Below are 56,556 nucleotides of genomic sequence, written 5' to 3' on the forward strand. Positions count from 1 at the left end.
CGACGGCAATATCTCAGCGACAGCTCGGGCACTGGGCATGCACCGCCGCACGCTGCAGCGCAAACTGCAAAAACGTCCGGTTCGCCGCTAAGCTTTTGAGCCTGCTCCCCCATGAGTCTTTTAGGAGAGCAGGCAATCGGCACTGTTTAGTGCGCCGTCCAACCAAGATCGATGTTCCAGCTAGCCCCCGTCACGGCCCCTGCCGCGTCCGAGGTCAGATAAGCCACCAGCTGAGCCACTTCGGATGGTTCGATGAGGCGTTTGACGGCGGCATTTTTGAGCATGATCTTCTCGATGACCTCTTGCTCATCCATATGATTGAGCTTCGCTTGATCCGCGATCTGATTATCGACCAGCGGCGTTTTCACGTATGCTGGGCAAATCGCATTTGCTGTAATGCCCTGCTCGCCACCCTCCAGCGCTGCGGTTTTGGTCAACCCGATCATGCCATGTTTGGCGCTGATATACGCCGCTTTGCCTGGTGACGCCACCTGCGCATGAATAGAAGCGATGTTCACCACACGGCCCCAACCCTTCTCACGCATGTAAGGCCAGGCGGCCTGGGTGAGCAGGAAAGGGGCTGTCAGCATCAGATCGATGATTTGGCGCCACTTCGCTTCAGGAAAAGTCTCGATCGAAGCAACATGCTGAATGCCTGCGTTATTGACGAGAATATCCACGCCACCAAAACGCTTGACCGCCTCGGCGATCGCGCCACGACACGCATCGGGATCGGTAAGATCCGCTTGATAGAACGCGGCACCTGCTGCCTCCGCAATCTCTTTACCAGCCGGATTGAAGTCGACGGCCAATACTTGATGCCCCTGCTCACAGAAATGTCGAACGACGGCTTCCCCGATGCCACTGCTGGTACCCGTTACCACGGCAACCCGTGGTGTTGTCGCTTTTTGCGATGCCATCCCAGTTTCCTTTTATGACGTACATGAAAATGAAGAGATAAACGTTGGTGAGTATAGGAGCCACCTACTGCTTCTGCCTACTCGGGCGACGCATAAGCAGCGCTGGGCTGCGTCATCAACTGCTGCATCATACGCTGGGCGAGGCGAGCCGTTTCTTGCAAAGACTCTAGATCGCTCAAGTCATCCAGTATCTTTCGCTTGTAGAGCTCGATACCCGTAGACAAACGCTCCAACACCAACGCATAACGGCCAGATGGCAGCGCCAGCACACACTGCGAATCCAGCGGAGCCTCTAACGTAGCCTGTTCCGGTAACGCCACCAACCACAGCTCACAGGGGGTAATCAGTGCACCCGCCATGACGCTAGCACCGCTAATCCGCGTGTCGAGATGTTGAAAACAGAGAGCATCCACCCCTAATCGAGGGTTGAAGTGCGGCTGCTGCTTCAGCGTTGCCAAATGATCATCGCGATAACACTTAGCCAGCTCGGCTAAATGTCCATACTCATGCGGTGCCAAGGTCTGCATGGATTCTCCTGATCTATGTCGCTGATTGGTGTGCTTTATAGCAAACGTAGCGTGGCGCTATTGGCTAAAAAGCGCTCCCTACGCCACAATGAGCATCGATTTTCATTTAACGCTCATATCGTAAAGGAGTCACTGCCATGTTTGTGGTCATTTTTGGGCGCATGTCGTGCCCTTTTTGCGTTCGCGCCAAACAACTTGCCGAGCATCTTGAAAACAGCGGCAAGATCGACGGTTACCGCTATGTGGACATGCCCTCAGAAGGGGTCACCAAGGACGATATCGCCAAAACGGCGGGTAAGCCCATCCATACCGTTCCTCAAATCTTCGTCGATCAGCAGCACGTCGGCGGCTATACCGAATTTGATCAGTTCGTGCGTGAAAAACAGCTGCTGGCTTCCTAATAGGCGTTAAATTGGCCGTTTAAGCCCGTTGAACCTGTCAATTCCTTGCTTGCCTATACTGACCTTTCAACTATCCGTTGACTTACGGACGTCTTTAGGCGGCGAGGATTCCCCATGCAGCGCGAGGAGTTTTTACAACAGCTGTGGCTGGACTACGTCCACACCCACCCCGATATCGGCAGCTTAAGGTTATGGCCGCTCAGCACCCAGGCAGAATACTTGACGCTGGTCACGCTGAATTACGGCCCCTTCGCCATGAACGCTCTAGGACTCCCTTTGGCACGCATGGGCTACCGCTCGGCGGGGTATTACGCCATGGCTGACAAAGGGCTGCTGATTCACTTGATGGCTCCCAGCGACGATACCAGTTGGCTGGTCCTTGCTGAGCTACAAATAGGCACGCTTTCGAAAGCGCCCAGAGAAGCGCTGACGACGCTGGTGCATCAAAGCCACCCGGCTGATTGCAAAGGGCATAATCTTTTGTGCCGAGGTAGGCCTTGGCCAATGCCCTCATGGACACTCTACCGACAGCTACACAGCGCGCACCCACTGGCCGCTTGGCTTGCCGTCATGGGGCCTCGGCTGCATCATGCCGGTTTCGACTGCCATCGAATGCAGGCACCCCTCGCCACCCTAAACGAACAGTTAGAGAAGGCCGGCATGCCGCCACTAAGTGGCCAACAAAACGGTGTCTTTTCCGTTTCCAATCTACTCGAGCACCGTTTTTACCCGGCGATGCCGCAAAAAATGGTCTTCAACGACGGCGACGAGCACCGCTTGTGCTTGGGTGGATTAGCCCTGATTCAAAAACAGGTCAGTGATGATCACGAACGTGTGGCAGAGATTTTGCTGCCTTTTCACACTCGCTGCGAAATGGCGTGAGCGCTCGCCCACGCCTTATGCTACTGAAAGAAAAACGCTTATTCGTCGAACGTCATTTCCGGGACGTGATCGGGAACGATCAGTTTACCAGCGGTTTTCTCGACGATCTCTTCGACGCTAATGCCTGGCGCTCGCTCCTTGAGAATGAAGGCGCCATCTTTGATCTCCAAATAGGCTAGGTCCGTCAACACACGATTGATGCAACCAGCACCTGTCAGAGGCAAGTTACACTTTTCTAGCAATTTGGATTCGCCGTGTTTCGACGCATGGGTCATGGTGCAAATGATGTTTTCTGCACCTGCCACGAGATCCATGGCGCCGCCCATGCCTTTGATGAGCTTTCCGGGTATCATCCAGGACGCAATGTTGCCCTCTTGGTCGACTTCAAACGCACCCAGAACGGTCAAATCCACATGACCGCCGCGAATCATGGCAAACGACTCAGCGGAGGAGAAAATCGCCGCCCCTGGTCGGGCAGTAACGGTCTGCTTACCCGCATTGATCATGTCTGGATCTACTTCTTCCTCGGTGGGAAACCGCCCCATTCCTAGCAGCCCATTTTCGGACTGGAGCATGACATCCATGCCATCCGGGATATAGTTGGCCACCAGCGTGGGAATACCGATACCTAGATTGACGTAGAAACCATCCTGCAATTCACGCGCTACACGCTGCGCCATTTGTTCACGAGTTAAAGCCATGGTGCCACCTCTTGTCTTAGTCCTGAGTTGATTGTTGGCGTTCTTCGCTTAACTGCGCACGGTGCGCTTCTCGATGCGTTTCTCGAACGTACCTTGAATAATGCGATCGACGTAGATTCCTGGTGTATGAATCTGGCTGGGTTCCAGTTCACCTGGCTCAACGATCTCCTCAACTTCAACGACGGTAATTTTGCCTGCGGTTGCCGCCATGGGATTGAAATTTTGTGCCGTATGGCGATACATGACGTTGCCATACCGGTCGGCTTTCCAGCCTTTAACAATTGCAAAATCGCCTTTGATCGCCTCTTCCAAAATGTAATGACGTCCATCAAAGACCCGTACTTCTTTGCCTTCACCAATCGGCGTGCCATAGCCGGTGGCGGTATAGAATGCAGGAATACCCGCCCCGCCTGCCCGCATCTTTTCGGCGAGCGTCCCTTGTGGCGTCAGTACGACATCGATTTCGTCGTTCAACATCTGCTGTTCGAACAGGGCGTTCTCGCCCACGTACGAGGCGATAATCTTACTGATTTGGCGGTCCTCGAGCAGTACGCCCAAACCAAAACCATCCACGCCACAGTTATTGGAAACCACGGTAAGGTCTTTGACGCCACGACGTTTGATCTCGGCAATCAGGTTTTCAGGGATACCACATAACCCAAAACCACCGGCAATTACGGTCATACCGCTCTCGATGCCTTCCATTGCTTCTTCGTAGGAAGCCACACGCTTATCGAATCCTGCCATTGTCATGCCTCACGTTGTTGTTGAATACGGTTCGGTGTCGAGAATGCTGATTGAAACAGTGTAAGCAGCGTTAGCTCGGCTGTCGCCCTATTGCCAGTGTTGTCTCGGATGATATATTTGTTAAGTTTGTTTTTCTTATCAATTTATTTTAACAACTTATAAAGAGACGCCATGACCGTTAAGCAGCTTCGCGCCTTCTTGGCTGTAGCGCAAACCCTCAGCTTCACTCAAGCATGCGAGCGTCTGCACCTTTCACAGCCCGCCTTGAGCCTTGCTATCAAAGGGTTAGAGGATTCTCTCGGCGGAAAACTACTCATCCGCAGTACGCGAAGCGTGAGACTTACCCCCGAGGGAGCGTCCCTACTCCCTCTCGCCAAGCATTTGCTAGCCCAATGGGACAATACCGAAGAGCGACTGCGTCAGCGCTTCACCCTCCAGCTCGGACGACTCAGCGTGGCCGCCATGCCCTCATTTGCCGGTAACTTGTTGCCAAGCGCGCTGATCAAGTTTCGTCAGCAGTATCCTAAGATCAACGTCACCGTTCATGACGTCATCAATGAAGAGGTGATGGACATGGTCCGCTCTAGGCAGGTAGAAATTGGCATTGCCTTCGCTCCGGAAGGCACTGGTAGCTTGAATTTCACGCCGCTTTTTGAGGATCGATTCGTTGCCGTCGTCTCCTCCTCCTCCCCGCTGGCGGGCTCCACCTCGCTCTCTTGGCAGCAGCTCCTGGCGCACGACTTCATGACACTTCAGCGCCCTTCGATGGTACGGCGTTTATTGGAACAGGAACTCGGGAAGCGCCAAATGGCGCTTCCCGTCGCCTTCGAGAGCCATCAGCTAGCCACGGTGGGCCGTATGGTGGCGGAGGGGCTGGGGGTTAGCGCTGTCCCATCGATGTGCATTCGGCAAATGCATGAACTAGGGGCTCACTGCGTACCCCTTGAAGCACCCAGTATCGCTTGTCGAGTGGGCATCCTCACGCAAGAAGAACTCTCGGTAGCCGCCCATGCGCTGCGCAGCGTTCTGTTGGAATGCATCAAAACACCCTCGCTGTTGGCGTCGTCCTAACATCTTGATGCGGTTATGCTGGGCAGCGTGACGTTGATCCATTAGCATTTATCCTAGAGCGCGTGTCGAGTAAGACAGGACACGCTGTCAGGTCGCTGTGAGGATTGTGGTATGCCAATCATAAAAGGGGGCGTTAGCATCTTGTTGCTGACGTTGTGCACGCTGTTTTGGGGCGTTCCCCTCATTTTGTTGACACTGCTGAAAGTCATCGCTCCTGGGCGGCGACAAAAGGAGTGGCTGCTGAAAGGGCTTTGTGCCGTGGCGCTAAATTGGATTGGCGTCAACTTATGGTGGATGCGACGCTGGCTCAAGCCCGATGTATCGATTGACGTGCCCGATACATTGAGTCCAGAACAGTGGTGGCTAGTCATTTCCAACCACCGTAGTTGGACCGATATTTTCATTCTTTTCATGGCGCTGCATCGCCGTATTCCCATGCCGCGCTTTTTCCTCAAGCATCAGCTCATTTGGATTCCCATCGTCGGCCTCGCTTTTTGGGCGCTCGAGTTTCCTTTCATGCGCCGCTTCAGCCGTGAACAAATTGCGCTAAATCCTAGACTGGCTACCGTGGATAGAGAATCCACCGAGCGGATGTGCCGCCGGGCACGACATACGCCCATTGCGATCTTTAATTTTGTCGAGGGGACCCGCTTCACCGTCGCCAAGCGAGACGCTCAACAAAGCCCTTTTCAGCACCTGTTGCGCCCTAAAGCAGGCGGTATTGCCCAAGTATTGAGCCTTTTAGGCGACCAGTTAGATGGCATTTTAGATGTCACCATCAGCTATACCAACCCATCGCCCACGTTCTTAGGCTTTTTATGTGGCAAAGAAGCCCCCATTACGCTTAAAGCTCGGCAGCTCGACATTCCGGAGTGGATGTCGACTGCTCATTACCATGACGAACCGCAGCACAAGGAACGCTTCCACGCATGGATCAATTCACTCTGGCAGGAAAAAGATACCTTGCTGGACCGCCTCAGCGACCACGATTAAGCCACTGGCTGACGATTTGCGTATTGGCGAGCATGCTCGTTGGCTGTGCTGGCTCGTCGCCCTCCTCTTCGGGACAGCGCGTGCCTGCCGCCAGCTCGACGAGCAGTATCAGTGGTGACTGGGTAGTCGTTAGACGAGGCGATACGCTTGGTCAGCTCGCGGCGCGAGCCAACGTACCGCTGGAGCGACTCGAGCGCTTCAATCCGGGCGTCGACCCACGCCGTTTAGCGGTGGGACAGCGTCTACTCATCCCCACTCAGCAGGAACGAGCGCCTTCTGGCGGCCCTTACCGCTATCAAATTCGCTCTGGGGATACCTTTTCAGGCATCGCACGACATTTTGGTACCACGTCCGGACGTATACAGAGCGCGAATCAGGGCACGTCGCCGACCGGGCTGCGCGTCGGACAAATTATCAGCGTTCCTCTCAGCAGTGCGGCCAGAACCACGCCGTCAAGCCAGCGTAACGGCTCACGAAGCATTAGCTCGTCGAGTGCTTCATCGGCGCCGACACCCGCACCCAGCGCGAGCCTGCCCGCGTCAGCGCGTCGTTGGCCATGGCCACTGGAGGATTACCGCGTGGTGCGCCGCTTTGGGGCGGATAGCCGTGGCACCCTGCAACCCATGTTACTCGCCACGCAGGAAGGTGCCCGAGCTAAGGCCGTCGCCCCCGGGGAGGTTCGTTTTGCAGACAGCATGCGGCAGCTTGGCGATGTCGTCATCGTTCACCATGCAGACAATTTGCAAACCGTCTATGCCCTTTGCGAACGAATATTGGTCCGCGTAGGCGATCAAGTCAGCGCGGGGGACGAGCTCTGCGAAGTGGGACAAAGCAACGCAACACAGCGCTATGATTTGTTGTTCGATTTACGCCAAGGAGGCAAACCCATCGATCCGCGCCAAGTACTGCGCTGACAACAAGTACTGCGCTGACAAAAAGCCCCTCCACGATGAGGGGCTCTTCCACTATCTGAACGACTATCCTCGATAGTAGCCGGGCGTTACGAAAGGCATGGAAGTGACGTTCATCGGGAGCTGCTTGCCGCGCACCAGTGCATAGACGGCGGTACCGGGAGCCTCCCATTCTCGAGTCACATACCCCATGGCGACGGGTTTACCGACGCTAGGTCCGAAGCCACCCGAGGTCACCACACCGATCTCGTTACCCGCTTCGTCAACTAGCAGGCTGCCTTCACGGACCGGCGCTCGTCCTTCTCCGACCAAGCCCACGCGCTTTCGGGGATGATCTTTGGCATCCACTTGATGCAGAATCACATCGGCACCCGGAAAACCCGCTGCGCGCTCGCCACCGCGCCGACGCGACTTACCAATGGCCCAAATCAAACTGGCTTCGACGGGCGTGGTGTTCTGATCCATATCGTGGCCATAGAGACATAAGCCTGCTTCAAGGCGCAGAGAATCCCGAGCCCCCAAGCCAATTGCTTCGACTTCCGGCTCAGCCAGTAGCGTCTCTGCTAACGCTTGGCTCTCGTCGGCAGCGACAGAGATCTCGAAACCATCTTCACCGGTGTAGCCGCTGCGGCTGACCCAAACGTCATGCCCCGCCAGGGTATAACGCCCATGCTGCATGAACGTCAATTCGCAAGCCTGGGGGCAAAGTCGCTGCATCACTTCCCGCGCTTGGGGTCCTTGTAGCGCCAGCAACCCGCGGTCGAGCACGTCAATGTGGTGGCTATTCCCCAAATTGGCACGCAAATGGGCAATATCTTGCTCTTTGCATGCCGCATTCACCACCAGATAGAAGTGATCCCCTGCATTGACGGCCATCAGATCATCGAGAATGCCACCGTCGGTACTGGTGAAAAGACCATAACGCTGCTGCCCTTTTTGCAATCCCACCAAATCAGCGGGAATCAAGCTTTCCAGCGCTTCAGCGACTTGCTCACCCGACACTAGAATCTGTCCCATATGCGACACATCAAACAAACCGCAGTGCTGACGGGTATGCTCGTGCTCTTTTTTCACCCCTAACGGGTACTGCACCGGCATCTCGTAACCAGCGAAAGGTACCATCTTGGCACCCAGTTGTGTGTGCAGCGTGTGAAGTGGCGTTCGGTTCAGATCAGTCATGGCATATCCTCTATCAAAAAAGAGAAACGGGAAGCCTGACTAGGCTTCCCGGCTCTATTACAACGTGCGCGGCCCTTAAGCGCAGGCCTTACTTGTCATGATCCAGGGCTTCGCCCGGCAGCACGTCCTTACCTGCAAAATAATCCCGAGTCAGCTTGAAGACAACGGGAGAGAGCAGCGCCAACGCAATCAGGTTGGGGATAGCCATCATGGCGTTGAAGGTGTCGGCCATCAGCCAAATAAAGCCCAGCTGAGCAATGGCACCCAACGGAATGGCCAGCACGAACAATACGCGGTAGAGCATGATGGAGCGAGTGCCAAACAGGAACTGGCAGCACTTCTCCCCATAAAAAGACCATCCCAAAATCGTGGTGAAGGCAAAGATCGCCAGCGCAATGGCCACGATTTGGTTACCAAAACCAGGCAGCGCTGCATCGAAAGAGAGCGCGGTCAGTGACGCTCCCGCCTCTCCTTCCATCCACACCGTCGAGGTCAAAATGACCAGCGCAGTGATGGTACATACGATGATGGTATCGATGAACGTCCCCAGCATGGCAATCAAACCCTGACGTACCGGATTTTTCGTTTGTGCCGCTGCGTGGGCGATAGGTGCGCTCCCCAAACCGGCTTCGTTGGAGAAGATACCGCGCGCCACACCAAAGCGGATGGCAGCCATCACCGCGGCACCAGCAAACCCACCGGCCGCTGCCATGGGGTTGAAGGCGTAGTAGAAGATCAGCCCAAAGGCATCGCCAATTTGGCCTGCATTGACGACCAGTACCAGCAAGCCCGCAATGACATAGGCAATGCCCATCACCGGCACCAGTTTACCAGCAACCTTGGCAATACGTTTGATGCCGCCGAGAATCACCGCGCCTGCCAGGACCATGATGATGACGCCGGTTAACCAGTGAGGAACACCAAAAGTGGCATCCATGGCGTCCGCTACCGAGTTGGACTGAACGGTGTTACCGATTCCAAACGCCGCCACTGCGCCAAAGAAAGAGAACAGGCCGCCCAACCAGAGCCACTTACGGCCTAGGCCATTTTTGATATAGAACATCGGCCCGCCCACATGATAACCGGTGCTATCGGTCTCCCGGTAGCGCACCGCCAGCACTGCCTCGGCAAACTTGGTCGCCATACCCACTAACGCGGTAATCCACATCCAAAAAACGGCGCCAGGGCCACCGAGCGCAATGGCGGTTGCCACACCGGCGATATTACCGGTACCAATCGTTGCCGATAGCGCGGTCATCAGCGCGTTAAAGGGAGAAATTTCCCCTTCATCGCTGGGCGTTGACGATGCCTTTGCAGACGGTTTGGCATCTCGTCCTTGCCACATTAGCTTGAAACCCATGCCGAGTTTGCGTATCGGCATCAGTTTCAAGCCAATTTGCAGATAGATACCGACCCCTAGCAACAGGATCAGCATCAACGGGCCCCACACAACCCCGTTAATAGCGCCTAATAGGCTGGTCAACGTTTCCACACGACTCTCCTTACCCAATTCGATTGATGCGTTTGTTATGAAGGTTAGGTTGCTCACCCACCACCCATCAGGCAGATGAAAACACCAAGCGTCTCTACCATAGCGCTTAATTCTCGCTGGAAAAACGCATGATGAGTATGTTTTACACCATTTTCTTAGTGGGCATCCACGCCCGTGTCGCTTGCTGGCAGAGAAAGCTTCTCTTTATGAAATCGACAAACGACCGAAGGCTAGGAAAAGGCGCTCCACAAGTGAGGTTTTAGTACCAATGAAGAAACTTGTTTCCGATAAGAAACACGGTACCATAGAGAGACTCATACGCTCCATCGAGCTGGCTACAGTCGCCAAGGCGAACGACAAGCGCTAGTATGCCGTTGTTCCGTCCACTGAATGCAAAGGGAAACATCATGAGCAATCTTCCTGCCAATCTTCGTTACGCTGCCAGCCACGAGTGGGTGCTGGACAACCAAGACGGCACCGTGACCGTTGGGATCACTGACCACGCACAAGAAGCATTAGGCGATGTGGTGTTTGTCGAGCTACCCGAGGTCGGTCAAGCCCTGAATAAAGGCAAGGAGTTTGGTGTCATCGAGTCCGTCAAAGCGGCTTCCGACCTTTACTCCCCCGTCGATGGCGAAGTGGTGGAAGTCAACGAAGCCCTCGAAGACGCCCCTGAAACGGTCAATGATGCCCCTTACGAAGGTGGCTGGATCATGAAAGTTCGTGTCACCGACCAAGCCCTTGAAGGCTTATTAGACGCCGATGCGTATCAAGCGACGCTAAGCAACGACGACTGATCAACGTCGCCTCAGCGCCTGCCCATCTGACAGGCGCTGATCGATCGCCTCTGCACGGTTTTCTCATCACGTCCGGAATCTCCCCATGCCTTTCGAATCACGCCGTTTGGCCGAATTGGCCGACCACGATGCTTTTATCAAACGCCATAACGGGCCCAGCCCCGACGATGTCGCCACCATGTTAAAAGCGCTCAACATGCAGCGCATGGAAGACCTGATCGAGCAAACCGTGCCAAGCGATATTCGTCTTGGTCGTGAACTTGCCCTTGACGACCCTCGCAGTGAAGCGGAAGCGTTGGAGTACTTGAGCCAGCTTGCCCGTCAAAACCGCGTCACCAAGAGCTATATTGGCCAGGGTTACTACAACACCCACATGCCAGCAGTGATTCAGCGAAACGTGCTGGAAAACCCAGGCTGGTATACCGCCTACACGCCTTACCAGCCGGAAATTTCTCAGGGCCGCCTGGAAGGTCTGCTCAATTTCCAGCAGGTCATCATGGACCTAACCGGCATGGAACTGGCCAATGCCTCCTTGCTGGATGAAGCCACGGCCGCCGCAGAGGCCATGGCGCTTTGCAAGCGTGGCAACAAAAAGAGCAAGTCGAACGCCTTTTTCGTCGCCGACGACCTCTTTCCGCAAACGCTAGACGTCGTGAAGACCCGCGCAGAGTTCTTCGGCTTCGAACTGATCATCGCTCCTGCCGAGCGCCTTGCCGAGCACGATGTATTTGGCGCACTGGTGCAGTACCCCTCTGCTAGCGGCCGCGTTATCGATCTCGCCCCAATGCTCGAGGCGGCGCAAGCGCGCGGTATCATGACATGTGTAGCGACCGATTTGCTCAGCCTGGTACTCCTCAAAGAGCCGGGCGCAATGGGCGCAGACATCGTCGTCGGTAACTCGCAGCGATTTGGTGTGCCTATGGGCTTTGGTGGGCCACATGCCGCTTTCTTCGCAACCTCCGACAAACTCAAGCGGTCGATTCCAGGGCGAATCATCGGCGTCTCCAAAGACAGCCGAGGCAAAACGGCGCTACGTATGGCCATGCAGACCCGCGAGCAGCACATTCGTCGTGAGAAAGCGACCTCGAACATTTGCACCGCGCAAGCGCTACTGGCCAATATCGCTGGTTTCTACGCTACCTATCATGGGGCTGAAGGTCTGCGAAAAATTGCTGGCCGCGTACACCGCCTCACCACGGTGCTGGCAACCGGCTTGAAGCGCGCAGGCGTTCAGCTAGCCAACGACACGTGGTTCGATACGCTGCGCCTCACGCAGGTGGATGCGGGTAAACTTCATGGCCGCGCCATGACCCACGACATCAACTTGCACTACTTCGCCAATGGTGACGTAGGCATCAGCCTGGACGAAACGACCACTGCTCACGATGTCGCTGCCCTTTTCGACGTTCTGCTGGGCGATGAGCATGGTTTGGCGGTTTCCGCACTAGATGAGCAGGTCGTTGCCGAGCAGCTAAGTGGGATTCCAACGGCATACCAGCGAAACAGCGATTTCCTGACGCACCCAACGTTCAAGCGCTATCGCAGCGAAACCGAAATGCTGCGTTACCTAAAGCGTCTCGAAAACAAGGATTTGTCGCTAGCCCACGCCATGATTCCGCTGGGGTCATGCACCATGAAGCTCAATGCGACGAGCGAGATGATTCCTGTCTCTTGGCCTGCGTTTGCCAACCTGCACCCGTTTGCGCCCCGCGACCAAGTGGCGGGGTATCATCAAATGATCGATGAATTGGCGGCGTTTCTGATCGAAGTCACCGGCTATGACCACATCTCGATGCAGCCCAACTCGGGTGCCCAGGGGGAGTACGCGGGCCTGCTGGCCATTCGCCGTTACCAAGCAGCACAAGGTGAAGCGCACCGTGACGTCTGCTTGATTCCTAGCTCGGCACACGGCACGAACCCTGCCTCTGCCGCCATGCTAAGCATGGAAGTGGTCGTCGTCGAATGTGATGCAAACGGCAACATCGATTTAGAGGATTTGACCCGCAAAGCCGAACAGCACAGCGAGCGTCTTTCAGCGGTCATGATCACCTATCCATCGACGCACGGCGTATTCGAATCTCACGTTCGCAAGGTTTGTGACGTGGTACACCAGAATGGCGGGCAAGTGTATGTCGATGGGGCAAACATGAATGCCCAAGTGGGCCTAACCCGCCCTGGTGACTTCGGTGGTGACGTTTCTCACCTCAACCTGCACAAAACGTTTTGCATCCCCCACGGCGGCGGTGGCCCCGGCATGGGCCCCATCGGTGTGAAAGCGCACCTTGCTCCGTTCGTCTCCAACCATGTGGTGACGCCCATTAACGGTGTCAATCCAGACAGCGGCGCGGTCTCGGCGGCGGCTTTCGGCAGTGCGTCCATCCTCCCGATTTCATGGGCGTACATTAAGATGATGGGAGCCCGTGGTCTGCGCGAGGCCACCGAGTTGGCCATTCTCAACGCTAATTACATTGCCAAGCGTCTAGAAGCCTCCTACCCGATTCTCTATCGCGGTCAGAACGGCACGGTCGCTCACGAATGCATCATCGATATCCGTCCGCTAAAGAGCGCCTCTGGCATTAGTGAAGAGGATATCGCCAAGCGCTTGATGGATTATGGCTTCCACGCGCCGACCATGTCGTTCCCGGTGCCGGGCACGCTGATGATCGAGCCGACGGAGTCAGAGTCGCTTTACGAAATTGACCGCTTCTGCGATGCCATGATTGCGATTCGTGAAGAGATTGCCCGGGTTGAAAGCGGTGAGTGGCCGCTGGATAACAACCCGCTGGTGAATGCGCCGCATACGCAAGCCGACCTGATGGATAGCACCTGGGAACGGCCCTACGACCGCCAGCTTGGCGCCTTCCCTACCGAAGCGGTGATGGCGTCTAAATATTGGCCTTCGGTGAACCGGGTCGACAACGTCTTTGGCGATCGCCAATTGATCTGCTCGTGCCCTAGTATCGACGAATATCGCCAATAACGCTTGAAGGTTTAGCAGACAATAGCGCCCCTGGCCCGTTATTCGGGTACCAGGGGCGTCGTTTCTTGAAGACGCTGGTCGTGAAAACCGTTCAGCAGTTTTTCATAGCGCTTAGGCAACACGGAGTCTTGGCGGCGCAATAGATAGAGAACTTCATTAATCGCTTGCGGCAGCGCTAACGCCTTGACCTGCCGCTGCCAAGGCGATGTTTCGAGCACTAAGCGCGACACCACCGTAAAGCCCAAGCCACGAGCTACGGCGTCCAACACCATGCTGACCTCATTGGTGAAGCCCTGATGGCGAAAGTGTGTCATGGAGCGAAAATCACCGGGGTAATTCGCGCGCAACAGCGCGTTGGCGTGATTGATACCGTCGTAGTAATTGATGAAGCCAATGCCCATTAGCTCCGATAGCGTACTGCCTGCAAAGTCAGCGGGCACCACCAAGCAAAGCGGCTCTTTGTGCCATACCGTACAGGTAAGCTCTGGATGATTGACCTGCTCGGTCACGATACCGATGTCGTACCGTCCTTCTAACAGGTCATTGACGATCTCATGGTTGAACGCAAAGCTGTAATTGACCGTGAGATTGGGATGCATCTGTTGCTGCCCTAGGATATAGGGATAAAACATCAGTCCCACACTGCCGGGCGAGGCGATGCGGCACTCGCCGCTATCCAGCGAATCATCATCGAGACCATGGCGAAATTGCTCATGCTCGGCAAACAGCTTTAACGCATAGTCGTAGGCACGACGTCCCGATTCGGTCAGTGTGAAGCTCCTACCACGACGCTCGAGCAGCGTTTTGCCCAGATAGCTTTCCAACTTGCGAATATGCTGGCTAACCCCTGGCTGCGTCATTTCTAGGCGACGCGCCGTTCGTGTGAAACTGCCAGTTTCCACCAACGTTATAAACGTCCGAAAATATTGGGCATTAAACATAGGGTTCGAACAACATCCTCATTATCCATCATCGTTAGCCGCTCTTAGGCGTACTAACGTCACCGTCGCGGTTCGGCCTACCATGCGCGCCGCTGGCCTAGAGTAGCATAAACCCCGCGGGGTCGGTCGCAGGACCCACTGCTGAACCGTACCAAGCAGCGTGCTAGTATGCAGGCTCGTTATGAACACACTTAGGGATAGTTCAACTAATGACGCAGACCCCAGCGCCTCGTGCCACGATTTCCAGCATTATTTCTCCCGAAGGCAGCCTTGAAGTCCTCTCTCAGCATGAGGTCAACCGGCTGAAGAGCACGTCCAAAAGTGGTTTGCACGATTTATTGCGCCGATGTGCGCTGGCTGTTCTCAATTGCGGCAGCCCCACCGATGACAGCTTGGCGATTCTCGAAGCCTACAAAGACTTCGATATCGAGGTCCTACAGCAAGACCGGGGCATTCGGCTAAAGCTGACCAATGCCCCCGCTGAAGCCTTCGTGGATGGGCGCATGATTCGCGGTATTCGTGAACATCTCTCGTCGATCATTCGCGACATCGTCTACGTCTATAACGAGATTCAGCAACATAACCGTTTTGACCTAACCACCGGCGAAGGCACGACCAACGCGGTGTTCCACATCCTGCGCAAGGCGGGCACGCTTAAACCGGGCCGCGACCCGAGTCTAGTCGTGTGCTGGGGTGGCCATTCGATTTCTCGCGAAGAGTATGAGTACACCAAGGATGTGGGTTACCACCTTGGGTTGCGCGATTTGGACATTTGCACCGGCTGTGGCCCCGGCGCAATGAAAGGCCCCATGAAAGGTGCCAACGTGGCGCATGCCAAACAGCGCCGTAAAGATGGCCGCTACCTGGGTATTTCGGAGCCGGGTATCATCGCCGCCGAAGCCCCCAACCCCATCGTCAACGAACTGGTGGTCATGCCCGACATCGAGAAGCGCCTGGAGGCGTTCGTTCGGCTAGGCCATGGCATCATCGTCTTTCCCGGCGGCGTGGGCACCGCCGAAGAGATCCTTTACCTGCTGGGCATTTTGCTGCACCCCAGCAACAAAGAGATTCCCTTTCCGCTCGTCTTCACCGGCCCAACCAGCTCGGCGGCCTATTTCCAGAAAATCGACGAGTTCTTGGTCTACACGCTGGGAGAGGAGATCCGCCGCTATTACACCATCATTACCGGCGACCCGGTGGCGGTCGCGCGCAAAATGCGTGAGGGCATCGATCAAATTGCCGATTTCCGCCGCCGACACCAGGATGCGTTCTATTACAACTGGCGCTTGACCATCGCGCGTGAGTTTCAAGCCCCCTTCGAGCCCACTCACGACGCCATGCGTGCGCTAGCACTCCACCGCCAGCAGCCCACGCATGAGCTAGCCGCCAACCTCCGCCGTGCTTTCTCTGGCATCGTGGCAGGTAATGTCAAAGAACCTGGCATCCGAGCCATCGAAGCCCATGGCCCATTCGTTCTGACCGCCGAACCGGCGCTCATGGAGCGACTGGACGCCCTGCTCAGCTCGTTTGTTGCTCAAGGCCGTATGAAACTGGATGGGCAGCCCTACACGCCCTGCTACGTGCTGAAATAGCACTATCGCCCAGGCAGGCACATCGGTGCCTGCCGACAGGTTCTGACCGTGATCATAGCTCTGCTTACTCTTGTCATTGCTGGCATCATCAAAGGTGCGATCGGCTCTGGCGTCCCCGTTGTAGTCGTCCCAGTGCTGACCATGCTCTACGATGTCAAATTGGCCATTGCGGTGTTGGTTGCGCCTAATTTATTTAGCAATGCCCTTCAGGTATGGCAATACCGCCACTCCCTTTTGCCCTGGCGCTTTTTGTTGACGTTCGCCATCGCTGGCGGCGTAGGCATCGTTCTCGGCACCTGGGGGCTCGTCGTCATCTCCCCAGACTATCTCTCGCTGGGAGTCGCGGGCGCCATTGCCATGTATCTTGCCATCAAACTTTCCAAACGTTCGGCCACGCTACCTTTATCCGTGGCCGAACGCATCGCTCTTCCCGTTGGCCTGTTGGCGGGAGTGCTTCAAGGCGCCGCAGGAATGTCCGCACCGGCATCGGTCACTTTCCTAAACGCCATGCGACTGGAGCGACGCGTCTTCATCGGGTCCATTTCGGTATTCTTCGTCGCCATCACCCTGGTGCAAATTCCTGCCCTTCTAAGCGCAGGCATTCTGACGGCTGAACGCACCCTCTACAGCCTGGGTGCGCTGATAGTGATTCTCACCGGCATGCCTTTGGGTGCTCGGTTAGGTAAGCGCTTGCCACATCACTGGTTCGATAACCTGATCATGTGCCTGCTAGCCAGTATTGCATTGAAAATCATCATCGATACGTATTGGGCATGATCGACAGCCTCCTTCTTTCTGCAGAGTAGCCCAATTGCCGCTACACTAAGCCTGAGTTCGACGACCACACATCGCCGTCGGCCATGGAGTCATATCACCGCGTCTCAAGGAGAGAAATTCGATATGGAAATGATCGACCAACTGCAAGACGGTAAAACTAAAGCCTTCGCCAAGCACTGTTTCGAGCGTAACTCCCCCGAGGAGCTCAACAGCGCCGCAGAAGGCGCTCCCGATCAAGCAGAAATGGAGCACTGGGGTATTACCGCCGGTCAATGGGAAGAGGCCGTGGCGGCAGCGCTCGCCGATCACAAAGCGCAGGGATAATCATCTCGCTGCTGATGACGTTTCACACATACACAATTGTGACGCAGAGATGAGAACCGGAGACCGATAATTGGCGCACAGGAAACCCGGAGGTTTCTATGAGGAAATGGATAGTGATGGCCCTCGTCAACTGGCTTCGCAAGCCAGCCAATCGCCAGAAAGCCAAAGCAGCCTGGAATGACTTACGCGGGCAGCGGAAGCGTCCATCGGGCGCTTCCACACCGATGTCAGGAAGAAGCACGCCTCGGCAGCCCAACTCCCCTAGCGACAGTCACCGCTAACCCTTTTATTACCCGGCGGGCCCTGAAACGGGGCCTGTTTTTATGTTGAGTGAAACACAAAAAAGCCGCTTCGATAAACGAAGCGGCTTTTCAGTATTGGTCGGAGTGACAGGATTCGAACCTGCGACCTTTGCAACCCCATTGCAACGCGCTACCAAGCTGCGCCACACTCCGATGTCTGTTTGGCATTTGCCTCAAGACGGTGCGTATACTAGCGCTTTATTAGCCAAATGAAAAGCCCTTTTTGCGCTTTCTTTTCAAATGGTTGCCGATGCGTCCAAGAGGCCGCTAACGATCCGACTCTTTTAACAGCTTGGCCATTGCATCATACACCTTCGGCGTGGTGATCAAGAGCTGTTCAGGGTAAAGGTCGGCCGGCACCTCCTTGGGTACGTTTACCAGATGCCCCACGCGTGCGCCTGCCTCACGGGCAATGACCCAGCCAGCGACAAAATCCCAGGGGGAGACGGTTTCGTAGTAGGCGTCTAAACGTCCGCAGGCCACGTCACAAATATCCAGCGCCGCAGAGCCATTACGTCGTACGTCTTGGCAATGGGTCAGCGCCGCCTCCAAACGAGGCAACAGGGCCTTACGGGCAGCTTTATCGTAGGGGAAACCAGTGGCTACCAAGGTATTGTCGAGGGACACTGCATGACTTGGTGCTATAGGCCGCTGATTGCAAAATGCCCCCAGCCCCTGAGCGGCACTGAACGTCTCGTTCAAAAACGGCGCGTGTACCACCCCCACTTTGCCGACACCCTGCTCGATCCATCCAATCGAGACGGCAACGTGACGAAGCCCTTGGGCAAAATTTACCGTGCCATCGATGGGGTCCACTACCCATAACTGCTCGGCGGGGTTGTGTAAGGCCTGCTCAGGACTCAACTCTTCGCTAAGGCGTGCTTCCCCGGGAAAGTGCACGTCTAATCGCTCACTGATGAGCTTATCAACGGCAACGTCGACATCGGTCACGAGCTCTATCCCCGCTTTTAACCGCTGGCTAAATGATTGCTGGTCACGAGCATGACGAATCATCTGCCCTGCTTCTTCCGCAATCGATATGGCCAGCGCCAAGCGCTCTTCCAAGGAAACGTTCGCCATAAGTGCTCCTGCTGTTTATGAGGTACATCACACGGACCTAGCATAAACGCTGCTCTTTTCGGCGGCTAGCGCAGTGCGTCGACCAGTACGTCGACCACGACACGCGTGGCTGCTTCGATCAACACCACATCCGCGCCAACACGCTCCCACTCATAGCCAGGGTATCGAGGTAACTGGTTGGCAAGCGGGCCATCAAAGCGCTTGGCGATACCAGGCGGCAGCGGCTTACCGCGCTCTAATTGGCGCTGAATGCCCGGCGGCAACGGCTCGGCACGGGGCGCATCGTACTGACTCAATAAGCGAAGCAGCTCACGCTCGTTGATACGTGGCAAATCGACCGAGCGATAATCCCGCTGATGATGTCGGCGAGACTCTTCGTGGCGCGACGAGTGCTCATGGGATCGCTGATCGTGGTGTTGGCGCGCACCGTGGGCTGGCGCATGGGCAGGCTGAGCCATCGCAGAGGTTTGCCAAAGTAGCGCGGTGATCACAATGCCTAAAGTGATGGGTTTCATCGCAAGCTCCTGAAGACAGTAATTCTAGCTAGGAGCTTTGAGTATAAAAGGCAATTGCGCAGAGAAAGTGGAAGAATAAAAAGAGTCTAAATACTAATGAACAAGGAGCCCCCTAATACAAGGGAGCTACGCTTGTTTTGATATTAAATATACGGATCATGCCTCATCAGGATCAGTTGTAGATATAGCACCTTGTAAGGTTACATAAACTGTCTGATTACGATTTTCAGTTGTAACTTCAAGAGTTTCTTCTGCTGTTTGGTCATCCCCAGTTGCCGTGAATATATCAAAAAGGTCGCCAGTATCAGTGTCTTCTGCACAAGATTGAAAAGTAAAGTCCGGTGCTTCCTCGCCAACAGCAGCTTCAGCAACTGCCAGGGATCGGTATGAGTTAAGTTCACCTACGCAAGCAGCAGCCTCCGAGCGGTCCAGGTAATTCCCATACTGCGGCACGCCCACTGCCGCCAAGATACCGATAATCGCCACAACGATCAGCAGCTCGATAAGAGTGAAGCCCTGCTGCTTGAAGCGACGGGGCTTGTTGGTTTGGGTTGTTTGCATTGCGGGGTTCCCTTGCAGTGTTAGAGTCATCAGCAGACCAAAGGTAAGTGAACCTAGGCCTAACATACGGCTTACACTAGCCTACCGCCTTAGGGTTGGCAACCAGGTTTCTCAACCGTTCATCGACGTTTTTTCAGCCTATTTCGGTACGTTGCAAGCACCACGTCAGTACCTCACGTCAGGCAAATATGGTACAACTCTCAGCACGATTATTTAGCTTCCGAGTACGCCATGAGCCAAACCGTCCCAGAGTCGACGCTTAGCCATGCGGCCCTCAATGGAGGGTTGCGAGGCATTGCTAAGCGCCTGGTCAAGCATGGTCTTTTAACGGATGCGCAAGCGACCGTTGCAGAGACCACGGCGGCTGAACTCGAGATATCGCTACTGCAACATGTCATCGATAGTGGCCTGGTCAATGCGGATGCCGCAGCGGTGGCGGCTGCGTGGGAATATGGCTTGCCGGTGGTGGATCTCGAAGCCATACGTGTCAGCGCACTACCGCCTGCCAGCGACTACCCCGTCAAAATACTCGAGCGGCTGGATATTTTGCCTCTGGCTCGTCACGGTCACCGCCTGACCGTCGCCGTACCCTACCCGGCCACATTGACCCAGCTCGATGAGCTGCAGTTCGCCACAGGGCTGAGTGTGGATGGCGTTCTGGCGCCTGCCGATCAACTGCGCAATACGCTAGTGCAGTACCTAGCGCAGAACGAGCGCAGCATGCTCGATGAGCTGGAAAATATCGATGATGCCGTCAGCGCGCTCAATATCGTTCAGCACGCTGATGGAGACGAGGTCGAACTCGACAAAGCCGCTCAAAATAGCGATGACGCGCCAGTCGTTAAATTCGTCAATAAAATCCTGCTCGATGCGATCAGTCGAGGCGCGTCGGACATTCATTTTGAGCCCTACGAAACGCAGTACCGGGTGCGTTTCCGTATCGATGGCATGTTGGTCGAAATCGCGCGACCACCTTTTGCGCTGCGCCACCGCATTGCGGCCCGCTTGAAGATCATGTCTCGACTGGATATTTCAGAGCGCCGCTTGCCACAAGATGGCGCCTTGAAGCTGCAACTGTCGCGGACCCGCTCTATCGACTTTCGGGTGAACTCGCTACCCACGGTATGGGGGGAAAAAGTCGTACTGCGGATTTTGGATCCTACGTCCGCTCAGCTCGGGATCGACCAGCTCGGCTTTAGTCCTGAACAGCAGGCCGCCTATGAGTATGCGTTGAAAAAGCCCCAAGGAATGATTTTGGTGACGGGACCAACGGGTAGCGGTAAAACGGTGACGCTCTACACCGGCATCAATATCTTGAACCAAGTTCAACGCAATATTTGCACCGCTGAAGATCCGGTCGAAATCAAAGTATCGGGCATCAACCAGGTCAACGTGCTGCCTAAAATCGGGCTCAATTTTGCCAGTGCGCTGCGCGCATTTCTGCGCCAAGACCCAGATGTGGTCATGGTGGGGGAAATTCGCGATTTGGAAACCGCAGAAATTGCGGTCAAAGCGGCCCAAACCGGCCACCTGGTGCTCTCTACCGTGCATACCAACTCGGCGGCGGAAACGCTGACCCGTCTCGCGAACATGGGGGTGGCTACCTATAACATCGCCAGCTCGGTCAGCCTGATCATTGCACAGCGACTAGCACGCAAACTGTGTAATCAGTGTAAAACACCAGCCGACATTCCGGCGGAGGCGCTTCGTAAAGCAGGCTTCACTCAGCAAGATATCCGCAACGCGACGATCTATAAAGCGGTGGGCTGCAAGCAGTGCACCCAGGGGTACAAAGGGCGTTTAGGCGTTTACGAGGTGGTGCCGATTACCGATGACATGCGCCAACTGATCATGCGCGATGGCAACGCTATCGAGATCGACCAGCAGGCACGCCGCGAAGGTTACCCTAGCCTGTATCAGAGCTGCTTGAGCCGAGTTCTGGATGGCAGCACCAGCCTGGAAGAAGTCAATCGTATCAGCAAGGAGTAACGCCGCCCATGGCTAAAGCCAAGGCACGCCGCGCCAACAAACCCGCGCCGCTTTATCGCTGGAAGTGGGCGGGCAAAGGTCCGCAGGATCGCCCCATGCGAGGCGAGCTGATTGGTCGCACCAAAGCCGAGATCGTCGAGCAGCTGGCGAAACAGCGCATCGTGGCCAGCAAAATTCAAAAACGCAGCAGCTTCAGTGGACGAGGCAAAGTCACCAATGTCGATATCATGGTCTTCGCTCGCCAAATGGCGACCATGGTGCGGGCTGGTATTCCTATCTTGCAGGCACTTCAGGCCGTGTCGGAAAGCTTGAAGAAGCCTGCAATGGTCGCGTTGACACAACACATCATGGAAGACGTTTCCTCGGGGGACAGTCTCTCCAGCGCCATGGCCAAACACCCCAAGCAGTTCGACCGTCTGTTCGTCAATTTGGTGGATGCTGGTGAACAGGCTGGCGCGCTCGATCAGATGCTCGAACGCATCGCCAGCTACAAAGAGAAAGTCGAGTCGCTCAAAAACCGGGTTAAAAAAGCCCTTTGGTATCCCACATCGGTCATGGCCATCGGCGTGGGGGTAACCATGCTGCTGCTGATCAAAGTGGTACCTGAGTTCGAAAGCATGTTTCAAGGTTTTGGCGCCGAGCTACCCGCATTGACACAATTCACCGTCAATCTCTCTGATCTGGCCCAGCAGTACTGGCTGCACGCTTTGGGTTTCCTCGTCGGCAGCGTCATGCTGTTGAAAACGGCCTCTCGCCGCTCTCCCAAGGTGGCGTATCGGCTCGATGCCCTGCTACTGAAGCTCCCGGTGATTGGCGATATCATGCATAAATCTGCGGTGTCGCGGTTCACGCGCACGCTTGCCACGACCTTTGCTTCTGGGGTACCGCTGATTGAGGGGCTAGAAACCGCCGCCGGAGCGGCCGATAATCGTGTTTATATCAAAGCCATCAATGAAGTGCGCCAGGATGTGACGACGGGCCAGCAGCTACATTTTGCCATGCGGATGACGAACCGTTTCCCCGCCCTCGCCGTTCAAATGGTGAGCATCGGTGAAGAGGCCGGTTCGCTCGATGCAATGCTCAACCGCGTAGCAGATTATTACGAAGAGGAAGTCGATAATAAAGTCGACGCGCTGACGTCACTCATGGAGCCCATCATCATTGTCGTGCTTGGCGCCCTGGTTGGCGGTGTCGTAGTGTCGATGTATCTGCCCATTTTCGAAATCGGCACGGCGCTATAAAGCGCGCCACTCAATCTGTTAGGAGCACCATGGGTTTACCGCCACTACTATTGACGTTTTTTGCAGGAATGATGGGCCTATGTTTGGGTAGCTTTCTGAATGTGGTGATCACCCGACTGCCGGTCATGCTGATGCGACAGTGGCGAAACGAGGCGCTCGCTTCGCTAGAACAACCAACAGAGTCTACCCCGCGTTTCAATCTCGCTTACCCACCCTCGATGTGTCCTCGTTGCGAGCACGCGATTGCATGGCACGACAATCTGCCACTGATCGGTTGGCTAAAACGCCGCGGGCGCTGTGCGCACTGTCAAACGCGTATTAGCCCTCAGTACCCCATCGTTGAACTCATCGGAAGCGTGCTGGCAGTTACCGTTCTGGCACTGCATGGCTGGCAACTATCGAGCCTGTGGATCTACGCTGCTTGCATGACACTGCTGGCATTGGCAGTCATCGATTTGCGTACTTATCTGCTGCCAGACATGTTGACACTGCCGCTACTGTGGGCAGGATTGGCCTACCAACTTCTGTACCAGCCCGTCATGCTATCGAATGCTGTACTGGGAGCGATGGCTGGCTATCTCGTGTTGTGGAGCTTTTATTGGCTCTTCAAGCTCGTGACGGGCAAAGAGGGCATGGGTTACGGGGACTTCAAACTCCTAGCCGCATTGGGCGCGTGGTTAGGGTGGAGTATGCTTCCCCTATTGCTTATCGTATCGGCAGGACTCGGGGCGCTCATTGGCCTAGTGGTCCAAATGCTGATGCCTAGGCTACGTGGCCAAGCCATGCCTTTTGGGCCTTTTTTGGCATTGGCGGGTTGGGTGGGCTTGCTCGCGGGGGATGATCTCATGGCGCTCTATTTGGCTTTGCTCTACTGACCGACATAGTCACTTTTCACTCAAGGGATGACATGATTATTGGCGTTACTGGCGGTATTGGCTCAGGCAAATCGACCGTTGCCCGCCTGTTCGGAGAGTTAGGGATAGGCTGGGTGGATGCCGATGACGTAGCGCGTGACATCGTGGCGCCTGGCGAGCCAGCGCTCGATGCCATCATCGAACGCTTTGGCCCCGAGGTAATGCACGAAGACGGCACCCTGCACCGAGCCGCACTGCGCAACATCGTTTTTGAAGACGCCAACCAGCGTGTTTGGTTGGAATCCATCACCCATCCACGCATCCGTGAACGGTTGGTTGAGCACCTAACGCGGCTAGGGGCTCATTCGCCTTATGTGTTGCTTGTCTCTCCACTGCTCTTCGAATCCGGGCAGGACGCGCTAGTAGATCGCACGCTCGTCGTAGATGTCTCCGAAGCCGAGCAGATTGCGCGCACGTTGGCCCGGGATCATGTGAGCGAACAGCAGGTGCGTGCTATTCTCGCCGCCCAACTACCCCGCGACGAGCGATGCGCTCGTGCCGACGATATTATCGATAATAGCCGGGGGCGTGACGACACCCGCCGCCAAGTGCTCGCACTGGACCGGCAGTATCGAGACCCTATAACTTGAAGGAGATTTACCCTGTGACGATTCCCGCCAATGACGCCCCTCTAGAGGTCGATTGCCCGCAGTGCAGCAAACGGGTAGTTTGGGAACCCAATAGTCTTTATCGTCCTTTTTGCAGTAAACGGTGCCAACTTCTCGATCTTGGGGCTTGGGCTGAAGAGTCGCACCGTATATCTGGAGAGTCCGCCATGGATGAGGCCGATATCGAAACGCTTTTGGCGCAAGCCGATAAAGACGCACCACTCACTTGAGTCGCCCCCTTGCCCATGCCTAACGCCACGCCTGCGCACTACCGGTTGCTGCATGAACTGGATGCTCACTTCGACCAGCTAACGGCGGCCATTCATCGTGCTGCAACGCTCTATGAAACCCGCACACCTCCGACATGGCATTTGGAAGGCACCAGTGATCCCCATTGGTTGAGGAACGCACTGCTCGACATGTGGCATCAGCAAGATCAAGACGGGCGAGAAACACGTAATTACATTGCCCTCATTGCCGCAGATGAGCCACTGATGGACGCCTTCAACGCGGTTAATACGGTCAAGAGCACCATTAGGGCCCTACTGCAACGGATCAAGCAAAGTCAGCCAAGTGGGCTCAGTGAAGTAAAACGACGCCTTCCTCAACGTCACCCAGGGGTCGATAGTGTGCTACGCCAAGGGGGGATGGCGCGCTTACATTTAAAACAGTGCTGGCGTCAACTTCCCATTGCCGATGCGCCTGTCGCGCGAGTTCGGTTAGCGTGGTACAGCAGCGGACGCTCCATCAAACGCATTACTGTCCAGCAAGCAGAGCAGAAGCTATTGCAGCTCGATAGCGATGCCCCGCACGTTCGCATACAGCTACGTAAGCTCGCTGGCATTCCCAGTAGTGAGCCATTGGCTCAGGTACAGAATCAGGCGCCTTTGATGCGGGCTAACCTCTTTTATACAGAGCCTCTCGAAGACGGACACACGCGGCGGGCGCTAAATATTGCCATGCCGCTGATCGTGCCTGCCCACGAAGGACGCCTGCCACACATAAAGGCGCCTCCTTCAGAACCACCTGCACACCGAACACGAGCCAAACGGCGGGATGAAAAGTTAGAAAGTGATGTGTTTTTGCCTAGCTTACGCGTTTACCGCTACCGCTAGTGGATCACTTTTTACCACCGGTAACTGATCTATTTCCCATAAACCGTAAGCAAGTAGCGTCTCGATGAGCTCTTTCACTTCACGGTCTGACTGACCGTATTCGATCATGAGCGCTGTCAGGCGCTCTGCAAAGCGCGCTTGCTGCGTTCTTTCGTGCGCTGCCTGATCATCCGCTTCAAGTGCCTCTAACGAGCGCACAGGCGGCCCAGTGGGGATATCAACATCACTATCAGGATCGTCCAACTGACGCAGTGCTTGCGCAAAGGCGTCATCCAGCTCACGAAATTTACGTAGCTTTTCACGCTCATCCAGTTGCTTTTGAACCTTTTGATATTTCATTGATGTTTCATTTACACCTTACAGAAATGGTCGATACGTCTGCCTAATAGGTCAATCTCACGAAAAACTGTGCACAAACGCGTAAACATGCAGAGCAAACTTGCCTTTGCTTGAGCTTAGCAGCATAAAGACAATACCGTTCTAGCAACACTAATCGGTAACAGTGGTTTACCGATAGCGTATCAATGGTGACATTTTGCGCTATCGACGCCATGAATATTAGCTCTCTCCTCAACATTCTGCACAGAGAATTGGGCTGAAGAGCTACCAGCACTTGCACCATACGCACCGGGACGGTGCTCTACAGGCAAATACTGACCTGTATGACTGACGCATAGGAGGCCAGATAATGTTCATTGCCATGTCACGAGCTGAAATCTGGCTACAGGACACGCTCGATCAATCATTGAGTATCGAAGACTTAGCCAATCACCTGGGCTATTCCGCATCGCAGGTACGCCGACAATTTCGACAATGCTTTCATCTATCCCCAAGTGCTTACCGAGAGCAACGTCGTTTGGAGCGCGCCGCCGTTTTATTATCGCTGACGTCGCATCATATAGCTCGCATCGCCTTACGTTGCGGGTACGTCAATCACTCTTCTTTTTCGAGAGCCTTTCAAAGACGCTACCAGCTAACGCCACGGCATTATCGCCAGGCACTCAGCGGTATGCGACATTTGACTGCCCATCGACATCAGTTTATCACTTCTATAGAGAAGAGCCGCCCGCGCCAGGCCGTTTTTATGCGTGTCTATGAAGCGCCCGACACCATCTTAGGGCTGGGAAACAAAAAACACCACGCTAGTCACCTAAGCTGCTTTGAGGCACAGCTGGGACGTGCCACGCCGACCGTTGCTTTGCCAGACCTACTGGCCGACACCGTGTCTGCATTAGATACGTCACAGCACCATAGCAAAGCAAGAACCGATGTTGGCCTCTATTTAGAACCCACAGCAACCATGGAAAATTTGGCACTTCCATTGGCTTATCGAAGGGTAGACTCGCCTGCTCAACACTATGCCAGCAGTCGCTTTGAGCAATTCGAACAGCTTTCTGATGTATTGGCTTCCACCCTCTGTCGCGTCACTCAACAAGAAGAGGCGTTTCAAATCAGCGGCGAGCCACCAAGAGTGCTATGGCACCCAAGTCATTTAGAGCTACGCGTTCCCTTAGAGTACTGCCAGGGCTTATAGCGTTTTGGCACGTCGTTCTTTCATTACCCTTTAAGCAAATCCGGCACTTCTTTGCAGAAGTGCCGGTACGGCGACCTTAATCTTCCATACGAACGAGCCAAGACTCGACGGTATCGTCACCGTGTTCGTCTTTCCAGCTACGCAGGCCTTTATGGTTGCCGCCACGTGTTTCGATGACTTCGCCCGTGTGCGGGTTCTTGTAAATCTTCAAACGACGCTTGCGGCGTGAGGCAGAGGCAGGTGCTTTAGCATTGACACGCTGGTCCGCTGAAGGGTCGAGCAGCGCAATGACGTCGGCAGGACGTTTACCAAACTCGTTCATCAATGCTTCAAGTTTAGCTTTAAATTCTAGCTCGCTCTTAAGACGCTGATCACCTTCTAAGCGCTGCAACTCTTCTTGTAGCTGCTTGAGCTGTTGTTCTTTCTGGATGTAGTCGTTTAACAAAGACATGAGGGGTCCCTTTCTGCTTAGATTCAACGGCAATGGTATTCAGCTGGACAACTCAATACCGACGAGTTCAGGATGCGATGACATTATTGCCTTAATTATGCTAATTGACAACAGTCTAGTTGATTTTGACCTACTTACTAAACATTTTTTTAAGCGACAACTTCGACAACGAGGTAACGCTTAAAGCCACTTTTTCAAAAAAACACCGCGATTAATACCGAACAAACACTCAGAACGAGACAAAATAAATGTTTGCTAAAAAAAACGCCGCCCTTAGGGGCGGCGCTTTCATAGGCAATAGACTAATGAATTAGTCTTGACCCATCTGCTGCTTGATCAGATCACCGATGGTCGTCGGGCCGCCGGCAGCTTCCGGCTCTTGCTCACGCAGTTTTTTCAAGTTCTGACGAGTATCGTCTTGCTCTTTCGCTTTCACCGACAGATTGATCTGACGGCTCTTACGATCGACACTCACGATGCGCGCTTCGACGCTGTCGCCTTCATTCAGAACGTTGCGTGCATCTTCAACACGGTCAGCGCTGATTTCAGAGGCTTTGAGGATAGCGATAACGTCTGTCGCCAGCTCAACGTGCGCTTCTTTGGCGTCAACTTCCACAACGCGGCCAGTCACGATGCTGCCCTTGTCGTTGACAGACAGGTACTCGGCAACCGGATCGGAATCCATTTGCTTGATACCCAGGGAGATGCGCTCGCGCTCCGGGTCGATAGACAGAATAACCGCTTCTGCTTCATCACCCTTCTTGAAGTTACGAACGGCTTCTTCGCCTGTTTCAGTCCAGGAGATGTCGGACAGGTGAACTAGACCGTCGATACCGCCTTCAAGACCGATAAAGATACCGAAGTCAGTGATGGACTTGATGGTACCGGAAACACGGTCACCCTTGTTGTACTCGGCGTTGAAGGTTTCCCACGGGTTAGCAGTGCACTGCTTGATACCCAGAGAAATACGACGACGCTCTTCGTCGATATCAAGAACCATCACGTCAACGTCATCGCCCACTTGAACGACTTTAGACGGATGAATGTTCTTGTTGGTCCAGTCCATTTCGGACACGTGAACCAGACCTTCGACACCCTCTTCCAGCTCAGCAAAGCAGCCGTAGTCCGTCAGATTAGTGACGACCGCGTGCACTTTGGTGCCTTCCGGGTAACGGTCTTTGATGTTGACCCACGGATCTTCGCCCAGCTGTTTCAGACCCAGTGATACGCGGTTGCGCTCACGGTCGAACTTCAGCACTTTGACGTTGATTTCGTCGCCAACGGCAACGATTTCAGACGGATGCTTGATGCGCTTCCACGCCATGTCGGTGATGTGCAGCAGGCCATCGACGCCGCCCAGATCAACGAAGGCACCGTAATCGGTCAGATTCTTGACGATACCTTTGATTTGCTGACCCTCTTGCAGAGTGGCCAGCAGCGCTTCACGCTCGGCGCTGTTTTCTGCTTCCAGCACGGCACGACGCGATACGACGACGTTGTTGCGCTTCGGATCGAGCTTGATGACTTTGAAATCCAGCTCTTTATTTTCCAGGTGCGCAGTGTCACGAACCGGACGAACGTCAACCAGAGAGCCCGGCAAGAAGGCACGGATAGAGTCGACGTCGACAGTGAAGCCGCCTTTGACTTTACCGTTGATCACGCCCTTGACGATTTCGTCTTTCTCGAAGGCTGCTTCCAGAATCTTCCAAGCTTCTGCACGCTTGGCTTTTTCACGGGACAGACGTGTTTCACCGAAACCATCTTCGACGGCTTCCAATGCAACGTGAACGTCGTCACCGATGGCGATGGTCAGTTCACCGTTTTCATCGCGGAATTGTGCCGCAGGAATTTGTCCTTCGGACTTCAGACCCGCGTTAACGGTAACCCAGTCACCGTCAATGTCGACAACCTGAGCCGCGACGATGGCGCCTGGCTCCATGTTGATGTCGTTAAGAGACTGTTCAAACAGTTCAGCAAAGCTTTCGCTCATGGTTTTCCTACGTGATCAACGTTGTTGAGGCATAACTGCCTTCTCCGTACCACCAGCGAGTACGGGCCTAATGTCACTCAGCTTTTGGAGGCGTTAGCGCTGGTTAGACCTGACCGGGCTCACTGAGATGAGGCTGTCGCCCTGCCACGTCGTGACACCTTTCCAAAAACGCCGCAAGGGAGAATCAAATGCCGTCAGCCATGCCGCGTTGGGCAAGCAGTTCGGTCAGCCGATCAACCACTTCCGGTATGCTCAGGCGCGTGGTATCAAGCGTGATGGCATCGTCTGCCGGCTTGAGAGGAGCCACACTGCGCTGCGTGTCGCGTGCATCGCGTGCCTGAATCTCCTTTAAAAGACTCGACAGACTAGCATCCACCCCTGCTTCCTGCAACTGTAGATACCGTCTGCGTGCCCGTTCTTCGGCACTGGCCGTCAAAAAAATCTTCAAGGGGGCATCGGGGAAGACGACCGTTCCCATATCGCGCCCATCTGCCACGAGCCCAGGCGCTTGACAAAAATCGCGCTGGCGCTGGAGCAGTGCCGAACGCACTTGCGGCAAAGCGGCCACCTTGGAGGCGCGTTCACCGGCTTGCTCGGTACGGATGGCGCGACCAACGTCCTCACCCTCTAAGAGCGTGCAAGGCAAGCCATCCTCTACCGGAAACTCGACATCCAACGATGCCGCGATACTCGCCAGTGCCGCCTCATTCTCCAACGAGACGCCATGTTTGACGGCGGCTTGCGCCGTCAAACGATAAAGCGCCCCACTATCCAGCAGATGCCAACCCAACCGCTCGGCCACGAGGCTGCTAATCGTGCCTTTACCGGCACCGCCGGGGCCATCGATCGTCAGCACAGGTACCTTAGTGGTCATTGGCACCCTCCACCTCGACGCTCATCCCAATCCGTTGAGCGAGCGCGACGAAATCGGGGAACGAGGTCGCCACGTTGGCACAGTCATCGATGATGATCTCGGCACCCGCACGTAGCGACGCAATGGCAAACGCCATGGCAATACGGTGATCGCCCAGACTATCGATACGACCACCGCCATAGCTCGGGCCACTGTCATTGCCGTTACCGACAATGTCGATACCATCCTCTACCACCGTATGTTCAACGCCAAGCACCGCAAGGCCATCAGCCATTGCCTGAATACGGTCGGACTCCTTCACGCGAAGCTCTTCTGCGCCGCGCAGGCGCGTCGTCCCGTACGCATTGGACGCCGCAATGAACAGCGCGGGGAACTCATCGATGGCCAGCGGCACTTGATCGACTGGAATATCGATGCCTTTCAAAGGCGCGTAACGAATACGAATATCGGCAACCGGCTCGCCTCCCACTTCGCGCTCGTTTTGAAGCGTTAAATCAGCGCCCATGAGCTGCAAGATATTGATAACGCCAATCCGCGTCGGATTGATGCCCACGTGCTCCAAAACGATATCGGAGCCTGGCGTAATCGCAGCCGCGACGAGAAAGAACGTCGCCGAAGAGATATCGGAGGGAACGTCGATGGGCCCTGCAGTGAGTCGGCCGCCGCCTTGCAGCCAGCAGGTATCGCCTTCACGGGACACCTCATAACCAAACCCATTGAGCATGCGTTCGGTATGGTCACGGGTCGGCGCCGGCTCACGCACACGGGTTTCGCCCTCGGCATAAAGCCCCGCGAGCAGCAGACAAGACTTCACTTGGGCGCTGGCCATGGGCATATCGTAGTGGATGCCTTTCAGCGCTTTGCCACCGTGGATTTTCAGCGGCGGGCGACCGCCTTCGGCGGTGTCGATCATTGCGCCCATCAGGCGCAGCGGGTCGGCCACTCGGCCCATTGGACGCTTGGTTAGCGACTCATCGCCAGTCAATTCGCTATCGAACGCCTGACCCGCCAGCAGCCCGGCAAACAGGCGCATGGCGGTGCCAGAGTTACCTACATACAGCGGGCCTGCCGGCGCCTTGAGACCGTGCATACCAACACCGTGAATGGTCACGCGCCCCTGGTGCGGGCCTTCGATGGCCACCCCCATTTCACGAAAGGCCTGTAAGGTGGCCAGACTATCTTCGCCCTCCAGGAAGCCTTTGACTTCCGTCACGCCTTCGGCCAGAGCGCCTAGCATGATCGAGCGGTGGGACATGGATTTATCGCCCGGCACGCGCAAGCGCCCCTGCGCCTTGCCGCCTGGCTGCACCCGATAAGTCACTTTACCGTGTGGTTGCATATGATATTCCGCCTGATAACTGGTTTTGTTCAATAATGTATCGAAATAGTGACGCGCATGACTGGCCCGGTCGAAGGTGGCGATGAGTGCATCGCTATCCCCCTCCTCCACGGCTTGACGCAGACGCTTTAGACCGGCCTCAAAATCATCCAGCGACGATAGCACTGCCTCTCGGTTGGCAATGAAAATATCCCGCCACATGACCGGATCGCTGCCCGCAATGCGCGTGAAGTCTCGGAACCCGCCTGCGGCATAACGAAAAATATCCAGCCGCTCATCCTGACGCGCTAGGGTATCCACCAGGGAAAAGGCCAACAGGTGGGGCAGATGGCTGGTGCGCGCCAATACTTGGTCATGGCGCTCCACACTCATGTGGAGAACGTCCGCGCCACAGGCCAGCCATAACGCTTCTACTCGCATCAGCGCCTGCTCGTAGACGTTGGGCTCCGGTGTCAAAATCACCTTATGATTCACATACAGCGTGGGGTTGGCCGCCGCCACACCGCTCTTTTCGGACCCTGCGATAGGATGACCTAGCACCATGTTCGGCGGCATGCTGCCAAAGACCCGCTCGGCACACTCGCGGATCGTTGCCTTGGTACTGCCCACGTCGGTAATGACGACGTCGCGAGCCGCACGAGGGAGCGCCGCGGCCAACTGGGCCATGACGCTCTCCATAGCCAGCACAGGCACTGCCAGGACGACCATTGAGACGCCTTCGAGCAGCTCGTCAAGCCGAGTGCCCCCAGAATCGACGATCCCAAGCTCGATGCCGAGCGCGATCTCATCTGGATTGGGATCGCAGGCCACGACATGGCCCTGATAGCCGTCGACGCGAAGCGCAGCGGCCAATGACCCTCCTATCAATCCAAGACCCACTATCAGCACACGTGATTCGAGGCAGGGAGTGTGCTTACTCGAGCGCGCCGACACTGTCACAGCACGCCCTGAGGGTAGGAGCCCAACACGCGAAGCTCGGATGCGCGCAGACGCACCTCTTCTAGTACCGCCGCCACTTGTGGCTCGTCGCGGTGGCCTTTGAAATCGATGAAGAAAACGTAGTTCCAAACCCCCGTACGTGACGGGCGCGTTTCGATACGCGTTAAATCGATCTTATGACGATGAAAAGGCTCCAACAGGTCGTGCAGCGCACCCGGCTGGTTACGCATGGCCACGACGATGGAGGTTTTGTCTTCACCCGACATGGGAATATCTTGATTGCCAATGATCAAAAAGCGCGTGGAGTTATCCGGACGGTCTTCGATTTTATCGGCGATGCGCTCCAAACCGTAAAGCTTGGCGGCCATGTCCCCAGCAATCGCAGCGCTGTGCCACTCGGTTTTCACTAGCTTCGCTGCTTCTGCGTTGGACGACACCGGCACACGCTCGGCGTGGGGATAATGCGCGTCCAACCATTTGCGGCACTGGCCAAATGACTGCGGATGCGAATAGATCCGCGATACTTTGTCTTGACGCGTGGTTTCGCTGATCAACAAATGATGATGAATACGCAGCACCACTTCGCCACAAATTTTGATGGACGAATCCATGAAGGTGTCGAGCGTATGATTGACGACGCCTTCGGTGGAGTTCTCCACCGGGACGACGCCATAATTCACCGCGCCCGCTTCCACTTCACGAAACACTTCGTCGATCGCGGCCATGGGCAAGCTGACCGCGCTTTCACCAAAGTGCTTCAGCGCGGCTTGCTGGGTAAATGTGCCTTCTGGGCCGAGGTAAGCCACTTTGACCGGCTGCTCTAGCGCGAGGCAGGCCGACATGATTTCACGGAACAAGCGAGCCATCTCTTCGGAGTCCAGCGGTCCCTTGTTCAGCGCCATGATGCGTCGCAGCACCTGCGCTTCCCGCTCAGGACGATAGAAGACGGCATCTTTATCTTGAGCAAGCTTCACATGAGCGACCTGCTGAGCACAGTTCGCTCGCTCACTGATCAAGCGCAGAATATCGCCATCCAACTGGTCGATACGTTGACGCAAGTCGTCTAAATGGATCGGCGTATCGGACATGTTGGTTAGCCTCTTCGTTGTTCGAAATCCGCCATGAAGGCAATTAAAGCATCGACCGCCTCTTCGGGAACGGCGTTATACAAACTAGCGCGCATGCCGCCTACGCTACGATGCCCTTTCAAGTTGAGCAGCCCAGCCTCGTCGGCCTCCCGTAAGAACAGCGCGTCCAGACGTTCATCTGCCAGTACGAACGGTACGTTCATACGAGAACGGTTCTGTCGCGCAATGGGATTGCTGTAAAAACGACTGCCGTCGATCGCGGCGTATAGCTTTTGCGCTTTACGCTGATTCATCGCATCCATCGCTTCCAAGCCACCCACATCGTTTTTCAACCATTGAAAAACAAGGCCCGATAAATACCACGCGTAAGTAGGTGGCGTGTTGACCATGGAACCCGCTTCCGCCAGCAGTTGATAATCGAATAGTGACGGGATGGTGCTGGGCGCGCTTCCCAGCAGGTCATCGCGAACCAAAACGATGGTCAAACCTGCCGGACCAATGTTCTTCTGAGCGCCCGCATAAATGACGCCAAACTCACTGACATCAATGGGGCCAGAGAGGATGTTCGACGACATGTCGCACACCAGCGGCACGTCGTTGCCATCTACTCGAATCGCCTGCGGGATATAGTCGAACTCCAACCCTCCAATGGTTTCATTGGAGGTGTAATGCAAGTAAGCCGCATCATCGCTGATCGTCAGTGATTCCTCACCCGGGACGGCCGTATGCCCATTTGCCTCGCTGCTGGCCGCGACGTGGCAGGCAAAACCCAGTCGCTTGGCCTCATTCAGCGCTTTCTTCCCCCAAACCCCCGTTTGGATGAAATTGGCACTGCCCCCTTGGCCCAGCAGGTTCATCGGAATCATCGAGAACTGCATGCTCGCGCCGCCTTGAAGAAAGAGCACGCGGTAGTGACTAGGAATGGCTAACAGGTCACGAAGATCGGCTTCGGCGCGCTCTGCAATCGCAACGAACTCGTCGCTGCGGTGACTCATCTCCATGACCGACAAGCCGCGACCTTGATAGTCCAGCAGCTCGCTACGGGCGCGCTCGAGTACGGCGCTAGGCAGGGCTGCGGGCCCTGCACAAAAATTATAATGACGTGTCATCGGTTCCCGGTTCCTGTGCGCCATTGTCTGCGTCTGCTGGTTCGCCCGTGTCTACGTCATCCGTCTCTTCAGGCTCGTCCACGCGAACGGTTTTCACCAATTTCTCTTCTTTCCCCAAACGAATCAGCATGACCCCTTGCGTGTTTCGGGAGGTGATGGAGACCTCCTCTACGCGGGTACGTACCAACGTACCACGATCGGTGATCAACATCATTTCGTCGCTGTCGTAGACCTGCATCGCCGCCACTAGCGAGCCGTTACGCTCACTGGTTTGCATGGCGATGACGCCTTGTCCACCCCGGCCGCGCAGCGGGAACTCTTCGAGGCGTGTACGCTTGCCGTATCCATTCTCACTGGCCGTCAGGATATATATCTGGCCCTCGCTTTCGCTTGAAGCAAGGGCTTCTTCTGGGGCATCCACATCTGCGTCGGTATCGGCTTCGGCATCGATCTGCTGACTCTTGGGAATGATCAGGCTGATCACTTCCGCCTCATCGGCGAGACGCATGCCACGCACGCCGCGAGCGGTACGGCCCATAGCGCGCACGTTACCCTCTTCGAAACGGATCGCTTTACCGTTGGAAGAGAGCAGCATCGCGTGATCGGAGCCCGACGTAATCGCCGCCCCCACCAAACGGTCGCCCTCTTCAAGATCGATCGCAATCAAACCAACGCTGCGCGGACGGGAGAACTGTTCGAGGCTGGTACGCTTCACCGTGCCATTGGCTGTAGCGAAGAAGATGTAGTGCTCGGGGTCATAGTCGCGCACCGGCAAAATGGCGTTGACCGACTCGCCCTCTTCCAGCGGCAGCATGTTGACCAACGGTTTACCACGGGAGCCACGGCTGGCATTCGGCATTTCGTACACTTTCAGCCAGTACACCTTGCCACGGTTGGAGAAGAGCAGCACGGTGTCGTGGGTCGAGGCCACCAGCAGGTGCTCGATGACGTCTTCGTCTTTCATGGATGTCGCCGACTTACCACGACCGCCGCGGCGCTGCGCCTGATAATCCGATAGCGGTTGCGTCTTCGCATAGCCCGAGCGGGAAACGGTGACGACCATGTCCTCTTCGGCAATCAAATCTTCGATGGAAAGATCCAAGTGGCTTGCCTGGATCTCCGTGCGGCGATCGTCCCCGAACTGATCACGCACTGCATGTAGCTCTTCGCGGATCACTTCCATCAGGCGATCGGCGGAGGCCAAAATCTCGGTAAACTCGGCGATCTTTTCGAGGATGGAGAGATACTCATCGAGCAGCTTCTCGGTTTCCAGCCCGGTCAAACGGTGTAGGCGAAGCTCTAGAATGGCCTGCGCCTGGGCGGGCGAGAGCCGATATTCCGTGGCCGAGGGGTTGAGGCCAAAGCCCTCTTCCAACTCTTCTGGCTTACAGGAAGTCGCGCCAGCGCGCTCCAGCATGGCCGTCACCTGCCCGGGCCGCCACACCTTCGCCAGCAGCTTTTCACGCGCTTCAGCGGCATTGGGAGAGGCCTTGATCAGCTCGATGACCTCATCGATGTTGGAGATGGCCACGGCTAGGCCTTCCAACAGATGACCACGCTCACGGGCTTTCTTGAGCTCGAAAAGCGTCCTGCGGGTGACGACCTCGCGGCGATGGCGAATGAACGCCTCGAGCATCTCTTTGAGATTGAGCGTACGCGGCTGGCCATTCTCAAGCGCCACCATGTTGATGCCAAACACGTTCTGAAGCTGAGTTTGCGCAAACAGGTTATTGACGACGACTTCGCCGGACTCACCGCGCTTGATTTCGATCACCACGCGCAGGCCATCCTTGTCTGACTCGTCACGCAGCTCGGCGATGCCGTCGATTTTCTTCTCTTTGACCAGCTCGGCAATTTTCTCGATCAGCCGCGCCTTGTTCACCTGATACGGCAGCTCGGTGATGATGATATGGTCACGGCCGGTTTTATCGTCGTGCTCGATGGTGTGGCACGCGCGCACGTAAATACGTCCACGGCCAGTGCGGTAAGCATCGAGAATGCCCGCACGCCCGTTGATGATCCCCCCGGTGGGGAAATCAGGACCGGGGATGTATTGCATCAGATCATCCACCGAGAGCGTGTAGTCGTCGATGAGCGCCAAGCAACCGTCGATCACTTCCCGCATGTTGTGCGGCGGGATGTTCGTCGCCATGCCCACCGCGATGCCCGACGACCCGTTGATCAACAGGTTGGGAACTTTCGTAGGCAGTACGTCTGGGATTCGTTCGGTGCCGTCGTAGTTATCGACCCAATCGACCGTGTCTTTTTCGAGATCCGCCAGCAGCTCGTGGGCTAGACGCGCCATGCGCACCTCGGTGTAACGCATGGCCGCCGCGTTGTCACCGTCGATGGAGCCAAAGTTACCTTGTCCATCCACCAGCACATGACGCATGGAGAAGTGCTGCGCCATGCGTACGATGGTGTCATACACCGCACTATCTCCGTGCGGGTGGTATTTACCGATGACATCGCCGACGACACGCGCCGACTTTTTGTACGGTTTATTCCAGTCATTGCCCAGCTCGTGCATGGCAAACAGCACACGCCGGTGAACGGGCTTGAGGCCGTCGCGCACGTCGGGGAGCGCGCGACCGATAATGACACTCATCGCATAGTCGAGGTACGACTGTTTGAGCTCGTCTTCAATATTGACGGGCAAGATTTCTCTGGCGATGTCACCCATGAAAGTCAGATCCTTTGCACTGCATTGGCACTGCGAGAGTTGAAAGCGCTTGAAAATGCCGTCTTTTGCCGTACGAGACTTAGCACGGGAAGACGGCGCGCAGATACCCGACCATCATACCACTGCATACGCATCAAGGGCAGTCGATGACACCACCATTACCACTCAGGCCGTGAACGACTCCTTGGCCACGACCATCCCCTGCAACACATCGCGCACCTCCCCTTCGATGGCGGCGGCTTTATTGGCCTTCACATCCAACAGAACGAAGGTGAGGTCGGCCTGGGCGATCAAGGTGCCGTCAGATCGAACGATGCGGTGATGGCAGAGCGCACTTCGCTCACCCACGTCGACGATGCCCGTGAATACCTGCAAATCGTCCCCTTGCACGGCCGCCGCGCGATAGTCGATGTTCAAATTGACGACGACGAAAGCGCGACCAGCACTGTGAAGCTGCCCAATGAGCCGGGGATGTTCGTCAAAGAACGCCCATCGCCCTTCCTCCATGAACTCCAAGTAGCGCGCATTGTTGACATGGCCATAGCCATCCAAATGGTAACCACGAACCCGCATACTAACTTGGGAAATTGATTCAGACATAGCATCCTCTTGTTCACTGCTTATGGAAATGGGCAAGGAATCGTTAACACCTTGCAAATCAAACACAAGTTTTAAACTAGTGCAACAGCAAGTCGCTGCGCCAAGGTGCTGGTAGGAAAGGCCGCGTTTCGACATAATGTGCCACCTTTTTCATAGGATCGGTGACATGTGGTTTAAGCACCTGCATTTATATCGCCTGCACGGCGCTCCCGAGCTAGATAGCCAAACCCTGGCCAATGCACTGGATGAGCACGCGGCCAAGCCGCTAGGCAATGCGGATGCACGCCGCTTGGGCTGGACGGCTCCTGCCGGACGGCTAGGCGGCGACCAGCGTGTCCATGAGATTCAGGGGCACCGCCTACTCTCGGCCTTGCGCCAGGAACGTCTGCTTCCCGCCTCGGTCGTCAAAGAAGAAGTCGATGAAAAGGTCGCTGACATCGAGGCCAGCGAAGGGCGTAAAGTGACCCGTAAAGAAAAAATGGCACTCAAAGAGCAAGTTACCGAAGCGCTCTTGCCCCGCGCCTTCGTCCGCAGCCAAAAAATCGACCTCTGGTGGGACACGAAGCGTCAGCTCATTGGCGTGAATGCCAGCTCGCGCAGCCGCGCTGAGGATGTACTGGACCTGCTGCGCGAAACCCTCGGCAGCTTGAAAGTCACGCCGCTCAGTAGCCAAACGTTGCCCATCCGCGCCATGACTACTTGGCTTGGCGACCCGGCCAGCCGCCCTGCCGACCTCCAGCTTGGCGACCAAGTGGAGCTCAAGGCCAAAGGTGACGACGGCGTACTGCGCGCGCGCCAGGTCGATCTCGACAGCGACGAAATTCAACAGCTTCTCGAAAGCGGGCGCCAAGCCAGCAAACTGGCGATGAGTCTCGACGGCCGTCTAAGCTTCGTGCTGCACGACGATCTAGCGCTCAAATCGCTACGCTTTGGCGACGCGCTCATCGAAGAAGCGGATCATGCCGATGACGGCGACGATGCGCTGGCTCGATTGGAAACCGATTTTATTTTGATGGCACAGGCATTGTCCGAGGACGTATCCCGCCTACTCGAATGGCTCGGTGGCGAAACTCAGCGGGAACCGACGACTCCATCAGACGCCTAACGAACGATACGCACAGATACCGTCACTCGATTATTTAGTAGATACCCAACGGATCGCATGACTCAACACAATAACGCACCACACGCTGACACGCCGAATGACCCCTGGGCCGACATTCGTCCTTATGCGGATCATGAGGTAGCCGATGTACTCGAAAGGCTTTCTCGCGACAGCGAGCTGCTCGATGCGCTAACCCGCTTCCGGCTGCCCCGCATGGCCAAGTGGGCGCCACCGCTGGCGCGCGCGCTGGCAGGCCATGCCGTTCGAAGAGAAGTCAAAGGAGTGACCAGCGTCCGAGAATTTCAGATGCGCATTGCCAGCTATATGGTGCGCATGATCCGTACGACGACCGATGCCTTCGATGTGTCGGGCCTCGACAAACTCGACGATGACGGCGCTTACCTCTTCATTGGTAACCACCGAGACATTTCACTGGATCCTGCCTTCGTCAATTATGCGCTTTACGAAGCAGGACGAGACACCGTGCGCATCGCCATAGGTGACAACTTACTGAAAAAACCCTATGTCACCGACCTGATGCGCCTTAACAAGAGCTTCATCGTGCCTCGCAGCGCGCGCGGCAAGCGGGCCATGCTGGCCGCCTATCAGCAGCTCTCTTCGTACATCCGCCACTCGATTACCGAAGACAACCACTCCATATGGATGGCTCAGCGCGAAGGCCGTGCCAAAAACGGCATTGACCGAACGGACCCTGCCATCATCAAAATGCTCATCATGGCCAAACGTCACGCCGAACGCGACATGGTGTTTGGTGACGCCATTGCCGAGCTCAAGTTGGTGCCGGTCTCGATCAGCTACGAGTATGATCCCTGCGACGTGCAAAAAGCCCAAGAGCTGCACGATATCGCCCACCAGGGCAGCTACGCCAAAAGCGAGTTTGAAGACATTCGCTCTATCGTAGCAGGCATCACCGGGTCTAAAGGGCGCGTCCAGCTCAAATTCGGCACGCCGGTCGGTGCCGACATGGCCACCCCCGACGAGGTGGCCGCTGAAATCGATCGGCAAGTCATTGGCGGCTATCGCCTCTTCCCCAGCCACTATTTGGCGCTGGAAGCACTAGGCGAGTCACCCGAGCTGGTCGCCCGTAAAGCGATTACTCGACAGGATCGTGAGCGGTTCAAGGCGCGCCTGGCCAGTGTCCCCGAAGCACTGCGTCCCTATTGGCTCGAGCAGTACGCCAACCCTGTGAAACACAAGGCAGGCAGGCTGAGTCTTTAGCCGTCAATCTGCGCATGCTGACGAGTAGAAAAAGTGCTATGGTCAAGGCATTCATTGGTCACGCTTGGTCGTTTTGCCAAGCGCGGTCTTAAGGAGACTCCCCATGTCCGCATCAGAAATTCAAAAAACACGTATTATCAATGAGCTACGCGGCTTTATCCGCAAACTACTACAAGATCCTAAAATTCTCGAGCAGTCTTTGGCCATTGCCCGTTCGCAGCTCACCGAAGGCAGCAGCCCAGCCGTCATGGCGCGCATTGCCAATGAAATTTCTGACACGACCAGCGTGCATATTCCCGAAGACCCTGCCGAGCACTCCGAGGCTGATAAACTGTTTTTAGAACTATTGCGCGAAGTGGTGCAAGAAGAGCAGGCGCTCTACTAAGCCGTTGTTACTGGCGACTAATTCGCCTTCAACCTGACGTTACCGGCGAAGCACCTCCCCTTCGCCGTCTTTATTTGTATTGTCTAACCGGAATTTTCACTCACCATGTCCAATACTGCCCCGCGCAACATTCTGGTGACGAGCGCCCTTCCCTATGCCAATGGCGCCATTCATCTCGGTCACCTGCTGGAGTATATCCAAACAGATATATGGGTACGCTTTCAAAAAAGCCGTGGCCAGCGGTGTTACTACGTTTGCGCCGACGATGCGCACGGCACGGCGATCATGCTGCGTGCCGAGCAGGAAGGTATCTCGCCAGAAGCGCTGATCGAGCGCGTCTCACAAGATCATCAGGAAGATTTTGCCCGCTTCGGTGTAGGGTTCGATAACTATCATTCCACGCACTCGGACGAAAACCGCCACTTTAGCGAATTGATCTATACCCGCCTGCGTGACAAAGGCCATATCGCGACTCGCGATATCGAGCAGATGTTCGACCCGCAGAAAGGCTTGTTTCTTGCTGACCGCTTCATCAAAGGCACCTGCCCGAAATGCCATTCGGACGATCAGTACGGCGACAACTGCGAAAAATGCGGCGCGACCTACACGCCAGCAGACTTGATCAATCCGGTGTCCGCCATCTCTGGTGCAACGCCCGAGGTGCGGAGTTCTACCCACTACTTCTTCAAACTGCCGGACTTCGCTGATTTTCTACAGGAGTGGATCAACGACGGCCACGTGCAGCCGCAAATCCGTAACAAACTAATGGAGTGGTTCGAGTCCGGTTTCAACGAGTGGGACATTTCCCGCGACGCACCCTATTTTGGGTTCGAGATCCCCGACGCCCCAGGCAAGTACTTCTATGTCTGGCTCGACGCTCCGATTGGCTATCTCGCCAGTTTCAAAAACCTATGCGAGCGCGATGGGATCGATTTCGACCGTTTCTGGAAAAAGGACTCCGACGCCGAGGTCTACCACTTCATCGGTAAAGACATCGTCTACTTTCATGCGCTGTTCTGGCCCGCCATGCTCCACGGTGCCGACCTGCGTACTCCCACCGCGGTCAACTGCCACGGTTTCTTGACCGTCGATGGCGCGAAGATGTCGAAGTCCCGCGGCACCTTTATCAAAGCGGCCACCTACGCCGAACACCTCAATCCTGAGTACCTGCGCTACTACTTTGCTGCCAAGCTCACCTCGAAAGTGGATGATCTCGACTTGAACCTCGAGGATTTCGCCGCACGCGTGAATTCGGATCTCGTGGGTAAGGTCGTGAATATCGCTAGCCGCTGCGCCGGTTTCGTCAAAAAGCTCGGTGGCGGCACGCTCTCGCCGCATTGCGCCGAGCCGCAAATGGTCGCGCGTTTCATCGCTGCAGGCGACGAGATCGCCGCCGATTTCGAAGCCCGCGAATTCAGCCGCGCCATGCGTAAAATCATGGAATTGGCCGATGAAGCGAATACCTACATTGCTGAAAAAGAGCCCTGGGCGCTGGCCAAGCAAGAGGGACGTGACCAGGAGGTGCTGGACATCTGCTCGGTCGGCATTAATCTGTTCCGCCAGCTGATGGTCTACTTGGCACCCGTCGTCCCCGCCATGGCAGAGCAGGCACGCGAGTTTATAAATGTTGACACTCTGGATTGGGGAAGCCGTGGTAACGTACTCGTCAATCATTCGATCAACAAATTCAAGCCGCTCATGACTCGCGTCGAGCGTGAGAAAATCGATGCAATGATCGAGGCATCGAAAGAGGATCTGGTCGAAGAGCAGAAGTTGAAAAGCGTACCCAAGGGCCCGCTGGCCGAGACGCCCATCGCTGCGGAAATCGACTTTGACGCGTTCGCCCAAGTGGACCTGCGTATTGCACGCATTGCCAAAGCGCAGTATGTCGAGGGCGCTGACAAGCTCCTCCAGCTTACCTTGGATTTGGGCGGCGAAACCCGCAACGTCTTCTCGGGCATTCGCTCTGCGTACTCGCCCGAAGCGTTGGAAGGCCGCCTGACCGTCATGGTCGCCAACCTAGCTCCTCGCAAGATGCGATTTGGCATTTCCGAAGGTATGGTACTCGCCTCGGCTAACAAAGAGGGCATTTATTTGCTCTCACCGGACGCTGGCGCGGAACCAGGTCAACGTGTAACGTAACGCCGCCGTTCATGGACGAAAGGGGCAAGGCGATGAGCCTGCCCCTTTCGTCTTTAAGGGACTTTCATTCACACCGTTAGTGGCCTTCATTCATTAACAACAACATGAGTCTGCTCTATGGGCCAGCGCTTCTCCTTGTCCTTGCGTTTTCGTTTCTTTGCCGTACTGGGCGGAGTATTGATCGTGGCCATGGTAGCACTCGCAGCCATCAGCAAATGGCTGATTTTTCCAGCGCTGAAAGCCGAAGAGCGCACTGCGGTGCAGCGTGAACTCGACCGGGCGACGCGTAGCCTCGAGCTCAACCAGGAAAGCCTGCTTGCTCAGGCGCAGGACTGGGCACACTGGGATGACACCTACCAGTTCATCGAGGGCAGCTATCCTCGCTACGCCGAGGTCAATTTTAGCCAGCAAATGTTCGAAGATATGAACTATCACCTCATGGCGTTCTTTACGCTACAAGGTGAGGTTCATTTCTTGGCGGGGTTGGAGCCGACCACCGGGCGCTACCAAACCTGCACAGCCGCCGTTGGTCCCTGCGCGTGGATGGCACCCTGGGTCGATACCATGCAGTCGGCCATCGCTACCCAGGTAGCGCCAATGGCCATGTACATCGAACAGTGGCCCGCCCTTGTCGCCGCCAGCCACATACTCCACACCGACGAGAGCGGTCCGCCTAACGGCTGGCTATTCAAGGTCCGCGCCCTGGATGATGCTTGGCTCGAAAGAATGACGGATTACACAGGGCTCTCTCTATCGCTGCAGGTCGAGCCCTTTGCCGCTGCCCATTCAACCGAGCTCACGTTCTCGGGGGATCAGGTAACGGCCTCTCACTTGTTCGCTGCCTACGGCACTTCCGAGGCCGTGTCGTTGACGATAGAACTCAATCGCGTGCAGTACCTGGCAAACCTTACTACGTTTCGCTATCTGTTGGTGTGGACGGCGGGTTTGATGCTGCTCGTCATTGGTTTGGTACTGTTTTTGCTAGAACGTATGGTGCTGAAGCCTTTGCGCCAGCTCACTGCGTTCACACAGTTTGCGGGCCAATTCGATGACAGCGAGGGGTTGACCGAGCGTCGCGATGAAATCGGTCTCCTTTCCAGGGCATTTCGCGAGCAGCTCGCCTGCCAGCACCAGCTCAATGCGGAGCTATTGCGTATGTCCACCCACGATGCGTTGACAGAGCTACCCAATCGGCGGCTGTTCGACCAGCGCTTGACGGCTGCGGTGAATCAAGCCACGCAGGAGGTGGCACCGCTGGCGGTCATGATGCTCGATATCGATCACTTCAAGCTCTACAACGATGGCTACGGCCATCAACAAGGCGACGAATGCTTAAAACGAGTAGCCGCTGCACTACAGGACGTGGCAAGCCGTCACGGCTTTTTCATCGCACGCACCGGCGGCGAGGAGTTCAGTGCGTTGCTGCCAGGCGTCACCTCACAGCACGCCAAGACACTTGCCAACGCGCTGGTCGATGCCGTGGATCAGTTACACTTACGCCATGAACGCTCCCCGGTCTGCGAACATGTCACCATCAGCGTTGGGATTGGCATGCTAGACGATAGCGAGGCATCACTCCCCAGCGCCATCATGACGACCGCCGACCAAGCACTCTACCTTGCCAAAGCACAAGGTCGCCACTGTGTCATCCTCTTCGAGCCGTCTCTAGTCAGCTGCCCAATTTCGAAGCAAAATACGCCGTCATGAATGAACTCTTCGTCATCCTGATCACCACCGCGCTGGTGAACAATTTCGTGCTGGTCCAGTTTCTCGGGCTTTGTCCCTTCATGGGCGTGTCGAACAAGCTCGAATCGGCTCTGGGCATGTCACTGGCGACCACGTTCGTTTTGACCCTCGCGTCCGCCGCGAGCTACGTGGTTTACCATGGCTTGCTCGTTCCGCTGGACGTCACCTACTTACGAACCATCAGTTTCATCGTCGTGATTGCCGCTGTCGTGCAATTTACCGAGATCATGGTGCGCCAGCTCAGTCCGTTATTGCATCAGGTATTAGGTATATTTCTGCCGCTCATCACCACCAACTGCGCCGTGCTAGGCGTAGCACTACTGTCGCTCAACCGCGAGCTAAGCTTTTTCCATACCACGCTGTATGGTCTAGGCGCGGCGTTAGGCTTCTCGCTAGTGTTGGTGCTATTCGCTGCCATGCGCGAACGCTTGGCCAGTGCAGATGTGCCCAAACCCTTTCGCGGTGCGGCCATTGCCATGATCACTGCCAGTCTGATGTCGCTGGCGTTTCTTGGTTTTTCTGGATTGGCACAGGGGTAACGACCATGAGCGAACCTTTTTCATGGTGGGGCGTGCTGAGCGCCGCTGGCGTCCTTACCGGCCTGGGCATCGTGTTTGGCGCCTTGTTGGGTATGGCAAGCGCTCGCTTCAAAGGCGAAGAGAACCCCCTCGTCGAGAACATCGATGCGCTGCTGCCTCAAACCCAATGTGGCCAGTGTGGCTACCCCGGTTGCCGCCCCTACGCCGAAGCGATCAATCAGGGCGACGCCATCAATAAGTGCCCTCCCGGGGGCGATACGACCATACAAGCACTGGCGGACCTGCTGGGCCGTGATCCCGCTCCACTGGACGGCGAAGCCACTGATGAGGATACGGTGGCCTACATTCGCGAAGCCGAGTGTATCGGCTGCACCAAGTGTATTCAGGCGTGCCCGGTGGATGCCATTGTCGGCGCGGCCAAACAGATGCATACGGTGATCGAGGACGAATGTACCGGCTGCGACCTCTGCGTGGCGCCCTGCCCGGTGGATTGCATCGATATGCTGCCCCGACGCAAACCGCTGACTCAGTGGGACCCGATCGTGAGCGACCGCCAACCACTTAGGAGCGTGCATGCGAGCCAATGACTTTCCAGGCGGCATCTACCCGCCCGAACGCAAAGAGCGCTCGAATCGAGCGCCGCTGCGCATCGCACCGCTGCCCAATGTGGTCGCGCTACCGCTGTCGCAACACACCGGTAAAGCGGCGCTGCCCTGCGTGAACGTGGGCGATGCGGTCGACACAGGCACGCCGGTCGCCCGTCGCGACGGAATGGTCTCAGCCAATGTGCACGCCAGTATCAGCGGCACCGTGATCGAGATCACCGATAGCGACATCGTCATTCAAGGCGATGGTGAAGATCGCCGGATAACGCTACCGCCATTGGATTGGCGCACCACCCATTGCGACGCGCTGCTATCAAGACTGGACGAGGCGGGGCTGGTGGGCCTGGGCGGTGCAGGCTTTCCAACCTACCTCAAAGCCAATGTCAGCCAGCAGCACGCGATTGACACGCTAGTGGTCAATGCCGCCGAGTGCGAGCCTTACATTACCGCCGATGACCTGACGCTACGTTACCATGCGGCGGATGTGCTCGAGGGAGCTCAGTTGCTAGCCCGTCTATGCGGAGCCGCACACATCATCGTCGGTATCGAAGATAACAAGCCTGAGGCCTGTCAAGCGCTCCAAGCCGTTCTCGCTGACCTTGGGCGGCCCGCCAAGGTGGCACTCAAGGTCATCGAGACGCGCTACCCCAGTGGGGGGGAACGCCAGCTCATCAAAAAACTGCTGAATCGCGACGTGCCCAGCGGCGGTCTACCTGCCGATATCGGCGTGCTGTGCCACAACCCCGGAACGCTGATGGCGGCACTGCAAGCGGTTCGCGACGGGACGCCTGTGGTAGAAAGAATCGTCACGCTCACCGGTGATGCCATTGATCATCCTGGCAACTACTGGGTGCGTGTAGGCACCTCGGTCGCGTCGCTTCTGGAGCAGGTGGGCTTAGTGCAAGAACGGCTCCATCGCGTGGTAGTCGGCGGGCCGATGATGGGTACGCCTCTAACCTCATTGGCCGCTCCCGTCACCAAAACCACCAACTGTCTGATTGCTGCCACAGAAGAGGAGCTGCCGCCAGCGCCAGCGGAAGCCCCCTGCATTCGCTGCGGAGCGTGTGAAAGCGTGTGTCCTGCTCAATTGCTTCCCCAGCAGTTGCACTGGTATGCCCGCGCCCAAAACGACACCGCCCTCGATGCTCACCATCTGTTCGATTGCATCGAGTGCGGTGCCTGCAGCTACGTTTGCCCGAGCGCGATCCCCCTGGTGCAGGACTATCGCTCGGCGAAACAGCGCATTCGACATAAACGCATCGAGACCGCCAAAGCGGAACACGCCAAACATCGCTTCGAATTTCGTCAGGCACGGCTGGCCAGAGAAGAGGCAGAGAAGAAAGCGCGCCGCCAGGCTCGCCTTGCCCAACAGTCGCCCAGCGCGAATGGCACCATGGACTCGCCCTCCCTCCCCGTGGCGGATCTGCGCAGCTTGCGCATTGCTCAAACGGCTGCAAAAGCGGCCGTGCGTAAAGCGGAGAAAGTATTGGCGCGGGCCGCCGCTGAAGACCCGCAGCAGCGCCACGACGACTTGGAGACCCAACTCGCCACTGCTCAAGAGAATCTCAAAGCGGCAGAAGCTCGACTGGCCGAAGCCCGCGCCGCCAGTGAGTATAAGGAAGCCCCATGAGCATGATGCACGTCTCTCATCTAGGCCCCCCCCCCTCGACAGCTCATATCATGCGCTGGGTCATCGCCGCCATGCTACCCGGTCTCGGGATGATGACGCTCTATTTTGGACTCGGGGTGCTCAGCAACGTACTGATCGCGGCGCTTTTGGCCGTCGCCGCTGAAGCGTTCATTCTGAGACTACGCCGTCGCCCCGTCTGGCCAACGCTCAATGACGCCAGCGCCCTGCTCACCGGGGTTTTGCTAGGTGCCTCACTACCGCCTGCCAGCCCATGGTGGCTAATAGGCGTGGGTGTGATCGCCGCCGTCGTCGTTGCCAAGCAACTTTACGGTGGCTTGGGCCACAATCCGTTCAACCCTGCAATGGTGGGTTATGCACTTCTGCTCGTATCGTTTCCCACGCAAATGACGCTCTGGGCACCTCCACAAGCAATCTGGTCCGATACGTTATGGCCGCAAATATTAGGAACCGTGCCCATGACCACGCTGGATGCACTCAGCGGCGCTACGCCACTCGATGCCTTCAAACACAAGGGCGAGGCCGTGCTCGCCAGTGAGTTCTGGGCATCGTCGCCACTTCCAGAAGGCACGTTGGCGGCTTGGCGCAATATCGCCCTGGCATGGCTGATAGGGGGCTTGGTATTGATCGTCAAGCGGCTGATCAGTTGGCATATCCCGGTTGCGATGCTGGGCAGCATGCTGCTGCTCTCTGCGCTGTTTTACGCCAGCGACACCAGCCACTTTGCCTCTCCGCTGTTTCATCTTGTCACTGGGGCAACGCTGTTTGGCGCCTTTTTCATTGCCACCGACCCGGTGTCGTCAGCCACCAGCCGCCGGGGAAAGCTGTTCTACGGCGCGGGAATTGGGGTACTGATCATCCTGATTCGACATTTAGGCGGTTATCCCGATGCCGTCGCTTTTGCGGTGTTGCTGATGAACCTCTGCGTGCCACTGCTGGATACTGTCAGCGTACCACGCCCAGTGGGGCAATCTACCGCTCACTCCGGCACCAAGAGGAGCGCGCCATGACGCCCCAGCACGCCATGCGACGCGGTGCGTTGGCTCTGGGCCTGTTTGCCCTCGTCACTGCCGGTAGCGTCACCCTCACCCGCGCCGTGACGGCGGAACGTATTGCCGCGCATCAGCTCGCCTATCAGCATCGTCAGCTACAGGAAGTACTCCCCGCGTCACTGGCCACGGCACCGGTTCAAACCGTTCTAGAGGGCACGTTTTCGTTACCCGCTCCCTCATTATTGGGCCACCGGATGCCACAAGAGGGTTGGCGGGTGCAGCAAGGCGGCGACGCCGTCACCATTCTGCCGGTCGTTACCCGCCAAGGGTATAATGGCGAGATTCGCCTGCTAGTAGCCATTGACCAGAGCGGCGAGATAACCGGTGTGCGCGTCACTCACCATCAAGAGACGCCAGGGCTTGGCGACGATATCGAACGCTCCCGGAGCGACTGGATCACATCGTTCGACGGATTGAGCCTACAAAGCCTATCCCCCAGCGGCTGGGCGGTTCGTAAAGAGGGCGGCGACTTCGACAGTTTTACCGGCGCAACGATCACGCCACGGGCCGTGATCAACGCCGTACACGATACGTTACGCTATTATCACCAACAGCTCGCCCGGCAGGAGTCAGCCCTATGAGCCAATGGAGAGAGCTGGCCCGTGAAGGGCTTTGGTCGAACAATCCAGCGCTGGTGCAATTACTCGGGCTATGCCCACTGCTGGCCGTCAGCGCCAGCGTAGTGAACGCATTAGGCTTGGCGCTGGCGACACTGTTGGTGCTGGTGGGGTCCAGCACGACGATCTCGCTGATTCGCCACCAAGTGCCCAGTGCCGTGCGCTTGCCTGCGTTCGTCATGGTGATTGCCGCCTTCGTGACCTGCGCCGAGCTGCTGATGGCCGCGTTTGTTTATTCGCTGTATCAAATACTAGGCATCTTCATTCCGCTTATCGTGACCAACTGCGCCATATTGGGTCGCGCGGAGGCGTTTGCCTCCCGCCAACCCGTGCTGCCCGCGGCGATCGATGGTTTGATGATGGGATTGGGGTTTGGTGCCGTGCTGGTGCTCATGGGCGCGATTCGCGAGCTCATGGGCCAGGGCACCCTGTTGAGCGACATGGCGCTGCTGTTGGGGCCCGTGGCCGCTGACTGGCAGATCACCCTGGTGGCGGATTACCAGTTTCTCTTTTTCCTTCTGCCGCCTGGCGCTTTCTTCGTAGCCGGGCTTTTGATCGCACTCAAAAATGCGCTGGATGCGCGGCGCGCTTTCCGGGCAGCGCCGACGACGAGCACCCCGCGCGCCGAGCGGCGCGTGCGAGTGACCGGCACCATCAAGTAACCAAGAGAACACACCATGAATGCCCAAAAGCGTCATGAGATTTTCGCGCGCCTACAGGCGGAAAACCCGCACCCCACCACCGAACTCAACTGGAGCACGCCGTTCGAGCTGCTCGCGGCGGTACTGCTTTCCGCCCAAGCCACCGACGTAGGCGTCAACAAAGCAACGGCCCGGCTTTTTCCGGTCGCCAATACGCCCCAAGCCATTATCGAACTAGGTATCGACGGCCTAAAACAGCACATCAAAACCATTGGGCTGTTCAATACCAAGGCAGACAATCTCATGAAAACCTGCCACCTGCTGGTCGACCAGCATGGCGGTCAGGTCCCGCAAACTCGCAAAGCGCTTGAGGCGCTCCCCGGGGTGGGTCGCAAGACCGCCAATGTGATTTTAAATACGGCCTTTGGTCAGCCTACCATTGCGGTGGATACGCACATTTTTCGCGTATCGAACCGCACCGGCATCGCCAAGGGCAAGGACGTCATCGAGGTCGAACGAAAGCTGCTGCGCCATGTCCCCAGTGTCTTCAAGCAAGACGCCCATCATTGGCTGATACTACATGGGCGTTACACGTGCATTGCGCGAAAACCTCGCTGCGGTAGCTGTATCATCGAAGATCTGTGCGACTATAAAGAAAAGACCGAGCTTGCCTAACGGCATGCCACCGCCAGGATCGTCCCATGCCAAGCACCACTGCTGACCTCTACCGCCAGCCTATTACCCAGCGTATCGATGCCCTGCTGCAACTTTCCAGGCAGCACGCCGAACGTTTTTGCAGCCCCGATGCCTGGCTGGCCCGCCAGCGCTATATGGCCAAGCATCCGACGTCGATTGTGGTGATGAAATGTATGGATGGCCGAATCCATATTCCCCACGCCACGCAGACACCGCTTGGAATCATCACACCGTTTCGTAATCTAGGCGGTATTTTCGACCTAGGCTGGCCTTATCTCGGCGAGCTGCTCACCGAGACTGTCTTGCAAGCCACTCAGAGCGGTCGCGCCACGCTGTTGCTGATTACTTACCATTTTTCCAGCGGACATCCCGCACGGGGGTGCGCCGGGTTCAACTGCGATGCCGACGCGGCCAAAGCCCACGCGTACGCCATTGCTCAGCAAGCAGGCCAGCTGTTTGGCCACGACCATCAGCAGGTCTACCCGCTCGTGTGCGGCTTTGAAACCGACAGCGACGCCATGATTCTTCACGGCCAAGGTGGCGAGGTGCTCGATATACGCGACTGGATCGATCGACCAGCGAATGATTTACATGCCACGTTAGCGAGCCTTTGTCCCGACATGCCTGATGATGTTCAACGAGATCTGCTGCCGCTGCTGCTGGGCAACATGGCCCATGTAAGCGAGCTAAGCGGCGTGACCCGAGAGCTCGAAATCGAGCATCGCGAGTGGGTCATCTGCATTGGACGCGGCTTCGACTTCTTGCACCTACCTAACACCGCGTTGATCATCGGTCCCTACGGACCAGACCTGGCGGCCCCATTGTCGACCGCCGCAAGCATTATCGAGGCCAACATGCGTGCGGGGCGAATTCCCAAGGACGGTTTTATGCTTTTGGCGTCAACGCCTTATCAAGATAGCGGTGTGGACCGTGCGAGGGCCGTATTGAAATCGCGATTTTTATCGAATTTTGCCGAGCAGGTGATTCGTGATCATCACCCTGGGCTTGCCGACAAGATGCGCCGCCATACGGCGATCGTTCACTGGCCCACCCGGCGCATGGAGTCACTCGACGCCCCTTGCATCAGCAGTTGACGATATACGGCTTGCCACTGCGGCCACTCCCAGGAGCACGTGTCAAGCGGCGCAGGCTGGCACGTCGGATCCAATAACCACGCTTTTAAACGATGAAACAGCCCCTCTTGCGTGCCATCATAGCGATATTCATTTGGGTAAAGCTCCGGGAAGCAAAGCCGGTCCGGCACTAGCGGCGTGGCACCTCGTTGGGTGGCTTCCATGATGGCCAATCCTTGGAACTCATGCCAGGTGGTCGACACGACGATGCCGCCGCCTTCGAGCAGCGCGCGATACTCTGCCTCTGGCTGTGCCCCCCAGCAAACGATATGTGCCGCCAAACGCTCCTGGGCCTCGGCGAAAATCCCCGGCACCTCGCGAAACTGCTGTCCCAACACCGCCAACTCGAACGGCACTTGCTGCTCGCTAAGCTTGAACAGTACCTTGAAGAAATCCTCTGGGTTTTTGTCATACTCCCAGCGGTGATTCCAAATCAGTCGCTGCGGATTGGGGTTGACGACCGCACGACCACCGGCGGCAGCAATCGGCACGGGCACGATGCGGGCCGCTCTCCGCAAACGTTCAAGGGGTTGGGCCGCGGGCAGATTCTCCGGCATTTTTTTCAAGAAACGTCGCGCGCCATCGAAAAAGGAGTCACGGTTGTAGGCCGTGTTGAATACCAGCTCATCTGCCGCCAGCGCAGCGTACAGGTTGACCATCTTTGCCTCGACTCGGGGAATTTGCTCGCTGGATTCCGGGTAAGCAAACTGGTTTTCATGAAAATAGACCACCTTGCGTGCCTGTCCTAAGTGGGGGAACAATCCCACCAACGTGGCGATATCCACCATGGAAGTCGCCAGGACCACATCGTAGCGCTGGCTCAATGTCGCCTGCTCTTTCAACCACCAACTCAAAGGGTTGCCACGAATACGCCAAGAGAAGTGACGCGCTGGCAAGCTCAGCAGCGTCCATTCGACTTCGGTCACCTCCGCCATCAATGTATTTGCCCAATAGCGGTGGCTAACCGCTTCGTAAGCCGATAACAATAAAATGCGCATCATCTCTCTACCGGTGAAACGTCCTCGCCGTATGTCACATTCGGCCAAGGTCGTCTTGGCCGAATGCCTCACGCTACATACACTTAAATCATCGCTTGCAGTCTGACTGCGCATCTAACGCCGCTGGGGAAACCGTAATGGCCAATGTATTAGTGGTCGATGATGAACCGAATATTCTACTGTCCCTCGAGTTCCTCATGTCCCATGCCGGGCTGACGGTGATTACCGCTACCGACGGTGAAACGGCATTGCAGCGAATTGCCGACACCTCTCCCGACCTGCTGCTGCTAGACATTAGCCTGCCGGGTATCAGTGGCTTCGAAGTATTGGAACAGCTGCGTCGCTCAGAGCGCGAGCGGCACCTGCCGGTCATCATGTTAACGGCACATGGGCGGGAAGTAGAGCGCGAAAAGGGATTAGCGTTGGGTGCCGATGACTACGTTACTAAGCCGTTCTCGACCCACCAATTGGTCGAGAAAGTCAAAGCACTGCTTGGCGAGCGTGACACATGACGTTCAAAGGCCTTCCAAAGCGACAGCGCCTGGTGGGTGCTTGGCTGCTTCTCAGTGGCATCAGCCTGCTGGGCGGCGTGCTGTTTGCGGCGTGGCTGGATAGTCAGATCGCGCTCTCCAGCTTGGCGCGTGTGGCGCTGTGGCTTGGCAGCCTTTCCGGGGGTATGACATTGTGCCTGATGGGCGTACTGTTAGAACGTCGGTTATTAGCGCCCTTACGGCATTTACAAACTCAGTTGGCCCGGTGGGTGGCCAACCCAGACGCCCAAGACGAGGAGGCTCCAGAAGGTTGGCTAAAAGGGCTAGGCCCTGATCTACGCCGCGTCAGCCAAAGCTGGCGCGCCGACCGCATGCGGCTCGCCACCGCCCATGCCGAGGGGGCGCGTAGCGCTTCGCGTATTCGGCAAGAGTTGGAAACCCTGCTTCAGGTACTGGAAACACCACTGCTGCTGTGTGATCGGCATCGTCGGGTGATGCTGTTCAATCAAGCCGCCGAAACGTTCTTTACTGGCAATACCGGGTTAGGGCTGGGGAAGCGCCTGGATGCCCTACTGCCGACCGCAACGCTAGCCAATGCCATGGCACAACTGCCCGACGATGGTTCACCACGTGAAATGCTCACCCACTGCGGCCAACGCTGGGTAAAAGTGGTGATTCGGCGGGTTCCCGGCAGTGAGCGCGAGACGCTCGTGACCTGTAGCGATGCCACGACCACTTGGAACAATGAAATGGGCGTGCGGGCCGAGCTCAACCGTCGCCTCCCGCCACTGCGCCAGCATGCCGCCAACGTTAGCAGTGCCGTCGACGCGCTGCGTCATATCCACGCCACGAACGTCCCCCTTGAACTGCGAACACGCTTAGAGGGGGTCATGCACGATGAGAGCCAAGCACTGAATCAGCACGTGGCTGAGTTCGCCACGCTACTGGATGATCTTCAGTATCACGGTGAACGCTTGCGGCCCATTTGGTCCAATGACTTCTGGCAGGCGCTGGATGAGCGTCTCGACCCAGCCCACCGTTTGATTACACCGATTGGTGTTCCCGCTTGGTTCAAAGGGGATGCCCCGGCACTGATCGAACTCTTCGCATCATTGGTGGACCATCTTCGCTGCCACTTGCCTACCCGTGGCTTTGAAGGAGAAATCTCGCTTCAACCGAAACGTGCCTACGTTGACTTGATGTGGCAGGGCGCGCCCGTTCCTGAAGGCGAACTCAGCGTTTGGCGAGATACGATCTTGAACACGCTACCACTTGGCCCGGCGGTGGCCGATATTCTGCGTCAGCACGCTACAGATATTTGGAGCGTAGCCGATGCGGATAAGTGCCATGCTCGACTGCGACTCCCGCTACCCGCGATTACACAAACTCACGCGCCAAGAGAGATGGCTCCCCCTCGTCCGGAATTTCATGATTTTGGTATCGCACAGCTACCTGCGCCCGACGAAGCCCTCGCCCATCGGGCGCTACGCTGCTTGGAGATCGTGGCGTTCGATACCGAAACCACTGGCCTCGAGCTACGCCGGGGAGACACGGTGGTAAGCCTTGGCGCTTGTCGCATCGTCAATGGCCGCTTATTGGCAAGCGACGCGTTCGATCACTACGTCGATCCCCAACGGCCCATTCCCGCCGCCAGCACCGTCATTCATGGCATTACCGATGCGGACGTAGCGGATGCAGAACCGCTTCACACCGTATTGGGTCAGTTCCGGGATTACGTAGGGGACGCCGTCATGCTCGCTCATAATGCGGCATTCGACATGTTGGCCATCAGCGGGCACGGCGTTCATTTCGACATCCCCGTGCTGGACACGCTGCTGATCTCCAAAGCGCTAGATGAAGCGCTGGATGGACACGACCTGGATACGTTAGCCAGGCGTTATGATTTACATTTTCCGCCCAACACCCGGCATACCGCACTGGGCGATGCTCGTGTCACCGCCGAGCTTTGGCTAGCCCTCTTGCCCCGCTTGGAAGCCCGCGGTATCGACACGCTAGAAGAGCTGCTGGCCCTCCAGGCCAATGCGTTCGATAAGGAAGACGCCAGTGCGCCATAATGCACCTGCCCCTCACCCTCGGCAGCAGGCGCGTCGCTTCGCCCTGGGGCTGCTGGCGCTGTTTTTATTCAGCCCGCCCATCTTACTTATAGTCGATCGGTTGCCTGGTATACTGGGCTGGCTACCGCTCTATCTCTTCTTGGCTTGGGGGTGGGTGATTGGCCTGGCTGCCTGGCTGGCAAAACGCCCCAAGCAACCATGAACATGCGTAGCGACTGGGTAGTGTTGGGCGCCGCCTTTGGCTACTTAGCCCTGCTTTTCTTGGTCGCAGCCTGGGGGGACCGACGAGCCGAACAGGGGCGCTCACTCCTCAACTCGCCTACTGTCTATGCGTTATCGATAGCCGTGTACTGCACTGCCTGGACGTTTTACGGCAGCGTCGGGCGCGCAGCGCAGTTCGGACCTAGCTTCTTGCTGATCTATTTGGGACCCACGCTGGCCATGCTGCTGGCCCCTTTTACGTTGCGCAAAATGGTGCGGATCGCCGCTCGGCAGCGTATCACTTCCATCGCCGATTTCATTAGCGCCCGTTATGGGAAAAGTTCGCTACTTGGCGCACTGGTGGCCGTCATGGCATTGATCACGATAACGCCGTATATAGCACTCCAGCTCAAAGCCATCACGGTGAGTCATGCGGTGCTGATGAACTATCCCCTAGGTGCCGATACCACACTCGAACATGAACGCTTCTGGATGGATCGCTCCTTTTGGATTGCGATCGTCTTGGCCCTGTTCATCATTCTGTTCGGCACGCGTCATCTTGATGCCAGCGAGCGACATGAAGGCATGGTAGCGGCCATCGCCGTCGAGTCCTTGGTCAAGCTGGTGGCGTTTCTGGCAGTCGGTATCTTCGTCACTTTCCTCCTGTTCGAAGGCCCTGGCGCTCTTCTAGCAGCCACCGCCGAGGCGCCAGCACTCATCACTAGCATGCATTTGGAGAACGTTCCTGGTGGTGCGACGGGCTGGGTCGGCATGCTAATGCTCGCGTTTTTGGCCTTCTTCACGTTGCCCAGGCAGTTTCAGGTCCTGGTCGTAGAGAGCGTGGATGAGCAGCACTTGGAGCGTGCCAGTTGGCTCTTTCCGCTCTATTTGCTACTGATCAACCTGTTCGTCATTCCTATTGCGTTGGCAGGCGTCCTCTTGGGCGAGAGCGACCCGGATAGCTTCGTGCTCACGCTACCGCTCTCCGCAGGGCTAGATGGTTTACCACTATTGGTGTTCATTGGCGGACTCTCGGCGGCCACCGGCATGGTCATCGTCGAAACCATCGCGCTGTC

55 protein-coding genes and 1 tRNA gene (2 of these 56 only partly in view) are annotated in these 56,556 nt (G+C 56.5%); 35 read left to right on the forward strand and 21 right to left on the reverse strand.

What is annotated here, in order from left to right:
- Positions 1-91 carry the final stretch of a response regulator transcription factor gene (locus GYM47_RS08980; protein WP_139527499.1) on the forward strand. 449 nt of this gene lie to the left of the window's left edge, so 91 of the gene's 540 nt are visible here — the last part of the coding sequence; the start codon falls outside the window, past its left edge; the stop codon is at positions 89-91.
- A gap of 55 nt (positions 92-146) precedes the next feature.
- On the opposite strand, the gene GYM47_RS08985 is transcribed toward GYM47_RS08980, so the two are convergent.
- Positions 147-920 carry a 3-hydroxybutyrate dehydrogenase gene (locus GYM47_RS08985; protein WP_139527497.1) on the reverse strand — a complete coding sequence of 258 codons (774 nt, stop codon included), beginning with the start codon at positions 918-920 and terminating at the stop codon, positions 147-149.
- 77 nt (positions 921-997) lie between these two features.
- Complete coding sequence (gene hybE, locus GYM47_RS08990) at positions 998-1,447, reverse strand: [NiFe]-hydrogenase assembly chaperone HybE (RefSeq protein WP_153843339.1); 450 nt, start codon at positions 1,445-1,447, stop codon at positions 998-1,000.
- 137 nt (positions 1,448-1,584) lie between these two features.
- Between hybE and GYM47_RS08995 the strand changes: the two genes are divergently transcribed.
- Entirely contained in the window at positions 1,585-1,848 is a 264-nt protein-coding gene (locus GYM47_RS08995) for a GrxA family glutaredoxin (protein ID WP_139527494.1), read from the forward strand.
- A 114-nt stretch (positions 1,849-1,962) separates the two neighbouring features.
- The gene (locus tag GYM47_RS09000; RefSeq protein WP_153843340.1) at positions 1,963-2,730 is read left to right on the forward strand and encodes a VOC family protein; all 768 of its coding nucleotides are present in this window, start codon (positions 1,963-1,965) and stop codon (positions 2,728-2,730) included.
- A gap of 38 nt (positions 2,731-2,768) precedes the next feature.
- Here the strand turns inward: GYM47_RS09000 and GYM47_RS09005 are convergent, their stop codons facing one another.
- On the reverse strand, positions 2,769-3,431 hold the full coding sequence (locus tag GYM47_RS09005; protein WP_139527491.1) for a CoA transferase subunit B: 663 nt from the start codon (positions 3,429-3,431) through the stop codon (positions 2,769-2,771).
- Between the two features lie 48 nt (positions 3,432-3,479).
- Positions 3,480-4,178, reverse strand: a complete 699-nt coding sequence (locus GYM47_RS09010; protein WP_139527488.1) for a CoA transferase subunit A — start codon at positions 4,176-4,178, stop codon at positions 3,480-3,482.
- A gap of 171 nt (positions 4,179-4,349) precedes the next feature.
- Here GYM47_RS09010 and GYM47_RS09015 point away from each other — a divergent pair, with 171 nt between their 5' ends.
- From GYM47_RS09015 to GYM47_RS09025, 3 genes are all read left to right on the forward strand, one after another.
- A complete protein-coding gene (locus GYM47_RS09015) occupies positions 4,350-5,249 on the forward strand; it encodes a LysR family transcriptional regulator (RefSeq protein WP_153843341.1) in 900 nt (299 codons plus the stop codon).
- Between the two features lie 111 nt (positions 5,250-5,360).
- A complete protein-coding gene (locus tag GYM47_RS09020) occupies positions 5,361-6,242 on the forward strand; it encodes an acyltransferase (protein WP_153843342.1) in 882 nt (293 codons plus the stop codon).
- Positions 6,243-6,274: 32 nt separating this feature from the next.
- Complete coding sequence (locus GYM47_RS09025; protein ID WP_153843397.1) at positions 6,275-7,156, forward strand: LysM peptidoglycan-binding domain-containing protein; 882 nt, start codon at positions 6,275-6,277, stop codon at positions 7,154-7,156.
- Between the two features lie 63 nt (positions 7,157-7,219).
- Here the strand turns inward: GYM47_RS09025 and gcvT are convergent, their stop codons facing one another.
- Positions 7,220-8,332, reverse strand: coding sequence for a glycine cleavage system aminomethyltransferase GcvT (gcvT, locus tag GYM47_RS09030; protein WP_153843343.1), 1,113 nt, complete (start codon positions 8,330-8,332; stop codon positions 7,220-7,222).
- A gap of 88 nt (positions 8,333-8,420) precedes the next feature.
- Entirely contained in the window at positions 8,421-9,824 is a 1,404-nt protein-coding gene (locus GYM47_RS09035; RefSeq protein ID WP_139527480.1) for an alanine/glycine:cation symporter family protein, read from the reverse strand.
- Between the two features lie 407 nt (positions 9,825-10,231).
- Here GYM47_RS09035 and gcvH point away from each other — a divergent pair, with 407 nt between their 5' ends.
- Positions 10,232-10,621 (forward strand): glycine cleavage system protein GcvH, encoded by a 390-nt coding sequence (gene gcvH, locus GYM47_RS09040; RefSeq protein WP_139527479.1) that lies wholly within the window; start codon positions 10,232-10,234, stop codon positions 10,619-10,621.
- 85 nt (positions 10,622-10,706) lie between these two features.
- Positions 10,707-13,601 carry an aminomethyl-transferring glycine dehydrogenase gene (gene gcvP, locus GYM47_RS09045; RefSeq protein WP_153843344.1) on the forward strand — a complete coding sequence of 965 codons (2,895 nt, stop codon included), beginning with the start codon at positions 10,707-10,709 and terminating at the stop codon, positions 13,599-13,601.
- Positions 13,602-13,639: 38 nt separating this feature from the next.
- On the opposite strand, the gene GYM47_RS09050 is transcribed toward gcvP, so the two are convergent.
- A complete protein-coding gene (locus GYM47_RS09050; protein ID WP_153843345.1) occupies positions 13,640-14,542 on the reverse strand; it encodes a LysR family transcriptional regulator in 903 nt (300 codons plus the stop codon).
- Positions 14,543-14,751: 209 nt separating this feature from the next.
- Between GYM47_RS09050 and ppnN the strand changes: the two genes are divergently transcribed.
- The 3 genes from ppnN (at position 14,752) to GYM47_RS09065 (ending at position 17,235) form a co-directional block, all read left to right on the forward strand.
- Positions 14,752-16,134 carry a nucleotide 5'-monophosphate nucleosidase PpnN gene (ppnN, locus tag GYM47_RS09055; protein ID WP_153843346.1) on the forward strand — a complete coding sequence of 461 codons (1,383 nt, stop codon included), beginning with the start codon at positions 14,752-14,754 and terminating at the stop codon, positions 16,132-16,134.
- Positions 16,135-16,182: 48 nt separating this feature from the next.
- Positions 16,183-16,911, forward strand: coding sequence for a sulfite exporter TauE/SafE family protein (locus GYM47_RS09060; RefSeq protein WP_153843347.1), 729 nt, complete (start codon positions 16,183-16,185; stop codon positions 16,909-16,911).
- 123 nt (positions 16,912-17,034) lie between these two features.
- On the forward strand, positions 17,035-17,235 hold the full coding sequence (locus tag GYM47_RS09065) for a hypothetical protein (protein ID WP_139527470.1): 201 nt from the start codon (positions 17,035-17,037) through the stop codon (positions 17,233-17,235).
- Positions 17,236-17,613: 378 nt separating this feature from the next.
- Here the strand turns inward: GYM47_RS09065 and GYM47_RS09070 are convergent.
- The 4 genes from GYM47_RS09070 to GYM47_RS18475 form a co-directional block, all read right to left on the reverse strand.
- Positions 17,614-17,690, reverse strand: a tRNA-Pro gene (locus GYM47_RS09070).
- Between the two features lie 114 nt (positions 17,691-17,804).
- On the reverse strand, positions 17,805-18,617 hold the full coding sequence (locus GYM47_RS09075; protein WP_153843348.1) for an inositol monophosphatase family protein: 813 nt from the start codon (positions 18,615-18,617) through the stop codon (positions 17,805-17,807).
- A gap of 65 nt (positions 18,618-18,682) precedes the next feature.
- The gene (locus GYM47_RS09080; RefSeq protein WP_153843349.1) at positions 18,683-19,132 is read right to left on the reverse strand and encodes an anti-virulence regulator CigR family protein; all 450 of its coding nucleotides are present in this window, start codon (positions 19,130-19,132) and stop codon (positions 18,683-18,685) included.
- Between the two features lie 156 nt (positions 19,133-19,288).
- Positions 19,289-19,693 (reverse strand): pilin, encoded by a 405-nt coding sequence (locus tag GYM47_RS18475; protein ID WP_153843350.1) that lies wholly within the window; start codon positions 19,691-19,693, stop codon positions 19,289-19,291.
- Between the two features lie 231 nt (positions 19,694-19,924).
- Here GYM47_RS18475 and pilB point away from each other — a divergent pair, with 231 nt between their 5' ends.
- Genes pilB through GYM47_RS09115 form a run of 6 tightly spaced genes read left to right on the forward strand, consistent with a single transcriptional unit; the run spans position 19,925 to position 25,560 of the window.
- Entirely contained in the window at positions 19,925-21,682 is a 1,758-nt protein-coding gene (gene pilB, locus GYM47_RS09090) for a type IV-A pilus assembly ATPase PilB (protein WP_153843351.1), read from the forward strand.
- 8 nt (positions 21,683-21,690) lie between these two features.
- The gene (locus GYM47_RS09095) at positions 21,691-22,923 is read left to right on the forward strand and encodes a type II secretion system F family protein (RefSeq protein ID WP_153843352.1); all 1,233 of its coding nucleotides are present in this window, start codon (positions 21,691-21,693) and stop codon (positions 22,921-22,923) included.
- 29 nt (positions 22,924-22,952) lie between these two features.
- Positions 22,953-23,798 (forward strand): prepilin peptidase, encoded by an 846-nt coding sequence (locus GYM47_RS09100; RefSeq protein WP_153843353.1) that lies wholly within the window; start codon positions 22,953-22,955, stop codon positions 23,796-23,798.
- Positions 23,799-23,830: 32 nt separating this feature from the next.
- Positions 23,831-24,427, forward strand: coding sequence for a dephospho-CoA kinase (gene coaE, locus GYM47_RS09105; RefSeq protein WP_153843354.1), 597 nt, complete (start codon positions 23,831-23,833; stop codon positions 24,425-24,427).
- Between the two features lie 14 nt (positions 24,428-24,441).
- Positions 24,442-24,675: a DNA gyrase inhibitor YacG gene (yacG, locus tag GYM47_RS09110; protein ID WP_139527455.1), complete on the forward strand. Its 234-nt coding sequence runs from the start codon at positions 24,442-24,444 to the stop codon at positions 24,673-24,675.
- Between the two features lie 15 nt (positions 24,676-24,690).
- Positions 24,691-25,560 (forward strand): DNA replication terminus site-binding protein, encoded by an 870-nt coding sequence (locus tag GYM47_RS09115; RefSeq protein ID WP_139527751.1) that lies wholly within the window; start codon positions 24,691-24,693, stop codon positions 25,558-25,560.
- On the opposite strand, the gene GYM47_RS09120 is transcribed toward GYM47_RS09115, so the two are convergent.
- Positions 25,537-25,899 (reverse strand): hypothetical protein, encoded by a 363-nt coding sequence (locus GYM47_RS09120; protein WP_153843355.1) that lies wholly within the window; start codon positions 25,897-25,899, stop codon positions 25,537-25,539. The two genes, GYM47_RS09115 and GYM47_RS09120, sit on opposite strands and share 24 nt — an antisense overlap.
- A 349-nt stretch (positions 25,900-26,248) precedes the next feature.
- On the opposite strand from GYM47_RS09120, the gene GYM47_RS09125 reads away from it, so the two are divergent.
- Positions 26,249-27,094 carry a helix-turn-helix transcriptional regulator gene (locus tag GYM47_RS09125; RefSeq protein ID WP_139527451.1) on the forward strand — a complete coding sequence of 282 codons (846 nt, stop codon included), beginning with the start codon at positions 26,249-26,251 and terminating at the stop codon, positions 27,092-27,094.
- Positions 27,095-27,170: 76 nt separating this feature from the next.
- Here GYM47_RS09125 and GYM47_RS09130 read toward each other — a convergent pair whose 3' ends face one another.
- The 8 genes from GYM47_RS09130 to GYM47_RS09165 all read right to left on the reverse strand — a co-directional run bounded on the left by GYM47_RS09130 (position 27,171) and on the right by GYM47_RS09165 (position 38,167).
- On the reverse strand, positions 27,171-27,545 hold the full coding sequence (locus GYM47_RS09130) for a histone-like nucleoid-structuring protein, MvaT/MvaU family (protein ID WP_139527449.1): 375 nt from the start codon (positions 27,543-27,545) through the stop codon (positions 27,171-27,173).
- A 310-nt stretch (positions 27,546-27,855) separates the two neighbouring features.
- Positions 27,856-29,535 carry a 30S ribosomal protein S1 gene (gene rpsA, locus GYM47_RS09135; protein WP_139527448.1) on the reverse strand — a complete coding sequence of 560 codons (1,680 nt, stop codon included), beginning with the start codon at positions 29,533-29,535 and terminating at the stop codon, positions 27,856-27,858.
- A 184-nt stretch (positions 29,536-29,719) separates the two neighbouring features.
- Positions 29,720-30,409 (reverse strand): (d)CMP kinase, encoded by a 690-nt coding sequence (cmk, locus tag GYM47_RS09140; RefSeq protein WP_139527446.1) that lies wholly within the window; start codon positions 30,407-30,409, stop codon positions 29,720-29,722.
- Positions 30,399-32,681 carry a bifunctional prephenate dehydrogenase/3-phosphoshikimate 1-carboxyvinyltransferase gene (locus tag GYM47_RS09145; protein WP_153843398.1) on the reverse strand — a complete coding sequence of 761 codons (2,283 nt, stop codon included), beginning with the start codon at positions 32,679-32,681 and terminating at the stop codon, positions 30,399-30,401. The genes cmk and GYM47_RS09145 overlap by 11 nt, the downstream gene beginning before the upstream one ends.
- A 2-nt stretch (positions 32,682-32,683) precedes the next feature.
- Complete coding sequence (pheA, locus tag GYM47_RS09150) at positions 32,684-33,775, reverse strand: prephenate dehydratase (protein ID WP_139527444.1); 1,092 nt, start codon at positions 33,773-33,775, stop codon at positions 32,684-32,686.
- A gap of 5 nt (positions 33,776-33,780) precedes the next feature.
- Positions 33,781-34,884, reverse strand: a complete 1,104-nt coding sequence (gene serC / locus GYM47_RS09155; protein WP_153843356.1) for a 3-phosphoserine/phosphohydroxythreonine transaminase — start codon at positions 34,882-34,884, stop codon at positions 33,781-33,783.
- Positions 34,868-37,567, reverse strand: a complete 2,700-nt coding sequence (gene gyrA, locus GYM47_RS09160; protein WP_139527440.1) for a DNA gyrase subunit A — start codon at positions 37,565-37,567, stop codon at positions 34,868-34,870. The genes serC and gyrA overlap by 17 nt, the downstream gene beginning before the upstream one ends.
- A gap of 165 nt (positions 37,568-37,732) precedes the next feature.
- Positions 37,733-38,167 carry an acyl-CoA thioesterase gene (locus GYM47_RS09165; RefSeq protein WP_153843357.1) on the reverse strand — a complete coding sequence of 145 codons (435 nt, stop codon included), beginning with the start codon at positions 38,165-38,167 and terminating at the stop codon, positions 37,733-37,735.
- A 166-nt stretch (positions 38,168-38,333) separates the two neighbouring features.
- On the opposite strand from GYM47_RS09165, the gene GYM47_RS09170 reads away from it, so the two are divergent.
- The 13 genes from GYM47_RS09170 (at position 38,334) to GYM47_RS09230 (ending at position 51,676) form a co-directional block, all read left to right on the forward strand.
- Positions 38,334-39,272, forward strand: coding sequence for a recombination-associated protein RdgC (locus GYM47_RS09170; RefSeq protein WP_153843358.1), 939 nt, complete (start codon positions 38,334-38,336; stop codon positions 39,270-39,272).
- A 57-nt stretch (positions 39,273-39,329) separates the two neighbouring features.
- Positions 39,330-40,511 carry a 1-acyl-sn-glycerol-3-phosphate acyltransferase gene (locus GYM47_RS09175; RefSeq protein ID WP_139527434.1) on the forward strand — a complete coding sequence of 394 codons (1,182 nt, stop codon included), beginning with the start codon at positions 39,330-39,332 and terminating at the stop codon, positions 40,509-40,511.
- 103 nt (positions 40,512-40,614) lie between these two features.
- Entirely contained in the window at positions 40,615-40,896 is a 282-nt protein-coding gene (locus GYM47_RS09180) for a hypothetical protein (protein ID WP_139527432.1), read from the forward strand.
- Between the two features lie 105 nt (positions 40,897-41,001).
- Positions 41,002-43,038, forward strand: coding sequence for a methionine--tRNA ligase (gene metG / locus GYM47_RS09185; protein WP_153843359.1), 2,037 nt, complete (start codon positions 41,002-41,004; stop codon positions 43,036-43,038).
- Positions 43,039-43,155: 117 nt separating this feature from the next.
- Entirely contained in the window at positions 43,156-44,745 is a 1,590-nt protein-coding gene (locus GYM47_RS09190; RefSeq protein WP_153843360.1) for a sensor domain-containing diguanylate cyclase, read from the forward strand.
- On the forward strand, positions 44,742-45,323 hold the full coding sequence (rsxA, locus tag GYM47_RS09195) for an electron transport complex subunit RsxA (protein ID WP_139527427.1): 582 nt from the start codon (positions 44,742-44,744) through the stop codon (positions 45,321-45,323). The genes GYM47_RS09190 and rsxA overlap by 4 nt, the downstream gene beginning before the upstream one ends.
- Positions 45,324-45,328: 5 nt before the next feature.
- Positions 45,329-45,910, forward strand: a complete 582-nt coding sequence (gene rsxB, locus GYM47_RS09200; protein WP_153843361.1) for an electron transport complex subunit RsxB — start codon at positions 45,329-45,331, stop codon at positions 45,908-45,910.
- Complete coding sequence (gene rsxC / locus GYM47_RS09205; RefSeq protein WP_153843362.1) at positions 45,897-47,558, forward strand: electron transport complex subunit RsxC; 1,662 nt, start codon at positions 45,897-45,899, stop codon at positions 47,556-47,558. Before rsxB ends, rsxC begins: the two co-directional genes overlap by 14 nt.
- Positions 47,555-48,586 carry an RnfABCDGE type electron transport complex subunit D gene (locus GYM47_RS09210; protein WP_153843363.1) on the forward strand — a complete coding sequence of 344 codons (1,032 nt, stop codon included), beginning with the start codon at positions 47,555-47,557 and terminating at the stop codon, positions 48,584-48,586. The genes rsxC and GYM47_RS09210 overlap by 4 nt, the downstream gene beginning before the upstream one ends.
- Positions 48,583-49,209, forward strand: coding sequence for an electron transport complex subunit RsxG (gene rsxG / locus GYM47_RS09215; RefSeq protein ID WP_153843364.1), 627 nt, complete (start codon positions 48,583-48,585; stop codon positions 49,207-49,209). The genes GYM47_RS09210 and rsxG overlap by 4 nt, the downstream gene beginning before the upstream one ends.
- On the forward strand, positions 49,206-49,907 hold the full coding sequence (locus GYM47_RS09220) for an electron transport complex subunit E (protein WP_153843365.1): 702 nt from the start codon (positions 49,206-49,208) through the stop codon (positions 49,905-49,907). The genes rsxG and GYM47_RS09220 overlap by 4 nt, the downstream gene beginning before the upstream one ends.
- A gap of 15 nt (positions 49,908-49,922) precedes the next feature.
- Complete coding sequence (nth, locus tag GYM47_RS09225) at positions 49,923-50,561, forward strand: endonuclease III (RefSeq protein WP_139527415.1); 639 nt, start codon at positions 49,923-49,925, stop codon at positions 50,559-50,561.
- Between the two features lie 26 nt (positions 50,562-50,587).
- Positions 50,588-51,676, forward strand: coding sequence for a hypothetical protein (locus GYM47_RS09230; protein ID WP_153843366.1), 1,089 nt, complete (start codon positions 50,588-50,590; stop codon positions 51,674-51,676).
- On the opposite strand, the gene GYM47_RS09235 is transcribed toward GYM47_RS09230, so the two are convergent.
- Complete coding sequence (locus GYM47_RS09235; protein ID WP_153843399.1) at positions 51,622-52,713, reverse strand: tRNA-queuosine alpha-mannosyltransferase domain-containing protein; 1,092 nt, start codon at positions 52,711-52,713, stop codon at positions 51,622-51,624. The two genes, GYM47_RS09230 and GYM47_RS09235, sit on opposite strands and share 55 nt — an antisense overlap.
- A gap of 137 nt (positions 52,714-52,850) precedes the next feature.
- Here GYM47_RS09235 and GYM47_RS09240 point away from each other — a divergent pair, with 137 nt between their 5' ends.
- The 4 genes in view from GYM47_RS09240 to GYM47_RS09255 are tightly spaced (at most 2 nt apart) and all read left to right on the forward strand, a layout consistent with a single transcriptional unit that may run on beyond the window.
- Positions 52,851-53,225 (forward strand): response regulator transcription factor, encoded by a 375-nt coding sequence (locus tag GYM47_RS09240; protein ID WP_139527410.1) that lies wholly within the window; start codon positions 52,851-52,853, stop codon positions 53,223-53,225.
- A complete protein-coding gene (locus GYM47_RS09245; protein ID WP_153843367.1) occupies positions 53,222-55,279 on the forward strand; it encodes a 3'-5' exonuclease in 2,058 nt (685 codons plus the stop codon). Before GYM47_RS09240 ends, GYM47_RS09245 begins: the two co-directional genes overlap by 4 nt.
- Positions 55,269-55,481: a hypothetical protein gene (locus tag GYM47_RS09250; protein WP_153843368.1), complete on the forward strand. Its 213-nt coding sequence runs from the start codon at positions 55,269-55,271 to the stop codon at positions 55,479-55,481. The genes GYM47_RS09245 and GYM47_RS09250 overlap by 11 nt, the downstream gene beginning before the upstream one ends.
- A gap of 2 nt (positions 55,482-55,483) precedes the next feature.
- A protein-coding gene (locus tag GYM47_RS09255) for a sensor histidine kinase (RefSeq protein WP_153843369.1) crosses the window boundary here: on the forward strand, positions 55,484-56,556 show its beginning. Its footprint extends 1,660 nt past the window's final position; the window shows 1,073 of its 2,733 coding nt (coding positions 1-1,073); the start codon lies at positions 55,484-55,486; its stop codon lies off the right edge, out of view.

This window comes from Vreelandella piezotolerans (genome assembly GCF_012427705.1).
GTDB classification, from domain to species: domain Bacteria; phylum Pseudomonadota; class Gammaproteobacteria; order Pseudomonadales; family Halomonadaceae; genus Vreelandella; species Vreelandella piezotolerans.

What these genes read in the sequence shown, in the direction of transcription:
- GYM47_RS09025 (WP_153843397.1), top strand. Translation starts at nt 6,275, where the DNA reads ATGCTCGTTGGCTGTGCTGGCTCGTCGCCCTCCTCTTCGGGACAGCGC.
- GYM47_RS09245 (WP_153843367.1), top strand. Translation starts at nt 53,222, where the DNA reads ATGACGTTCAAAGGCCTTCCAAAGCGACAGCGCCTGGTGGGTGCTTGG.
- hybE (WP_153843339.1), bottom strand. Translation starts at nt 1,447, where the DNA reads ATGCAGACCTTGGCACCGCATGAGTATGGACATTTAGCCGAGCTGGCT.
- gcvP (WP_153843344.1), top strand. Translation starts at nt 10,707, where the DNA reads ATGCCTTTCGAATCACGCCGTTTGGCCGAATTGGCCGACCACGATGCT.
- coaE (WP_153843354.1), top strand. Translation starts at nt 23,831, where the DNA reads ATGATTATTGGCGTTACTGGCGGTATTGGCTCAGGCAAATCGACCGTT.
- GYM47_RS08985 (WP_139527497.1), bottom strand. Translation starts at nt 920, where the DNA reads ATGGCATCGCAAAAAGCGACAACACCACGGGTTGCCGTGGTAACGGGT.
- GYM47_RS09220 (WP_153843365.1), top strand. Translation starts at nt 49,206, where the DNA reads ATGAGCCAATGGAGAGAGCTGGCCCGTGAAGGGCTTTGGTCGAACAAT.
- rsxB (WP_153843361.1), top strand. Translation starts at nt 45,329, where the DNA reads ATGAGCGAACCTTTTTCATGGTGGGGCGTGCTGAGCGCCGCTGGCGTC.
- nth (WP_139527415.1), top strand. Translation starts at nt 49,923, where the DNA reads ATGAATGCCCAAAAGCGTCATGAGATTTTCGCGCGCCTACAGGCGGAA.
- GYM47_RS09075 (WP_153843348.1), bottom strand. Translation starts at nt 18,617, where the DNA reads ATGGCGAACGTTTCCTTGGAAGAGCGCTTGGCGCTGGCCATATCGATT.
- cmk (WP_139527446.1), bottom strand. Translation starts at nt 30,409, where the DNA reads ATGACCACTAAGGTACCTGTGCTGACGATCGATGGCCCCGGCGGTGCC.
- GYM47_RS09235 (WP_153843399.1), bottom strand. Translation starts at nt 52,713, where the DNA reads ATGCGCATTTTATTGTTATCGGCTTACGAAGCGGTTAGCCACCGCTAT.
- GYM47_RS09080 (WP_153843349.1), bottom strand. Translation starts at nt 19,132, where the DNA reads ATGAAACCCATCACTTTAGGCATTGTGATCACCGCGCTACTTTGGCAA.
- GYM47_RS09170 (WP_153843358.1), top strand. Translation starts at nt 38,334, where the DNA reads ATGTGGTTTAAGCACCTGCATTTATATCGCCTGCACGGCGCTCCCGAG.
- GYM47_RS09005 (WP_139527491.1), bottom strand. Translation starts at nt 3,431, where the DNA reads ATGGCTTTAACTCGTGAACAAATGGCGCAGCGTGTAGCGCGTGAATTG.
- ppnN (WP_153843346.1), top strand. Translation starts at nt 14,752, where the DNA reads ATGACGCAGACCCCAGCGCCTCGTGCCACGATTTCCAGCATTATTTCT.
- gyrA (WP_139527440.1), bottom strand. Translation starts at nt 37,567, where the DNA reads ATGGGTGACATCGCCAGAGAAATCTTGCCCGTCAATATTGAAGACGAG.
- GYM47_RS09010 (WP_139527488.1), bottom strand. Translation starts at nt 4,178, where the DNA reads ATGGCAGGATTCGATAAGCGTGTGGCTTCCTACGAAGAAGCAATGGAA.
- pheA (WP_139527444.1), bottom strand. Translation starts at nt 33,775, where the DNA reads ATGTCCGATACGCCGATCCATTTAGACGACTTGCGTCAACGTATCGAC.
- GYM47_RS09165 (WP_153843357.1), bottom strand. Translation starts at nt 38,167, where the DNA reads ATGTCTGAATCAATTTCCCAAGTTAGTATGCGGGTTCGTGGTTACCAT.
- rsxG (WP_153843364.1), top strand. Translation starts at nt 48,583, where the DNA reads ATGACGCCCCAGCACGCCATGCGACGCGGTGCGTTGGCTCTGGGCCTG.
- rsxC (WP_153843362.1), top strand. Translation starts at nt 45,897, where the DNA reads ATGCGAGCCAATGACTTTCCAGGCGGCATCTACCCGCCCGAACGCAAA.
- GYM47_RS09050 (WP_153843345.1), bottom strand. Translation starts at nt 14,542, where the DNA reads ATGTTTAATGCCCAATATTTTCGGACGTTTATAACGTTGGTGGAAACT.
- GYM47_RS18475 (WP_153843350.1), bottom strand. Translation starts at nt 19,693, where the DNA reads ATGCAAACAACCCAAACCAACAAGCCCCGTCGCTTCAAGCAGCAGGGC.
- GYM47_RS09130 (WP_139527449.1), bottom strand. Translation starts at nt 27,545, where the DNA reads ATGTCTTTGTTAAACGACTACATCCAGAAAGAACAACAGCTCAAGCAG.
- GYM47_RS09115 (WP_139527751.1), top strand. Translation starts at nt 24,691, where the DNA reads ATGCCTAACGCCACGCCTGCGCACTACCGGTTGCTGCATGAACTGGAT.
- GYM47_RS09125 (WP_139527451.1), top strand. Translation starts at nt 26,249, where the DNA reads ATGTTCATTGCCATGTCACGAGCTGAAATCTGGCTACAGGACACGCTC.
- GYM47_RS09095 (WP_153843352.1), top strand. Translation starts at nt 21,691, where the DNA reads ATGGCTAAAGCCAAGGCACGCCGCGCCAACAAACCCGCGCCGCTTTAT.
- GYM47_RS09210 (WP_153843363.1), top strand. Translation starts at nt 47,555, where the DNA reads ATGAGCATGATGCACGTCTCTCATCTAGGCCCCCCCCCCTCGACAGCT.
- GYM47_RS09190 (WP_153843360.1), top strand. Translation starts at nt 43,156, where the DNA reads ATGGGCCAGCGCTTCTCCTTGTCCTTGCGTTTTCGTTTCTTTGCCGTA.
- GYM47_RS09020 (WP_153843342.1), top strand. Translation starts at nt 5,361, where the DNA reads ATGCCAATCATAAAAGGGGGCGTTAGCATCTTGTTGCTGACGTTGTGC.
- GYM47_RS09000 (WP_153843340.1), top strand. Translation starts at nt 1,963, where the DNA reads ATGCAGCGCGAGGAGTTTTTACAACAGCTGTGGCTGGACTACGTCCAC.
- metG (WP_153843359.1), top strand. Translation starts at nt 41,002, where the DNA reads ATGTCCAATACTGCCCCGCGCAACATTCTGGTGACGAGCGCCCTTCCC.
- GYM47_RS09180 (WP_139527432.1), top strand. Translation starts at nt 40,615, where the DNA reads ATGTCCGCATCAGAAATTCAAAAAACACGTATTATCAATGAGCTACGC.
- GYM47_RS09230 (WP_153843366.1), top strand. Translation starts at nt 50,588, where the DNA reads ATGCCAAGCACCACTGCTGACCTCTACCGCCAGCCTATTACCCAGCGT.
- GYM47_RS09100 (WP_153843353.1), top strand. Translation starts at nt 22,953, where the DNA reads ATGGGTTTACCGCCACTACTATTGACGTTTTTTGCAGGAATGATGGGC.
- GYM47_RS09065 (WP_139527470.1), top strand. Translation starts at nt 17,035, where the DNA reads ATGGAAATGATCGACCAACTGCAAGACGGTAAAACTAAAGCCTTCGCC.
- GYM47_RS09015 (WP_153843341.1), top strand. Translation starts at nt 4,350, where the DNA reads ATGACCGTTAAGCAGCTTCGCGCCTTCTTGGCTGTAGCGCAAACCCTC.
- rsxA (WP_139527427.1), top strand. Translation starts at nt 44,742, where the DNA reads ATGAATGAACTCTTCGTCATCCTGATCACCACCGCGCTGGTGAACAAT.
- rpsA (WP_139527448.1), bottom strand. Translation starts at nt 29,535, where the DNA reads ATGAGCGAAAGCTTTGCTGAACTGTTTGAACAGTCTCTTAACGACATC.
- GYM47_RS09120 (WP_153843355.1), bottom strand. Translation starts at nt 25,899, where the DNA reads ATGAAATATCAAAAGGTTCAAAAGCAACTGGATGAGCGTGAAAAGCTA.
- pilB (WP_153843351.1), top strand. Translation starts at nt 19,925, where the DNA reads ATGAGCCAAACCGTCCCAGAGTCGACGCTTAGCCATGCGGCCCTCAAT.
- gcvH (WP_139527479.1), top strand. Translation starts at nt 10,232, where the DNA reads ATGAGCAATCTTCCTGCCAATCTTCGTTACGCTGCCAGCCACGAGTGG.
- gcvT (WP_153843343.1), bottom strand. Translation starts at nt 8,332, where the DNA reads ATGACTGATCTGAACCGAACGCCACTTCACACGCTGCACACACAACTG.
- GYM47_RS09175 (WP_139527434.1), top strand. Translation starts at nt 39,330, where the DNA reads ATGACTCAACACAATAACGCACCACACGCTGACACGCCGAATGACCCC.
- GYM47_RS09240 (WP_139527410.1), top strand. Translation starts at nt 52,851, where the DNA reads ATGGCCAATGTATTAGTGGTCGATGATGAACCGAATATTCTACTGTCC.
- GYM47_RS08995 (WP_139527494.1), top strand. Translation starts at nt 1,585, where the DNA reads ATGTTTGTGGTCATTTTTGGGCGCATGTCGTGCCCTTTTTGCGTTCGC.
- serC (WP_153843356.1), bottom strand. Translation starts at nt 34,884, where the DNA reads ATGACACGTCATTATAATTTTTGTGCAGGGCCCGCAGCCCTGCCTAGC.